The following is a 57,671-nucleotide window of genomic DNA, read 5'->3' on the forward strand; positions in this document are numbered from 1 at the left end:
GCCTCGCGCACGCCGCCCGGCTCAAGGGGGACGACGTGGTCGCCCTCGCCATGGTCGGCGACGGCGGCACCAGTGCCCTGACAGCGGACGGGCGCGTGATGCGTCAGTGGGGACCGGTCCAATGAAGAGGTCGCTCACCCCGGGAGCAGCCCGGTGTGTACCCCACCTCAGGAGTGACCATGGCTGACAAGTCGACGCTCGCCGCCCTCGCCGACGAGATCCTGGAGCTCGAGTCGGAGACCTTCGAGATCTCGGACTACTCGGACGCCAGCGAGGTCGTGCTCGCCGGTTCCACGAGCTGCTCGTCCACCTCCACCTGCTCCTCCACCACCAGCACCACCTCCTGCAGCGCCTGACCGCCCCGGGCCCTGCACGCACCGGTGTCCGGTCCGTCCGGCACCGCAACGGCCGGGCACCGACCGCCCTCCCCTCCGGGAGCGGCGGACGGTGCCCGGCCGTCGCCGTGCGCGGGCAGCCGTGCCCGGTCAGGGGAACGGGTGCGGCACCCGCCGGATCTCCTCCTCCCCGAGGTCGGTGTCGCGCAGGCCGCCACGGCGGGCCGCGGTGCGCAGCCGGGGCATGCCGAGGGCCCGCTGGCGCGACCAGCCGAAGTCGATCGGCAGCAGTCCCGGAGCCAGCACGCACACCGTCCGCAGCCCCATCCGCAGTTGTTCCGGCGTCGTCTGGTCCACGACGACCACATCGAGCCCGGCCTTCGCCAACTCGTCGCGGCACAGCGCCACATCGTCCGCCAGATCGCCCGTGCGCGGCCGTCCGGACGCCTCCCAGGACGCGTACACCTCCGCCATCGGACGGACGGCCCGCGGCTCGCGGTACGGGGCCGCGTACGGCGCCATGGCCGGCAGGCCGTACAGCTGGGCGTGGTCCTTCAGGTGCAGGACCTTGGCGAAGTCCGCCGCCATCGCCTCCAGTTCGGCCCGCCGCTCCCCGACCTGGCCCGGCAGGTGCGGGATGTAGGTCAGCACCTCCGACAGCGCGCCCTCGAGTGCCGCCGCCGGGTCGAGGGAGGCGCCCGCGCCGAACGAGTACAGGCCGTCCCCGCCGTCGCGCCGCACCGCGAGCCCGGTCACCACCGGCACGGCGAGGTCGACGCGGTTGTCGAAGGCGCGCACGTCGTAACCCTGCAGCGCGGCCCGGTCGATCATGGCGCGGACCGTCGGGTCGGCGACCGATGACAGGTCGATCTCGGTGAGCGGGGTCCCGCCGTACCAGGCGAGCAGGAACGCGTCCCGCTCGATCAGCTCCAGCACCCCGCCGAGCACCGCCTCCTCCAGGCAACTGCCGATCGCACAGCCGTTGGAGCACTCGAAGACGAAGTTGTCCGCCGCCAGACCCGCGCTGTAGTGCACCAGCCGGGCGGGCACGAGCAGCGGGCGCCGGTCGCGCAGCGAGTAGCCCCACACCCAGGGGATGGGCCGGTCGGGGTCGAAGGGGGCCACCAGCGGATCGTCCCGGTAGGTCTCGGGGGCGTAGAAGCCGCAGTCGGCCGGGTCGAGCGCGTCCTCGCCGAGCGCCCGGTACGACGCGGTCAACAGCCGCGTGCCGCGCCGCCGGTGGGTTCCGGCGTACCGCTCCAGGCCCTCCAGGAAGGCCAGGTCGCGGCTGGCGGCGAACCCGTTGGCCTGCCCGCTCCAGGTCACGTCGGTCAGGCCCGCGTAGCCGCGCATGAACACGCTGCCGGCGACCGGCGCGGTGGTCGGCGAGGTCACATCGAGCCAGGTCCCGGCGCCCAGCAGCCCGGTCACCGGGTTCGCCAGTGCCGCCGGGGCCAGCGGGTGGGACGAGGCCGGCCGCAGCCGGTAGGCGTCCTCGGCCGGTTTCGGCCGGCTCACCGGGGCGAGCTCGGCCGCCTCGCGGCCGTCCGTGCCGCAGGGGCCGCAGTGCGGGCACAGCGGGTCCGCGTACAGCGGGAACGTCCGTACCGCCAGCGTCGCCGCGTCCAGACGGGTCACCTGCGACAGCGCCCGGTCGGCGGGGGTCGCTCCGGGCGGCACCGGTGGCAGCGGGCCGGTGACCGCCTCGCACAGCGCGCGCACCGCGTCCACGACGAAGGCCGGCTGCGGGGGCCACTGCGGGGCGGGGCTCCACGGCGAGCCCGTCTCCAGGGCGTCCCGCTCGGTGCGCGAACGCAGCCGCTGCCAGCGCAGGGCCAGGCACGTCCCGCAGGCGCGGGCCCCGGCATCGCCGCCCCACGGTCCCACCAGCACCTCGCGGGAGGTGAGGTGCACCAGGGCGGCGGGCCGCACCGCCGCGTACGGGTCGTCGCGCACGTCCCGCGCGCCGAGCGGCACCACCTCGGGGGCCGCTCCCGGCGCGCACCGTCCGGCCAGCGCCGACCGCAGCCGCCGCCGGGCCTCCTCCAGAGGTACGCCCTCGCGCACCGCGGTCGCCGTCATGTGCGGTTGCTCCAGCGGAAGGTCTTCAGGCCCACGGCCGCGAAGACGACGGTGAACCCGACGAGCGCCGCGCAGCCGACGGCGATGTCGCCGAGGCCGCCGGTGCCGGTCAGGGACGCGGCGACCGCGTCGTTGAAGTAGCGCAGCGGCAGCACCCGGGACAGGGCCTGGAGCCAGGACGGCATCATGTCCAGCGGCAGGAACGAGCCCGACAGGAACGCCATCGGCACCATCAGGAAGTTCGCGATGGCGGCGACCGCCTCGGGCGTGTCCGCGCACGAGCCGATGATCACGCCGATGGACAGGAACGCGGTGATGCCGAGCAGCAGCACCGGCAGCGCCAGCGGCCACCGCGAGGCCGGCTCCAGGCCGAACGCCGGCAGCAGCGCCACGGCGACGAACACCGCGGCCTGGACCACACCCACGGCGAGCGCCAGCACATAGCGGGAGGCCAGGACGGTGGGCAGGCTGGTCGGCGTCATCCGGATCAGGCGCAGCAGGTCGTCGCGGCGCCACTGCATCAGGGTGAACGCGATGCCGAACACCGCCGCGTTGCCCACACCCCACGACATCACACCGGGCGCGATGTACGCGATGTAGGGCCGGCCGGTCTCCTCGACCTCCTGGCCGCTGAAGATCAGCCCGAACACCACCAGGAAGATCAGGGGGAAGGCGAAGGTGAAGAAGAGGGTGGCCCCGTCCCGGACCTGGGCCCGGTAGCCGGCGCCCGTCAGTGCCCCGTACGCGCTCATGCCTGCTGCTCCGTGTGGTCGGCGGTGTCGGTGGGCGGGTGTGCGGCGTCGGCGGTGAGCCGGAGGTAGACGTCCTCCAGCGTGGCGGTGCGGGTCTGCACGCCGTCGAGGCCGCCGCGGGCGTCCAGCCGGGACAGCACCTTCCCGGACGCCCGGGTCTCGAGGACGAGGCTGCCGCCGCGCAGCAGGGCGCGGTCCACGTCAGGGATGGCCCCGGCCTCCTCGACGGTCATCCGCTCCGGCGGCAGCAGCACCGAGGTCGCCGCCCCGGCCGCCTCGACCAGTCCGCGGGGGGAGTCCAGCGCGGCGATCCGGCCCTGCACCAGGATCGCCACCCGGTCGCAGAGGTTCTCGGCCTCGTCGAGGTGGTGCGTGGTGTACACGATGGTGCGGCCCGCCTCCTTCAGGCCGCGCAGGACCTCCCACAGGTCGCGGCGGGCCTGCGGATCGAGAGCGGCGGTCGGCTCGTCCAGGAAGACCAGCTCGGGATCGTGGACCAGCGCGGAGGCGATGGCGAGGCGCTGCCGCTGCCCGCCGGACAGGCTCTCCACCCGCTTGTCCCGGTGCTCGGCCAGCCCCACCGCCGCGAGCGTCCGCTCGACCGCCGCCCGGTCCGCCCGGTACAGGGCGGCGACCGTCGCGAGGTGCTCGTACGTCGTCTGGCGGACGAAGAAGGCCGACGACTGGGTCTGCACACCGAGCCGCGGCAGCAGCGCGACATTGCGCGGCCAGGGGGACTCGCCCAGGACGCGGACGGTGCCGGAGTCGGCCTGCCGCAGCCCCTCCATGATCTCCACCAGGGTCGTCTTGCCCGCGCCGTTGGGGCCGAGCAGTCCGAAGAACTCGCCCCGCGCGATCCGCAGCGACACCCCGTCCAGGGCCTGCTGCGTCCCGTAGCGCTTGCTCACCTCCCCGGCCTGGATGGCGGCGGCCCGCGCCGCGCGGTCGCCGGGGTCGGCCGGCATGGTTTCCGTGTCCGTCATCAACAGCTCCTGGGAACAGGGCCCGTCAGAGGGCGAGCGATACGACCGCGGCCGTGATCAGCGCGGCCGCGATCAGGCAGACCAGAACGGACGAGCCGATCCCGTATGCCAGGTACACCACCCGCGCACGGGGCGGGTAGACGGCTGCGGCCTGCCGGTCACGCATCCGCAGTCGCAGGTAACGCCCGCTGTCCGGCGCGAGGTCGGACGCTCCGACCAGGTGGGACAGCATGGTGTAGCCGTCCAGCGGGGGCAGGGGCACCAGGTTGACGAGCGCCTGGGCACTGCCCAGCACCAGCAGCCCCGACAGCACCCGGCGGGTGGGGTCACCGGTCTCCAGCAGGGCCCACCACACCGCGAACGGCAGCAGGAACAGCAGGTTCGCCAGGGCTCCCGCGACGGCGACCGTCAGCTGGTGCCGACGGCGCCCGAGAAAGCGGTAGTTGCCGACCCGGCAGTACATGATCACCATCGGCAGCCGCCAGCGCAGGCCGATCTCGCTGACCGTGCCGCCGACGTGCCGGGCCGCGATGCCGTGCGCCAGCTCGTGGCCGGCGGTGCTCAGCCACAGCAGCGTGCACACGGCGAGCAGCGCCACCGGCTGGTGGAACAGCCACCAGGTGTCCCGCAGGACCGTGCCGGCCCCGGCGGCGAGGACGGCCTCCATCGCCAGGCACAGCCCGAGCAGGGGGAGGAGCACGGCCCGGCGCAGCAACGGCCGCAGCGCCCGGTGCAGCCGCCCGGTCGTGGCGTCGGCGTCGGCGACCAGGCGCAGGGTGCCCTGGTACAGGCCGCCGCTGCGGGGCGGGGCGGGAGCCGCGGGGGCCGGTTCGCGGGCGGGGGCGCCGGCCAGCAGCCGCCGGGTGCCGAGCAGCCCCAGCAACTGCCGCCAGTTGCCCTCGCCCAGCCTCCGCCCGAACGCCGCCGCGTACTCCCCGCCGATCTCCTCCAGGCTCCGCCGTCCGTCCAGCCGGGAGATGAGGAAGTACTCCTTCGCGCCGACCTCGAAGACGGAACCGTCCACCGGGTCCCTGATCAGGTGCACCGTGGCCGGGCCGCGCAGCAGCGGGCCGCCGAAGACGACGCCGGGCCGCAGCCGGGGACGGTGGGCGAGCATCCCGGCGTGTTCGGCGCTCACGAGACGGCCTCCGCCGCGGCTCCGGTGCCCGAGCGCAGCACCCGGCCCAGGATGTGCGACAGATACGCCTCGTCGCGGATCGTCACATGCAGCCGGTTGTTGGTCATGTGCATGTACGGGGAGAGGAGCAGGGGGAGTGCCACGGCCGGGTCGGTGACCCGCTCGTCGCGGGTTCCGTCCCAGGACCGGAAGACCAGCTCGCCCGCCTCGGCGAGGGCGACGGCCCGGCTCCGCAGCTCCCGGCAGTGCGCCGCCCAGCCGCGCAGCAGCGCCGGCAGCCGCTCCGGCCGGTCTGTGGCGAGGGCCTCGCGGATCTCGTGGAAGCGGCGGCCGAGCCGCGGCGCCATCTCCGCGTAGTTGCGGTCGTACTCCGTCGAGCCGATGAAGCCGGTGCCGGGGAACGCCCGGTGCCAGAACTCGTAGTACCGCTCGAGATAGGCGGCGAGTTCTTCGTCGTCGGGCAGGAAGCAGGCCGCCATCACCATCATCAGCTGCGCCGACGTCCCCAGGAGCACGGTCCGCAGGTGCAGGTTCATGCGGCCCAGCGCGTCGATCACGAGATCGCTGGAGTGCGCGAAGTGCCACTCGGCCAGGGCGACGCCCGCCGGGCCGCCGTACTTGCCGTACTCGGGCTCGTACGGCTCGTAGGAGCGGGAGTTGTTGGGCCGCAGTCGCATCCGGCCGTCCGCGCCCATGAAGTCCCCGCGGTCGCCCTCCGGGAACTCGATCTCGAACAGCGCGTTGTAGAACTCGTTGAGGAATCCGGAGTCGACCTCGTACAGGGCGGGCCGGGCACGCAGGAAGGCGTCGACGGCCTCCTCGGCGCGGCGGCGCACCTCGGCCGTCGCCTCCTCGGAGGAGGGCCGCAGCCGCAGCCGCACGTGAGGGCCCTCCAGCCAGTAGTTGATGAAGAAGTGACCGGCGAGCAGCCCGTCCTCCTTCAGCCCCGCGATCAGCGGGCCGACACAGTTGACCAGCAGCGGCTGCGGGTTGGCGGCGTAGAAGACGTGCATCGCCTGCCACGCGCCGGGGGAGGGGGTCAGCTCGGACACGGGGTGTTCTCCTCGGTGCGGTGGGAGGTGGTGAAGGTCTCCACGGACAGCTCGGCGACATGGCTGCCGCGCTCGGACACGACGTGCAGACCGTCCTCCGCGGGCAGCATCTCCCGCAGCTCGACCCGGTCGTCGGGGGACTTGACCAGCGCTTCTAAGGCGGTCAGCGACAGGGGGCTGTCGAAGTCGACGTACTGCGGCTTGGCGCCCGCGCCGCCCCTCGGACCGCTGGAGACGGTGGCGAAGACCCGGGCCGGCAGGCCGTGTTCGCGTCGCCACCGCCGCCAGGCCAGGAACGCCTCCGCCTCCCCGGTGCCGGGCGGAGCCAGCGGGAGCGAGGCGGCGGTCGTCGCCCAACTGCGCCGCGCGAGCACGAGGCTGCCGTGCCGGACGCGGGGCCTGCGGGTGACGCCCCGGTGCGCCGGGCCGTGCGGCACCCCGGCCCACACGTCCAGCGGCGCCATGGACGTCGGCGACAGCAGCAGCAGCGTCCGCGGAATCTCCGGCAGCGCGAGCGGCACCAGATAGCCCAGGTAGACGGGGATCACCTCACAGCCCAGGCGCGCGGACCGCAGCACCAGCCGGTCCTCGGACTCGTCGTGCTCCAGCCGCAGGTCCGCCAGGTGGATGCGGCGGTCCTCGGGCACGCTGCTCGACTCGCCGGGACACACGATCTGGTGGTCGGTGAGGCGCCCGTGCAGGTTCAGGTTGCTGGTGACGGGGCCGCCGGTCAGCTCGGCGAGGACCGCGCCCGGCGGGGTGAGCCGCACGGCCTGCTCCCGCAACTCCGCGCTGATGCCGGGCCCGTCGTCCCAGACGTGCGTGAAACGGCTGAACGGGAACGACAGCCCGCCGTAGGAGCGGTTGAGCACCAGCAGCGGTTCACCGTCCTCGGAGGCCACCTGGAGATGGTGGCTCTGCGGGGTGAACGGCAGGCTCGCGCCGTCCAGTTCGGCCGCGACCTCGGCGAGGTGCCCGTCCTCCAGGACGATGTCGCCGGCGCCGGAGTGCTCCGCCCACAGGGCGCGCATCCGGCCGACGAACGCCCGCCGCCCCCGGTCCAGCGCCCTGATCCCCTCCAGGCCCAGCCAGTTCTCCTCCGGGACGTACTCGCCCCGCTCGTCGAAGGGGACGCGCTTGGCGGTGAAGGAGAGGTACTGGTCGAAGAAGTCCTCGTGGAAGTCGTGCACGAGCCCGAGCAGGTCGTCGCACCGCCCGCCCCGGCCGTGGCGGGCCAGGAAGAACCCCTTGAACGTCAGCCGCTGCGGCAGCGTGAGGTCGAACGCGGGCAGGACCCGCTCCACCGACCGCAGCGCCCCGCCGTCGGCGCCGGTCCAGGCACCCAGCCCGCACGTCACGTCGTCGCCCGCGTCGGCGTCCTCGTACAGCAGCGTCTGCGGCAGCGCGGCCTCCTGCGCGCCGAGCAGGCGTTGCGCGTCGCCCAGACAGGCGCGCAGCCGGCGCAGCGACTGCGCCCGCCCTTCCGTGTCCGCGTCCGGGAACGCGTCGAGCAGTGCCACCGCCGTGTCGAGCGCCCCGGCGAGTCCGTCCGCCCACGGACGCTCCAGGTCCCGCAGGGCCCGCTGGAAGGAGCGCAGCGGGTCCGCGGCGTGCACGTCGGTGTCCAGGCACGGCACGCGGATCATGCCGAGCTGGAGCAGCGCCGACACGTACGACTCGCCGAGCCCGGCGTCCGCGTCGTACTCGGCGCACAGCCAGTCGACGAGCTCCCGGTAGCGCGGCTCCCGCTCGCCGAGCAGCGTGATCAGCCGGTCCAGGGTGCCGCTGCGGCGCAGGAAGAAAAGCCGGTCCTTGACCGCGTCGAAGGTCACCGCCGCGTCGTCGTCGCCGGTGGTGACCCAGCGCCGCACGTACCGCACCCGCTGCTCGTCGCCGGCCCAGCCGGAGGCGAGCCGCACCGGCAGGTCGGCGCGGAGCTCGGGTGCGGCGAGGATCTGCTCCGCGAACCGGGCCAGCACCACGACGTTCAGCCGCACCCGGCCCCGCCAGGTGCCGCGGATCCGCACGGACGGGTCGTCGCCGTCGGTGAAGCTGCCGAGGGCGACGCCGGTGAAGGTGCTGAAGGGGCTGGTCTTGCAGGCCGTCCGGTACAGGTACGACAGGACGGAGCGCTCGACCTTCCGCAGCCTCTTGTCCGGTCGCTCGTCCGCGCCGAGCCGCACATACGGTCCGAGCCGGCCCTCCAGCGTAGGCGAGGCGAGCAACAGCCCGTGCCGCAGCCGCTCCTCGTCCAGCAGCGTGCGCAACGCGGCCCGGCTCGCGGCGAGTTCACCGTCGAGCAGCTCCGCTCCCCGCAGCCGCAGCACGTCGAGCGCGTGCCGCGCGGCCAGCCACTGTCCGGTCGCCTCGCCGAGGGCCGGGTCCAGCGCGTCGATCAGGCCGAGCGCGGGCGCGGCCGCCTTGGGGAGACGGTTGTTGAACAGGTCGCGGCGGAGCGAGAGGAGGTCACGGCGGCGCCCGTCGCCGGGAAAGGCCCGGTCGGCGGCCGGCACCAGCGCGTGCAGCGCGTCGCTCAGCTCACCGCCGCGCCCGCACAGCTCCCGCTCGGCGTGCAGGACGTCGTCGGCCCAGCGGGCGGTGTCCGGACAGCGCAGGCCGCGCACGGTCTCGACGGGCAGGCCCGCCACGCGCAGCAGGAAGCGCCGGCCGGGCTGCCAGAGGGTCCTTCGGGTCATGGCTGCCCCCTGTCAGGCGATGTCGGAACGGAAGTCGGCGGGCTCCGGACGCTCGTTGCCGAGCAGCATGATCAGCAGGGGTGCCTCCCCGGAGTCCTCCAGCCCGAGCTCCTCGACGTAGGAGATGTTGTCGAAGCCGAGGGCGACCCCGGCGCCCAGCCCGAACGCCGCGGCGGCGGTGTAGAAGGTCTGCGCGATCGCCCCGACGATGGCGTTGACCAGCACATAGCCCCGGTCGCCGACGGCGTCGAGCACCGCCGTCGTGCGCACGGTGGGGACGACGACGGCACCGGCCTGCTCGAGGTTGTAGTTGGACAGGAAGTAGTTCCGCTGCAGGAACGAGCCCGGCGCCCCCGGCGTCACCAGCCGCAGGGTGTGCGACTTTGGCTCGTAGGCGTACGCGCCCGGCTCGATGCCCTCGACGTGGTTGACGAAGGCGTACAGCCGCGCCAGCCCCGGCGTGCCCTCGGGCTCGGCACCCGCGCAGGGCCGCGCGGCGGCACAGGCGGCGAGCGTCGTGGCGAGCTGGGCCGCCGTCACCGGGACCGTCGCGTCGAACCGCCCGAAGCTGCTGCGGCGCGCCCGCACGGCGGTCCGTACGTCGACGTCGGGGAACGCGGCGGGCGGCAGCGCGAGGGGCTCCGCGCTCCCGGTGAGCGGCGCGGGCGCGCAGCCGTCGAGGGCGTCCGGGGCGGGGCGGGCGGCGGCGTGCTCGGCCGTCGCGCGGTGGATGCGCCGCAGCGCGTCGAAGCCGAGCACCGTCCGGGACCGCTCCCGGTCCCGCAGCCGCACGGCCGGGCGCTCCGCGCCGTCCTGCCGGGGTGGCGCTTCGGCCGGCCGGGACGACGGCTCCCACAGCAGCGGCACGACGGCGAACAGCCCCTCCTCGTCCCCGTCCAGGCCCAGCAGCCGGGTCAGCCGCGCCTCGTCGAACCACAGGGCGGGCGCGAGCCGCAGCCCCCGGGCCCGCGCCCAGATCTGCCAGGACTGCAGCACGGTGCCGACGTCCATGCTGACCGCGTGGAAGGAGAAGCTGTTGTACTTGAAGGAGTTCTGCCAGTACTTGACGCCCAGCACCAGATACTGGTCCGTCTCCTCTCCGTACCCCCCTAGGGCCGCGCGCACCTCGCCGCTCACGTCGCCCGCGAGCAGCCGCTGCATGCTGTGGTGCGGCGGCGAGTAGTAGTGCACCCCGGGTGCAGGCGGCCCGGACGGGCCCGAGACCCAGTACACGCTCACGGGATACAGACCCCCGCCGGAGGCGGTGCCCCGCGACCAGTTGGCCTGGGGGTAGTGCGGCAGGGCCCCGAGATCGGTGTTGGCCTGGACGCCCAGGCGTCTGCCGACCAGCCCGTAGGAGTCCAGCAGCATGCCCGACAGCAGGGGCAGCGAGAAGGGCAGCGCCGGGCCGGACGGGCCGCCGCCGGGCAGGCAGCCGGCCGCGACCGTGGCGCCCGCGGGGTAGGACGTGCCGGGCAGCGGGAACGACGGGGCACCCGGGTAGTACTTCGCCTTGCGCGGCCGGTCCGCCCAGTCGGGCACGAAGTCGGCCGGCTCCATCGGAACGCGGCCCCGGTGCATGATGGCCGTCGCGTAGTCATGGGCGTGGCCCATGGAGGTCTCCTCTGCTGTGACGTGGGGCGGGCTCGGTGGCGTGCGGGTCGGGGCGGTCAGGGGAAGGGATGCGGGGCCGGGTTGAGGTCGGCCGCCGTCAGGTCGCGGTCCCGCAGGCCCGCCTCCCGCAGGGCGGTGCGCAGCCGGGGCATGCCCAGGGCACGCTGCCGCGACCAGCCGAAGTCGATGGGCAGCAGCCCGGGGACGAGCACGCCGAACGTGTGCAGGCCCAGCCGCCGTTGCTCGGGCAGGGTCTGGTCGACGACCACCACGTCGAACCCGGCCGCGGTGACCGCGGCGACACAGCGCTCCAGGTCGTCCCGCAGGTCGGGGGAGACGGGCCGGCCGGAGGCGTCCGGCCACGCGAGGCCGGCGACCGCGAGCGGCGGCCCGGCGGCCGGGGACCGCAGCAGGAAGTCGGCGTGGACGCCCATCTCGGGGATGCCGTAGACGAGCGGGTGGTCGTGCAGGGCGGCCACCCGGGAGAAGTCCTCCGCCATGGCGCGCAGCCTGGCCTCGTCGCGCAGGGTGCGGTCCCGGAGGTTGACCGCGTCGGTGGCGATCTCGCAGAGCGCCGCGTCCAGGGCCGACTCCGGGTCGAGTCCGGCGCCGGCCCCGAAGCACATCCGGCCCGGGCCGCCGTCGGTCCGCTCCGCCACGGCGGTGACCACGGGCACCGGGAACGTGATGCGGGTGTCGAAGAACCGCGCCCGGTACCCGTACATCGCCAGCCGGTCCACCATGTGCCGGGTGGCGGGGCGGGCGCTGGTGGTGGGGTCGATCTCCGGCAGCGGCTGCCGCCCGTACCAGGCGAGGAGGAAGGCGTCCCGTTCGACGACCTCCATCAGGCCGAAGTAGACGGCCTCCGCCACGCAGCCGCCGGAGGCGCAGCCGTTGGAACTCTCCTGCACGAAACGGTCGTTGAGCCCCGGCGAGTGGTAGTAGGTGAGGATCTCGGGCACCAGCCGCGGCGCCCGGTCGCGCAGGGACCAGCCCCACACCCACGGGATCTCCCGGTCCGGCGAGAACGGCACGACGTGCGGGTTCTCCCGGTGGAAGGCCGCAGAGTAGAGCCCCACCCGTCGCGGGTCGACCGCGTCCTCCCCGAACCCCTCGAGCGTCCCCGTCACCGTGGTCCGCTTGCCGCGCGCCCGCATGCCCGCGTACCGCTCCAGCCCCTCGAGCACGCCGATGCGCGCGCTGGTGCCGAACGATCCCGAGTGCCCGCCCCAGAACGTCTCCCGCAGATACTCCCCGGAGCGCATCGAGAAGCAGCCGATGGTCGCCGACGTGGACGTGGACGACACGTCGTGGACGACGGACGGGCCGAGCGCGCCGCACACCGGGTTCGCGAACGCGGCCACGTCGATGCCGTACGCCTCGACGCTCCGCAGCCGGAAGGATCCCGGCGCGTGCTTCGGCGCGGACGCCAGGGTCACGACGGCGCCCTCGGCGGTGTCGGGGACCGCCTGTGAGCACGCCGGGCACTGCGGGTCGGGGACGAGCGGGAACCGGCGCACCGACAGGGACCCCAGGTCCAGTACGTACACGTCCGGGAACGGCGCGCACACCGGCTGCCCGTGCGCCCGGACCACGAGCGAGGCCAGCGCGTCGACGGCGAACGGGACGGCGTACGGCCAGGGCCCCGACTCGTGGGTCGCACCGCCCAGTTCGAGGGCGTCGCGCAGCGCCACGGAACGGACCGCCTGCCAGCGTCGGGCCAGACAGCGCGGACAGGGCGCCCCGCCGTCGCCGGTGAGGGGACCGACGACGGCCTGCCGGGAGTACAGATGCACGGGGACGGCCCGCCCGCCCTCTCCGTGCCGGGTACGCGCGTCGCTGCCGTCCTCCGCGAACGCGTCGCCGAAGCCGAGAGCACGGACCGACACCGCGAGCTCACGGCGGCCCAGCCGGTCCAGTGCAGCCCGCAGCAGCCCGGCCGTCGGCCGCGCCGGTCCGACCACGGCGTCGGAGGCCGCCGGTGCCGTGGCCGGCCGGCCCACGGTCCCGACGGTCACCGCCGGGCCTCCGACGTCAGCAGCACGCGCACGACGTGCACCCCGGCCCGCTCCAGGTCCCCGGCGCCCGTCGCCACCACCAGGGCGTCGCGCCCCTGTTCGCCGAGCCGGCGCAGCACGTCCGCCCACGACGGCGGGCCCGCCCGCTCCACGGTGACCGTTCCGGTGACGGCCAGCGCCCGCGGGTCGAGCCCGTCGAACACCGGATCCCCGAAGGAGGCCCCGCCGACCGGCTGCCGCTCCAGCTGCACCTCGCCCAGCAGATCGCGCAGCGCCGCCGCGGCCGCCGCCGGGTACGACAGCTCGGCGGCCACCGCCCAGCGGGCCCCGGCCCGGGCCAGCACCACGGCCACCCCCGAACGCTCGCGCTCCCCGAGGTCGAGCAGCTCGGCCTCGACGCCGAGGTTGGCGGCGGAGCGGGTCAGGAAGGTGAGTTCGGGGTCGAGGTCGGCGGGCACCTCGACGCCGGACACCCCGGCCCCCCGTACCGCCCGCCGGAGCGCGTCGTACGCGAGGGCCGACAGCACGCCCTGCGCGGCGGCGTCCGTGACGCTCGCCCCAGCCCGCAGCCCGGCGCTCGTCGCCTCGAAGAGCCCGTCCCGGTTGTCCGCCCCGAACGGACGGACCGCCTCGCCCGGCACCAGGAACCGCTCCTTGGTCAGCAGGGAGGACGCGGTCGCCCAGCCGCGGACGTCGGCCCGAGTCCCGCCCATGCCGGACCACGTGGCCAGCCCGGCCGGGTCGAGGCGGACGGCGGCGTCGGGTTCGCGGCCGGGGACGTGCGGGACCACGTGCTCGGCGTACGCCTCCGCCGCCCGGTGCAGCGCCCGGATACGGGCACCCGCCACATGGTGGACGTCCGCGGCGGCCACGCGCCGCGTGTGGCCGTGGCCCAGGCCGAACTCCACGACGCTGAGCTTGAGGGGCGTCTGGGTGATGTCCTCGTCGTCGTAGCGGCTGAACACCCCGGCGTGCGGCCGCAGCAGCACCGAGCGCCGGTTCAGCTCCTCCACCAGGGCGTCCGCCTCACGGGCCGTGTCCACGGTGGGCAGCGCGAGCGAGGCGCCGGCCGAGTCCAGGATCGCCAGGTCGATCGCCGGGAGGTCCGCCCGGATGTCGTCCGCGCACCACGGGCACCGGGGATGAGGCAGCAGGGGCTCGGCGGTGACGTCGAGCGACTCCATGTCCTGGACGACGAGCTGTCCGGCCGTCTCGGCGGGCAGCGCGCCCGACGCCGTCTTGAACACCTCGTAACCGAGGAGGTTGCCCAGCATCGCGGCGAGCGGCCCGCCGGGGTGGGCACCGGGGGCCGGCGTGGCGGCCGGGCCGTCCAGGGCGAGCGAGCTCCACACGTCCGCCGCCCGCCCGGCGCCGTCGCCCGCGCCCAGCCGCAGCACGGCGCAGGACCAGCATCCCGTCGTCTGCGCCGACATCCGGGGGCCGACGACCGCGGCGGTGCCGAACGACCAGACAGGGATCAGCATCCGGCCCGCGGGGATCCCGGCGCGCAGCAGAGGGAACACCGTGCGGACGGCCTCGGGCCCGCCGGTGACCACGACGACCCCGTACCCGTCGAGAGCGGCCCAGGTACGCGGGCCCTGCGGACCGTCCGACACGTCGAGCTCGTCGAGGGCGACCGGGCAGCCGTCCGCCCCGGCCGCCGCCGCCTCCTCGTCGATGCCCTCCCGGTCGAGCCCCGGGACGACGCCCACGGACGCGCAGCCGTTGCGCAGCAGACTCAGCACGCACCAGCGGGCCGTGGCGTCGGTGCCCAGGACGGCCACCCGGGTGTCGCGGAACCGCTGGAAGCGGCGGGCGGCGTCGTCGGCGTAGTGCTCGGCGTAGGCGATCTGGGCCGCGTAGCGCCGCGCGACGTCCTCGGAGGGCTCGGGACCGTCGAACGCCTCCGGCGAGGGTCTGGGTGGTACGGCACGGGCGAAGCCCCGCTCGTACAGGGTGCCGACGAGCTCGCCGACCATCGCGCGCTGCCGCTCCCCGAAGCCCTCGCAGATCTCGGCGACGGTGTGCTGCCCGTCGAGGTGCGGTACGAGCAGGGTGGCGAAGCGGTAGGCGGATCTGGCCGTCAGCCGGAAGCCTCCGTCGGCGTTGTGGAACAGCACGCCGTCGGGGGTCTCGGTGAACAGGACGTCCCGCCGGATGCGGGGGCGGGTGTCGGCGACGGCTGCGTACCGGTCAGCAGGCATGGGGGAGTTCACCTCTCGGGGAGACGCGCTTGGTCGGTGCGGTCGGGGGAGGGGACAGGTGGGTGATCGGGGTGGTTCAGCCGGGAGCGGTCAGCGCGCCGACCGGGCTCCGCGGCGCCGAGGCCGCGCGCCGACGCGCGTAGACTCTGAGCAGTTCGTGGATGCGGTACGGCTTGGGCGGGCCCTCTTCGATGAACCCGGCGTCCGCCAGCTGTTCGAGCACCTCGTCCGGCACGGGCGACGCCGGGGCACCGTCTGCCGGCCCGCCGTCCGCGCGTTCCGTGGCCAGCGTGAGGAACGCTTCCCGCAGCTGCGGGCTCAGCCGCCGCAGGGCCGCGTCGAACACGTGCGGCACGGACCGGGTCGGTTCGTCCGCCAGGGAGAGGCGGGCCGGCAGATCCGCGGCCAGCCAGGCCGCGCAGTCCCCGATGCCGAGACCGGGGCGGGTCAGCAGGCGGGCCGCGGCGATACGCAGGCTGAGCGGGAAGTGACCGCAGAGGTCCGCCAGTTCACGGGCCGCCTCCGGTTCCGCGGCGATCCGGCCGGCGCCGACCGTACTGATCAGGAGCTGGTGCGACTCGTCGGGGGTGAGGGTGCCGAGGCGGTGCACGACCCCGCCGTGGGTGGCGGCCAGCCCGGCCAGCCCGCGTCTGCTGGTCACCACGGCGACGCCCTCGGACGGGTCGGGCAGGAGGGGGCGCAGCTGCTCGGCGCTCACCGCGTCGTCCAGGACGAGGAGCCGGCGTCCGGCCCCGTCCGGCGGCGGGAGCCGGTCGAGGACTTCGGCGGCGTCGAGAGGGCTGCCGTCCGCGTGGGTCAGGGCGAGCGCGAAGCAGCCGCCGGGGAACGCCTCCCGGGCCAGATGGGCGGCGTGCAGGGCGAGAGCGGTCTTGCCGACCCCCGGGGCACCGGAGATGACCACGGGTCCGCCGACCGGTTCCGCGGCGGTCAACGCGCGTCGAAGTGCGGCCAATTGCGCCGTGCGCCCGGAGAAGCAGGGCACCGGCGCGACGGCGAGGGGGGCCGGGGCCGGTGCCGTGGCCGCCGGCGCGGCGAGCGGGAAACGCCCTGGGGCGACGGCCGTACCCGCCGTACCGGCCGTACCCGCCGGGAGCGCGGCCCGCGGAGCGGATCCGGCCTCGAGGGCGGGGAAGGCGCCGACGGCGGGGCCCGGTCCGCCCGGCGCGGCGGCCAGATCCTCCCCCCGCAGGATGGCCACTTCCAGACGCTGCAAGGAGCCCCCCGGGTCGATCCCGAACTCCTCCTTCAGCCGCTCCTTGACGGCTCTGATCTCCGCGAGGGCCTCGGTCTGGCGGCCGGTGCGGTAGAGCGCCTCGATCAGCTGCTCGGCGAAACGCTCCCGGCCGGGATGCTGTCTCGCCGCGTCCCACACGTCGGCCAGGACCTCACGACATCGCCCCCGCGCCAGCTCGATGTCGCAGAGGCGTTCCAGCGCCCTCAGCCGCTCCTCGGTCAGCCGGGGCGCCTCGTCGCGGTGCAGCATCTGGGACGAGACGTTCGCGAGCACCGGCCCGTGCCACAGCCCGAGCGCTTCTCGCAGGACGAGGGACCTGGTCTCCGGGTCGTCGGCGGTGTCCGCCGAACGCACCAGCTGGCGGAAGCGGACGAGGTCGAGGGTGTCGCGGTCCATCCGCATCCGGTATCCGCCGGGGACCGCCTCGATGGTGTCGTTCGCTATCCCGTACTTGGCGAAGACGCGGCGCAGACGCAGGACACAGCTCTGCAGAGCGGCCCTGGCCGTGACGGGCGGGTCGGTGTCCCAGACGGCGCGGACCAGATAGTCGGTCGACACGACGGCACCGGAATGGATGAGCAGGGCGGCCAGCAGACTCGTGGGCTTGGACGGCTGAAGGACGGCGGCGTGCTCACCATCGGCGATGCTGAGCAACCCGAGCAGCTGGAACCGCATTCTGTGTCGCCCCCCGTTGTGTCCGCCGAACGGTCCACGGAGCGGGCTGGTCGAACTCGCTCGCCGAGACCGTCAGAAATACGAGTGCACAGGTTTATTGACAACTATTCGACGCTCGGTGGCATGCAAATAGAGGCCAAGGTCTTTGGCATTTTGTATGTCCCGCCGGACACGATAGGCGATGGCCGGGAGTTCCGTCGATCCCTGGTTTAACGAAAATCGAGCGAGCCATGTTTTCTTGACATCGACACATTTGTCTCTCTTGTTCCGACCTCTCCTGTGCGGGTGAACTGCCTTGTGGCAACGAGGCGTTGACGCTCGGGCGACTGTGGCGCCCGGGCGTGATGTCGCGGCGAAGGTGAATTTCTCTCAGACTTCAACTCGCCTTGACCGAGTGATCCATTTCCGTGAATTTGACGTTCGCGGCGACTTCGCTTTCCCGGCGGCGGTCGCGGCCACGTCCCGCACGAGCAGATGGACGTCTCCTGCCGGGGGACACATGTGTCGGTCGGGGGGCGGGCGCTCACGACCGGTCAGCGGACTGTCCGGCGCAGAGCGGACGGCCACGCACTTGCCCACATCGGCCACGCGGGCCGAAATCGCCCTCTTTTCAACTGCTTCGAGATGAATGGACCCTGACGGGAAGGGATGCACACGGACGGGGCCGAGGGGGAGCCGCGATGTCCCGACCGCTCTATGTTCCCGTACTGCCGACGAAGCCCCACGCGGCCGACGCCTCCCGGCGGTTGTGGCCGGACGTTCGGGCCGCGATCAGACCGCTGTGGAACCTGCCCCCGTTACCCGGGGTGCCGCCGGAGAGGCTGGGCGCGGTGGTCGGCACGTACGTCGGCCGGGTGAGCGCCGTGAGCCGTCACGGCGCATGGATCGACGCTCCCTTCGGTGAGGACGCCCAGACCGTCGCCCTTGCCGAAGCACTCGCCGTCTACTGCGAGTTGGCATGGTTGCGACCGGTCACCGGACCGGAGAGGATTGGGGAACAGCAGGCGGCGGTCGTGGAGACGGCCCGCCGTAGCCTGCGCGGCCTGGGCGTGCGGGTGCGTGTCCCGGGGGAATGGGACGGCCGTCTCGGGGAGAACGTCCGGGGCCTGCTGGACCGCGTCGGTCCGGAGGTGCCCCTGGATCTGCTGCTCGACATGGGCGCGGTCCTCGACGGTCGGCCCGATGCGGGCAAGGAGGCGCTGCGTGCCCTCGATGCGCTGATGCCTTTGGCGGTCTGGCGGAGCGCCGCCCTGCTCGGCGGCGGCTTTCCGCGGGTCACCGCGGACATGCTGGAGGAGGGATCGTGCGAGGCCTCGCGGGCCGAGTGGCGCATGTGGCACGAGGTGCGCGCGACGGGCCGGGGCTACGTCCCGCTGCTCGGCTACGGCGACTACGGGGTCCAGCACCCCGGCGCCCTCGCGCAGGCTCCGACGTCCGGGAGGAACGGCGGCCCGCCCTGGGGTGCGCTCCGTTACACGACCGACAGTTCGTACATCGTCGTCAAGACGCTGACCCGAGGGCCGGACCGGGTCGCCGTCAACCGCGCCGCGGCCCGCAGGATCACCGAACTGCCCGAGTTCCGGGGAGCGGGAGCCGGGCAGGCCGAGGAGTGGCTGAGCGACTGCGCACACGGCCCGCTCACGACCAGCGAGGGGGTGGGCGGTCCCACGGAGTGGCTGCGGGCGGGAGACCTCCAGCACATGACGTACGTCGTACGCAGCCTGGCCGGCGGCTGAGGGCGGCAGGGTGCGGGCCCCCTGCCCCTGACGTCGACAGTATCCCGGCCCGGCCCACATGTCCCTGAGAAGTCCCACAGGCGAAGCCGAGTCCCCTCCTGGCTCGCATGCGTGCAGGTCAGGAAGGGGATTCGCGTGACCTCCCCAGGAGCTCTCAGATGTCCCGGAAGATCTCGATCTGCGCCCCGATCGAGTTCAGCCGTTCCGCCAGGTCCTCGTACCCCCGGTTGATGACGTACACGTTGCGCAGTACCGACGTGCCCTCGGCCGCCATCATCGCCAGCAGGACGACCACGGCGGGACGGAGCGCCGGCGGGCACATCATCTCGGCGGCGCGCCAGCGGGTGGGGCCCTCGACCAGGACGCGGTGGGGGTCCAGGAGCTGGAGGCGGCCGCCGAGGCGGTTGAGGTCGGTCAGGTAGATCGCGCGGTTGTCGTAGACCCAGTCGTGGATGAGGGTCTTGCCCTGCGCGGAGGCCGCGATCGCCGCGAAGAACGGGACGTTGTCGATGTTGAGGCCAGGGAACGGCATGGGGTGGATCTTGTCGATCGGCGCCTCCAGCTTGGAGGGCCGGACGGTGAGGTCCACCAGGCGGGTGCGGCCGTTGTCGGCGACGTACTCCGGCGTGCGGTCGTGGTCGAGGCCCATCTCCTCCAGGACCGCCAGCTCGATCTCCAGGAACTCGATCGGGACCCGGCGGACCGTCAGCTCCGACTCCGTCACCACGGCGGCGGCCAGCAGGCTCATCGCCTCGACCGGGTCCTCGGAGGGGGAGTAGTCCACGTCGGCGTCGATGTCCGCGACGCCGTGCACGGTGAGCGTGGTGGTTCCGATGCCCTCGACCTTGACGCCCAGGGCCTCCAGGAAGAAGCACAGGTCCTGGACCATGTAGTTGGACGAGGCGTTGCGGATGACGGTGACGCCGTCGTGCCGGGCGGCGGCGAGGAGCGCGTTCTCGGTGACCGTGTCGCCCCGCTCGGTCAGCACGATCGGGCGGCCCGGGCGCACGCTGCGGTCGACCACCGCGTGGTAGTGGCCCTCGGTCGCGGCGACGTCCAGACCGAAGGGGCGCAGCGCGATCATGTGCGGCTCGATGGTGCGCGTGCCGAGGTCGCAGCCGCCGGCGTAGGGCAGCCGGAAGCGGTCCATGCGGTGCAGCAGCGGACCGAGGAACATGATGATGGAGCGGGTGCGGACGGCGGCCTCGGCGTCGATGGCCTCCATGTCCAGCTCGGCCGGCGGCACGATCTCCAGGTCGGTGCCGTCGTTGACCCAGCGGGTGCGCACGCCGATGGAGTTGAGGACCTCCAGGAGGCGGTAGACCTCCTCGATGCGGGCGACCCTGCGCAGCACCGTGCGCCCCTTGTTGAGCAGCGAGGCGCACAGCAGGGCCACGCAGGCGTTCTTGCTGGTCTTGACGTCGATGGCCCCCGAGAGGCGCCGGCCGCCGACCACGCGCAGGTGCATCGGACCCGCGTAGCCCAGGGAGACGATTTCGCTGTCCAGCGCTTCGCCGATACGGGCGATCATCTCAAGGCTGATGTTCTGGTTGCCGCGCTCGATGCGGTTGACGGCGCTCTGGCTGGTGTTGAGCGCCTCCGCGAGCTGCGACTGCGTCCAGCCACGGTGCTGCCGGGCGTCACGGATGAGCTTGCCGATGCGTACGAGGTAGTCGTCTGCCATGAGGTTGAGGCTATCTCAGATATGAGATGGCGCCTCTCGGGGGGTCCGTTCGGGTGATGCGACGTCAAGAGGGCGTCAGCGGCGCCTGGCGGTGGTCGTGCGGCGCCATCCGAAAGGTCCCGGCAAATCCATCGATGTCGTACGCCGTCCCGTGCTGCTGCGTGTGTGGCGCGGGCCGTTCCTGCCGCCGGTCGTGACGGACCACGAACGTTTGTTGATGTTCAGCCGTACTCCCGGGAGGATCCGGAAGCTCTTGCGGAACGTGAGCGGCATCGTGCCTCCTTCCGACTCGTGCCGGGAGGTCCCGGCGCACGTCGGATACCCCGGTTCGGCATAGAGATGGCCGTCCGGGTCACTCGGGCGTGGTGCGCGTCGTCACCCGGATGGGGCGCACGCCACATCGCGCCCGGGCGCCCGGGCATGACCAGTCAGCCCCCATGTACTAGAGTTATCTCGACATCGAGATATCTGCCGAGGCGCACCGTCGCCGCGCGCCGCTGTCGGGTCTGGCGGTAAGGGTTACCTAACTTAGCCCTACCTTAGCGGATCGGCCGGGCGGCGTGGCGGCAGGATGCGGTGGTACGCGCACATGAATGAAGGAGACTGTCGTGTCGGCGAACAGCTTCGACGCCCGCAGCACGCTGCAGGTGGGCGACGAGTCGTACGAGATCTTCCGGCTGGACAAGGTCGAGGGCTCCGCGCGCCTTCCCTACAGCCTGAAGGTGCTGCTGGAGAACCTGCTCCGCACCGAGGACGGCGCGAACATCACCGCCGACCACATCCGCGCCCTCGGCGGCTGGGACTCGCAGGCCCAGCCGTCCCAGGAGATCCAGTTCACGCCCGCCCGCGTGATCATGCAGGACTTCACCGGCGTGCCCTGTGTCGTCGACCTCGCCACCATGCGTGAGGCCGTCAAGGAGCTGGGCGGCGACCCGAACAAGATCAACCCGCTCTCCCCGGCCGAGATGGTCATCGACCACTCCGTCATCGCCGACAAGTTCGGCACCAACGACGCCTTCCAGCAGAACGTCGACCTGGAGTACGGCCGCAACAAGGAGCGCTACCAGTTCCTGCGCTGGGGCCAGACCGCCTTCGACGACTTCAAGGTCGTCCCGCCCGGCACCGGCATCGTCCACCAGGTGAACATCGAGCACCTGGCCCGCGTCGTCATGACCCGAGACGGCAAGGCGTACCCCGACACCCTGGTCGGCACCGACTCGCACACCACCATGGTCAACGGCCTCGGCGTCCTCGGCTGGGGCGTCGGCGGCATCGAGGCCGAGGCCGCGATGCTCGGCCAGCCGGTCTCCATGCTCATCCCGCGCGTCGTCGGCTTCAAGCTCACCGGTGAGCTGACCCCCGGCACCACCGCCACCGACCTCGTCCTCACGATCACCGAGATGCTGCGCAAGCACGGCGTCGTCGGCAAGTTCGTCGAGTTCTACGGCGAGGGCGTGGCCGCCACGAGCCTCGCCAACCGCGCCACCATCGGCAACATGTCGCCGGAGTTCGGCTCCACCGCCGCGATCTTCCCGATCGACGACGAGACGCTGAACTACATGCGCCTGACCGGCCGCTCCGACCAGCAGGTCGCGCTCGTCGAGGCGTACGCCAAGGAGCAGGGCCTCTGGCTGGACCCGGCCGCCGAGCCCGACTTCTCCGAGAAGCTGGAGCTCGACCTGTCCACGGTCGTGCCCTCCATCGCCGGCCCGAAGCGCCCGCAGGACCGCATCGTCCTCGCGAACGCCGCCCAGCAGTTCAAGCAGGACGTCCTCAACTACGTGGACGTCGTGGACGAGGCGGGCAAGGAGTCCTTCCCGGCCTCCGACTCCCCGGCGGTCACCCCCAACGGCGCCCCGTCCAACCCGGTCCCGGTCACCGCCCCCGACGGCACGACCTACGAGCTGGACCACGGTGCGGTGACGGTCGCGGCCATCACCTCCTGCACCAACACCTCCAACCCGTACGTCATGGTCGCCGCCGCCCTGGTGGCCAAGAAGGCGGTCGAGAAGGGCCTGACCCGCAAGCCGTGGGTCAAGACCACCCTCGCCCCGGGCTCCAAGGTCGTCACCGACTACTTCGAGAAGGCGGGCCTGACCCCCTACCTCGACAAGGTCGGCTTCAACCTGGTCGGCTACGGCTGCACCACCTGCATCGGCAACTCCGGCCCGCTGCCGGACGAGGTCTCCAAGGCCGTCAACGACCACGACCTCGCCGTCACCTCGGTCCTCTCCGGCAACCGGAACTTCGAGGGCCGCATCAACCCCGACGTCAAGATGAACTACCTGGCGTCCCCGCCGCTGGTCGTCGCCTACGCCCTCGCGGGCTCCATGAAGGTCGACATCACCAAGGACGCCCTCGGCGCCGATCAGGACGGCAACCCCGTCTACCTGAAGGACATCTGGCCCTCCGAGGCCGAGGTCAACGACGTCGTCGCCAACGCCATCGGCGAGGACATGTTCTCCAAGTCCTACAGCGACGTCTTCGCGGGCGACGCCCAGTGGCAGGCGCTGTCGATCCCGACCGGCGACACCTTCGAGTGGGACGCCGAGTCCACCTACGTGCGCAAGCCCCCGTACTTCGAGGGCATGGGCATGGAGCCGGCCCCGGTCGAGGACATCTCCGGCGCCCGCGTGCTCGCCAAGCTGGGCGACTCGGTCACCACCGACCACATCTCCCCGGCCGGTGCGATCAAGGCCGACACCCCGGCCGGCAAGTACCTGACGGAGCACGGCGTCGAGCGCCGCGACTTCAACAGCTACGGCTCGCGCCGCGGCAACCACGAGATCATGATCCGCGGCACGTTCGCCAACATCCGCCTGCGCAACCAGATCGCGCCGGGCACCGAGGGCGGCTACACCCGCGACTTCACCCAGGACGGCGGTCCGGTGTCGTTCATCTACGACGCCTCCCGCAACTACATCGAGCAGGGCATCCCGCTCGTCGTCCTGGCCGGCAAGGAGTACGGCTCCGGCTCGTCCCGCGACTGGGCCGCCAAGGGCACCGCGCTCCTCGGCGTCAAGGCCGTCATCGCCGAGTCCTACGAGCGCATCCACCGCTCGAACCTCATCGGCATGGGCGTCCTGCCGCTCCAGTTCCCGGAGGGCCAGTCCGCGGCCTCCCTCGGCCTGACCGGCGAGGAGACCTTCTCCGTCTCCGGCGTCACCGAGCTGAACGAGGGCACCACCCCGCGCACGGTGAAGGTCACCACCGACACCGGTGTCGAGTTCGACGCGGTCGTCCGCATCGACACCCCCGGTGAGGCCGACTACTACCGCAACGGCGGCATCCTGCAGTACGTGCTGCGCAGCCTCATCCGCAAGTAGGCGGTACGGCACAGCGGCGAAGGGCCGCATCCCCGGCGACGGGGATGCGGCCCTTCGCCGTCGGCGTCGCGGGACGTCAGGCGACCGCCCCGGCCGTGCCGCGGGCCGCCGCGATGTAGTCGGAGCGGCCCGCCCCGTCGTACAGCGTGATGTCGACGAACGCGCCCTCCGGGATGTCGAAGTCCTTCACCGTGAGGTCCACGGTCTCGGAGGTGCCCGGCGCCGAGAAGGTGCCCAGGTCGTGGTACGAGCCGCCCGACGAGTAGCCGACGGCCACGTAGAAGGTGTCGCCGTCGTTCGTGGTGTCGTACACCCAGAGCTTCTCGTCGTCCGGGTGGAACTCCACCTTGCCCACGAACCAGCCCGCGTCGCTCAGCTCCATCTTGACGGCCGTGCCGCCCGTGTCGTGCGCGAAGGAGGTGCCGTCGAACGGGTCGGTGAGCGTGCCGCCGCTGCACGGGCAGGAGCCGGTCTGGCGGTAGTACGTGGAGACACCGGGGTCGGGATCGTACGCCTGCGCCGGTGCCGCCGTCGCGAACAGGGCCCCCGCCGCCACCAGCGCCCCCGTGACCAGACCCGTGAACCGTGTGCCGATGCTCGTCCGCACGTGCTTCCCCCTTCGACCACACGCGATGACCGCGTGATGAACGCGCGTCGGCCGTGCCCGTCCGGCGCCGGCCGTGACGCCGGCCATTCTGGTGCACGCGTCACCCCCGGGGAACGGGGCGACACGCCGGGGCGGCCGGTTCGGGCCACCGCCCGCACCCGCCGCCCCGCGTCGTGCTCACGGCTCGCTCACGCCAGCAGCTCCACCTCCGCCAGCGTGTGCTCGCCGTCCAGGACCAGCCGGTACTTCGCGTACGTGCCCGGCGAACTCACCGAGAACGCCCGGGTCTGCCGGTCCCAGGCGAAGGACTCGCCCGAGCGCCGGTCCAGGGTCCGCCAGGTGGTGCCGTCGGACGAGCCCTGGAGCGTCCAGCCGGCCGGGGCCTTCGTCCGGTCCGCCGACGAGGTCAGGGTGTACTGGACCGCCTCGACGCCCTTGCCGGACACCGGCAGGTCCACCGACGTCACCGCCGCGTCCGTCGCCGACGTGTCGTCGAAGAGCGCGCCGTCGCCGGACAGAGCGTCCTCACGCGGCGTCGGCACCCGGTCGTCCCGGGTGATCGACACCGGCCCCGCGTCCTCGCCGGTGCCCCACGCGGACGGCTTCGCGCCCATGTCGAACTCCAGGACGCCGCCCTTGGCCAGCAACGAGTGGGGGAGCGAAGTGGACGTCCAGCGCTTGCCGTTGACCTTCAGCCCCTGCACGTAGACGTTCTTCGTGCTGTTCTTCGGAGCCTTCACGACCAGCTCGCGCCCGTTCTCCAGGTGGACGGTCGCCTTGGTGAACAGCGGGGAGCCGACGGCGTATTCGCCGCTGCCCATCACCAGCGGGTAGAAGCCCAGGGAGGAGAAGAGGAACCAGGCCGACTGCTCGCCGTTGTCCTCGTCGCCGTGGTAGCCCTGGCCGATTTCACTGCCGGTGTACAGGCGCTGGAGCACCTCGCGGACGTTCTTCTGCGTCTTGTACGGCTGCCCGGCCGCGTCGTACATGTACAGGGCGTGGTGGGCGACCTGGTTGGAGTGCCCGTACATGCCCATGCGCACGTCCCGCGCCTCGGTCATCTCGTGGATGACTCCGCCGTAGGAGCCGACGAACTCCGGGGAGGCCGTCTCCGGGGTGGCGAGGTACTCGTCGAGCTTGTCGCCGAGGCCGCCCCGGCCGCCGTACAGGTTGGCCAGGCCCCGGCTGTCCTGCGGGGCGGTGAAGGCGTAGCCCCAGCCGTTGGTCTCCGTGTAGTCGTAGCCCCACACGCGCGGGTCGTACTTCTCGGAGTCCACGCGCCAGTTGCCCGCAGCGTCCTTGCCCTGGAAGAAGCCGGCCTTCGCGTCGAACATGTTGACGTAGTCCTGGGCGCGGTCGAGGAAGTACGCGGACTCCTCCTGGTACCGCTTCTCGCCGGTCTCCTTGTAGAGCTTCTCGCCCATCTTCGCGATGCCGTAGTCGTTGAGGTAGCCCTCCAGCGCCCACGACAGGCCCTCGTGCGTGTCCGTGCTGGTGTAGCCGAGGAACGGCGAGGTGGCCATGCCCTTGCGGCCCACGCCCGAGGACGGGGGCACGGCGGTGGCGTTCTTGACGGCCGCGTCGTACGCCGCCTTCGCGTCGAAGTCGACGCCCTTGACGTACGCGTCCGCGAACGCCACGTCCGAGGAGGTGCCGGTCATCAGGTCCGCGTAGCCGGGGGAGGACCAGCGTGAGGTCCAGCCGCCGTCCTTGTAGTGCTGCACGAAGCCGTCGACCAGCTCACCGGCCGTGGACGGCGTCAGGAACGAGTACGCGGGCCAGGTGGTCCGGTACGTGTCCCAGAAGCCGTTGTTGACGTACACCTTGCCGTCCATGACCTTCGAGCCGGTGTGCGTCGGGGTGTCCGCCGCCGGCATCGCCTGGAACGGCGAGGCGTACTTGTAGACGCCGCCGACCTTCTCGTGGCCGGCGTTCGGGTACAGGTAGAGCCGGTAGAGGCTGGAGTACAGGGTGGTCAGCTGGTCGCGCGTGGCACCCTCCACCTCGACCTTGCCGAGGATCCGGTCCCACTGCTTCTGGGCGTTCTTGCGGACCTTGTCGAAGGAGGTGCGCTTCGGGATCTCCTGGCGCAGGTTGTCCTTCGCCTGGTCGACGCCGATCAGCGAGGTCGCCAGGCGCAGGGTGACCGTGCGGTCCTTGCCGGCGTCGAAGCGCAGATGGCCCTTGACACCGGCCGAGTCGCCGCCGGTGACCTTCCGGTCGAACTCGCCGTAGACGAAGAGGCGGGTGGCGCCCGTGGACAGGCCGGACTTGACGTCCGAGTAGCCGGTGAAGGTGCCGTTCTCCTTGTCCAGGGTCAGGCCGGCCTGGTCGGTGACGTTGTCGAAGATCACGCTCGCGTCGTCACCGGGGTAGGTGAAGCGCATGACCGCCGCGTGGTCGGTCGGCGCCATCTCCGCCTTGACGCCGTTCTCGAAGCGCACCCCGTAGTAGTACGGCCGGGCGGTCTCGTTCTCGTGCCGGAAGGCCAGCTCGCGCGCCTCACGGCCGGTGTCGGGGGTGCCGGAGGCGGCGGACGGCATCACCTGGAAGGTCTGCCGGTCGCCCATCCACGGGCTCGGCTCGTGACTCGCGCTGAACGCCTGGAGCGTGGGCAGGTTGTCCGCGTTGTTGCCGCGCGCGTAGTCGTACAGCCAGCTCAGCGAGCCCGCGTTGGTGACCGGCGTCCAGAAGTTGAAGCCATGGGGCACGGCCGTCGCCGGGATGTTGTTGCCGCGCGAGAAGCCGCCGCTGGAGTTGGTGCCGCGCGTGGTGAGCGCGTAGTCGGACAGATGGGCCTCGCGGCGCTCCGGTGCGGCGGCCCTGATGGCGACGTCGTCCAGCCAGCCGCGGAACTTCGCCGGGCCCTCGGCGGAGTCGTACGCCACCAGGATCCGGTCGACGGTCTTGCCGGCCGCGACGGAGCCGATGCCGGACTCGACGGCGTTCCACTGGTTGACGTAGAGGACCTTCGCGGCGCCCTGCCCGGCCGGCGTCAGCGGGAACCCGTGCTGGTCGGTGGCGCCCAGGTCGCTCAGGTAGGTGCCGTCGGTGAAGGCCAGGTCGACGGAGACGTTCGTGGCGTCGTAGTCGAGGTCGCCGTCGGCCATCGACGGGAAGATCCGGTACGACAGCTCGGTGCGGCGGTCGACCTTCACGTCGACGTCGAAGACCTTGTTGTACGAGTACGCCCGGCCGTCCCCGGTGTGCCGGCCGGCGTACCTGAGGGCGCGCTTGCCGGTGAAGCCGGCGCCCGCCTTGGCGGTCGGCGAGCCGCTCGGGCCGCGGTCGACGAGCGAGAGCATGTCCTGGGGGACGGGCGTGTCGCTGTCGCCGGTGGACAGCTGCACGTCGGCGAGCTGGAGGATGTCGCCGCCGTTGTTCTTGGTGACCTCCAGCCGGAAGTGCTGGTACTCGGCCGCCTCGGCGAGGTCGTACGTCTTCGTCTGGAACCGCTCGCCGAAGGACTGTCCCGAGCGGCTGTCGAGCGTCTGCCAGCTCTTTCCGTCCGCCGAGCCCTGGAGCGTCCAGTCCGCCGGGTCCCGCTCGTCGTGGTCGTTGGCCGAGGTGAGCGCGTACCGGGCGATCTTCACCGGCTCGTCCAGGTCGAACTCGGCCCAGCCGGTCGTCTCGAAGGTCAGCCACTTGGTGCTCGGCTCACCGTCGACGAGGTTCTCCTTCACCTCGCCGCCGCCGGTGTTCTCGTCGCTCGCCCGGACACCGGTGACGTGGTCGGTGACGTTGCCCGGTATGCCCGTGCTGTACCCGCCGTCGACGCCTGCGGCGCGCTTGCTGCCGTCGGGGGCCGTCTCCACCGTGTTGAGCCAGTCCGGAGCCGGGTCCTCCGCCTCGAAGGAGGACGCGAACTCCCGGTCGACGGCGGGCGCCGCGGGCAGCGCGACCGCGGCCCCCTGCGAACCCACCGCCACCGCGAAGGCGGTCGCCAGCACGACCGCCGGGCCCCATCTGTGCCGAACTCTGTACCACATGCCCCAGCACCCTCCATGCGCTCCCCGGAAGCGCTTTCCGAGGAAATGGACAACGTTGTCAAATTCGCAGCGCAAGGAACAGTAGCGCGTGAAGAGGCCAGTGATGTCAAGGGTGTTGCGTGTGGCGTACGGGTCCGGTGCCCGGGGGATTTCCTTCAGGGGGCACACGGTCCGCCCATATTTCCGCCAGGTCTCAACTCGGAAAAGACGTGCCGGGAACCATGCATTCGATCTTGCTCCGTCGACCGGAAGTGGACTATACCTGTCGGCCACCGGGGGATCCGTGGGGGGAACCGCGAAAGCACACCGCCAAGGCGCCCGTACAGCAGTATCCGCACTTCCTGCACGACCCAGCGTGACCCGATCGCGGTGCCGGGGAGGATCCGGTTCACCGCCTGAGTCCTGGAGAAGGCGAGGACTTGAGCATGGGATCCACTTCCGCCGAGAACAACCGAACGGGCGTCGGCCGCCGCGATCTGATCAAGCGGTCCGCCGCGCTCGGCCTGGTCTCCGTACCGGCCATGGGCTTCCTGTCCGCCTGCGCGAGCGGCGGCGGGGACGACCAGAAGAAGGCCGAGTCCGGCACGAAGACGGCCAAGAACCCGCTGGCCGTCAACGAGAGCGCCCAGATGGAATTCGTCCTCTTCGACGGCGGCTTCGGCAAGGAGTACGCCGAGGACGCCGTCAAGATCTACGAGAAGAACTTCCCCAAGGCCAAGGTGAAGTTCTCCGCCACCCAGAAGATCCAGTCGACGCTCCAGCCGCGCTTCAACGGCGGCAACCCGCCCGACCTCGTCGACAACTCCGGCGCCGAGCAGATGGACATGGGCGTCCTGGTCGGCAAGAACCAGCTCGCCGACCTCACCCCGCTGCTGGACGCCCCGTCCTACGACGACCCGGGCAAGAAGGTCCGCGACACGCTGCGTCCCGGCATCGTGGAGATGGGTCAGTTCGACGGCGAGAAGGTCTGGATCTTCTACTACGCCTACACGGTGTACGGGAACTGGTACTCCCAGAAGGCCCTGGACTCGCTCGACGCCGAGTACCCGAAGACCTGGGACGAGATGCTCGCGGTCTGCGAGAAGGCCAAGAAGAAGGGCATGGCCGGCTGGACCTACGCCGGCAAGTACCCGTACTACATCCCCTTCTCGATGTACCCGATGATCGGCAAGGTGGGCGGCGTCGAGGTGCTCGACGCCATCGACAACCTCGAGCCGAACGCCTGGAAGCACCCGGCGGTCAAGACGGTCTTCGAGGCCTGGTACGAGCTGTACAAGAAGGGCTACATCCTCAAGGGCACCCCGGGCCTGGACCACATCCAGTCGCAGACCGCGTGGGCCAAGGGCGACGCCCTGTTCCTCCCGAACGGCTCCTGGGTGGAGAACGAGTCCGCCAAGGTCATCCCGGCCGACTTCCAGGTCACCGTCTCCGCCCCGCCCGGCATCGACTCCGCCGACAAGATGCCCTTCGGCACCATCTGGGCGTCCGGCGGCGAGCCCTTCATCGTCCCGGCCAAGGCGGCCAACGGCGCCGGCGGCATGGAGCAGCTGCGCATCATGCTCAGCGAGGCGTCCTCGAAGAACTTCACCGCCAAGGTGAAGTCCCTGACCGCCTACAACGGCGGCACCGACGGCATCGACCTGACCCCGGGCCTCAAGGCCGGCGTCGCGGCCCTGGACCTGGCCGGCACCAATGTGGTGAACCCGCGCCTGCAGGACTGGTACGTGCAGCTCCAGAAGGAGAAGATCGGCGTCTCCGGACTCGGCGAGATGATGGCCGGCCGCCTCACCCCGGCCGAGGCCATCAAGAAGATCCAGGGCTTCGCCGACGAGGCGGCCAAGGACGATTCGATCAAGCACTACAAGCACCAGTGAGGACGCGTCACCAGGGCCCGGCCGGCACCCCGTTGCCGGCCGGGCCCCGGCGGCGCCACCCGCGCGCAGATCGGGGTCGGTAGCAATGCAGCACGGCAAGTACCGGTTCATCGTGGGGTTCCTGGCGGTTCCCCTGGGACTGTACGCGCTCTTCGTCGTCTGGCCGTTCATCCAGTCCATCTACTACTCGTTCACGGACTGGACGGGACTGAGTCCCGAGTTCAAGATGGTCGGCTTCGACAACTACTCGCGGATGCTCGACGACGACATCTTCTGGAAGTCGTTGCAGCACAGCGTGATGTTCGCCCTGCTGGTGCCGCTGGTCACCCTCGGCCTGGCGCTGTTCTTCTCCTTCATGATCAATGTGGGCGGACGCCACCGCCGCGGCGGTCCGGTGATCACCGGTGTCCGCGGCTCCGGCTTCTACAAGATCGTCTACTTCTTCCCGCAGGTGCTCTCGATCGCGATCGTCGCCCTGCTGTTCGCGTTCGCGTACAACCCGGACAGCGGTGCGATCAACTCGCTGCTGCGCGGCATCGGCCTCGACTCGGTCCAGCCGCTGTGGCTCGGCGACCCGAACCTGGCGCTGTGGTGCGTGATGGCGGTGCTCGTCTGGTCCACGGTCGGCTTCTTCGTCGTCCTGTTCTCCGCGGGGATGGCGTCCATCCCGGCGGAGCTGTACGAGGCCGCGCTGCTGGACGGGGCGAACCGCGCGACGACCTTCTTCAAGGTCACCCTGCCGCTGCTGTGGGACACCGTGCAGTCCGGCTGGGTCTACATGGGCATCCTCGCGCTCGGCGCCGAGTCGTTCGCGGTCGTACAGATCATGACGACCGGTCCCGGCGGCCCCGACTACTCGACCACCGTCATGGTCCTGTACGTGTACCAGAAGGCGTTCCGTGACGGTCAGGCCGCCTACGCCACCACGATCGGCGTCGCCCTGCTCATCGTCACGCTGGCCTTCGCCGCCGTCGTGATGCGGCTGGGCCGGCGCGAGCGGCTGGAGTTCTGATCATGAAGACGACCGAGACCCCCGCGCCCGTACCGGCCGAGTCCGGCCCCATCGTCCGCAAGACCGAGGCCCCGCCCGGCGGACTCACCCGGGGGAAGAAGGAGGGCACCACCCTCAACGTCTTCTCCCACGGCGTCCTCGTCATCTGGGCGATCATGGTCGGCATGCCGCTGGTGTGGGCGGTGATGACCTCCTTCAAGGACGACGCATCCATCTTCGGCTCGCCCTGGTCGCTGCCCGGCAAGCTGAACTTCGACAACTGGTCGCGGGCCTGGTCCCAGGCCCACATGGGCGACTACTTCCTCAACACCGTCCTGGTGGTCGGCGGCTCGCTCGTCGGCACCCTGGTGCTGGGCTCCATGGCGGCCTACGTGCTCGCCCGCTTCGACTTCCCGGGCAACCGCTTCATCTACTACTTGTTCATCGGCGGCATGAGCTTCCCGATCATGCTCGCGCTGGTCCCGCTGTTCTACGTCGTGGACAACATGGGCCTGCTGAACACCATCCACGGGCTGATCCTGGTCTACATCGCCTACTCGCTGCCCTTCACGGTGTTCTTCCTCACCGGGTTCTTCCGCACCCTGCCCAGCTCGGTGGCGGAGGCGGCGTTCGTGGACGGGGCGTCCCACACCCGGACGTTCTTCCAGATCATGCTTCCGATGGCCAAGCCCGGCCTGATCAGCGTGGGGATCTTCAACTTCCTGGGGCAGTGGAACCAGTACATGCTGCCCACGGTTCTGAACACCGACCCCGACAAGCACGTCCTCACCCAGGGCCTGGTGCAACTGGCGGTCAGCCAGGGCTACAAGGGCGACTGGTCCGGGCTCTTCGCCGGCCTGGTGATGGCGATGCTGCCGGTGCTGGCCGCGTACATCATCTTCCAGCGCCAGGTGGTCCAGGGCCTCACGGCGGGCGCCCTGAAGTAGCCCCGCCGCCGCTCCCGCGTATGCCGCCCCCGGAGTCCCGGGGGCGGCATACGTGTGCGTGTGCGGGGCACCCGGATGCGGTTCAACCTCTTGACGGGAGGCGACCCGAACGGCTCAGCTTAGAGTTCACTAGTTGGACATGGACGGGGCCTCATCGAAGCGGCCCCGCGCGCAGGAGGTCGTCGTGGAGACTCCCGGGTCGCAGTCGTCGCTGCACCGAGCCAACCTGGAACGGGTCGTACGAGCGGTACGGCTCGCCGGGTCGCTCACGCAGGCGGAGATCGCGAGGACGACGGGTCTGTCCGCGGCGACGGTCTCGAACATCGTCCGGGAACTGAAGGACGGCGGGACCGTCGAGGTCACGCCCACCTCGGCGGGCGGGCGCCGGGCCCGCAGCGTCTCGCTGAGCGGGGACGCCGGCATCGTCATCGGCGTCGACTTCGGGCACACGCATCTGCGCGTCGCGGTCGGGAACCTCGCCCACCAGGTGCTGGCCGAGGAGTCCGAGCCGCTGGACGTCGACGCGTCCTCGGCGCAGGGCTTCGACCGGGCGGAGCAGCTGGTCAGCAGGCTGATCGAGGCCACCGGCGTCGACCGCTCCAAGATCGCGGGGGTGGGCCTCGGCGTGCCCGGCCCGATCGACGTGGAGTCGGGGACGCTGGGTTCGACGGCCATCCTGCCCGGCTGGGGCGGCACCCGGCCCGCCGAGGAGCTGCGGGGGCGGCTCGGCGTGCCCGTGCACGTGGACAACGACGCCAACCTCGGCGCCCTGGGCGAGCTGGTCTGGGGCAGCGGCCGGGGGGTGCGCGACCTCGCGTACATCAAGGTCGCCAGCGGTGTCGGATCCGGTCTGGTGATCAACGGCAAGATCTACCGCGGCCCCGGCGGCACCGCGGGGGAGATCGGGCACATCACGCTGGACGAGGCGGGCCCGGTCTGCCGGTGCGGCAACCGCGGCTGCCTGGAGACCTTCGCGGCCGCCCGCTATGTGCTCCCGCTGCTCCAGCCCAGTCACGGCACGGAGCTGACCATGGAGGGCGTCGTGCGGCTCGCGCGGGACGGCGATCCGGGCTGCCGGCGCGTGATCGCCGACGTGGGCCGCCACATCGGCAGCGGGGTCGCCAATCTCTGCAACCTGCTCAACCCGAGCCGGGTGGTCCTCGGCGGAGATCTGGCCGAGGCCGGCGAGCTGGTGCTGGGCCCCATAAGGGAGTCCGTGGGCCGCTACGCCATCCCCAGTGCGGCGCGTCAACTCTCCGTGCTTCCCGGGGCACTTGGGGGCCGTGCGGAGGTCCTGGGGGCCCTCGCCCTGGCCCTCAGCGAGATGGGCGATTCGACCCTTCTGGACGGAAGTGCGACCGCCGCCCTGCCCGCGGCCACCCCTGCCTTCACTTAGAGAACGGATGGCACCGTTGCCATCTCGTTAAGGATTTACTTCTTGACGTCGCACGTGTGGCCGAGTTGACTTCCAGCCACCTCGGCCGCAACGACGCGGCCTCGTCAGGGAGGTTTCTGAAGTGAACACGCGTATGCGTCGTGCCGCCGTTGCCGTTGCCACCACCGCGATGGCCGTCTCGCTGGCCGCCTGCGGCAGCGCCAAGGAGTCCGGCGACAAGGCGGACTCGTCCGACTCCGCCGCCAAGAAGGGCGACGCGATCAAGGTCGGTCTGCTCCTTCCGGAGAACCAGACCGCGCGCTACGAGAAGTTCGACAAGCCCTTGATCGAGAAGAAGGTCAAGGAGCTCACGAACAACAAGGGCGAGGTCGTCTACGCCAACGCCAAGCAGGACGCCACGCTGCAGGCGCAGCAGGTCGACACGATGGTGACCAACAAGGTCGACGTCCTGATCGTGGACGCGGTGGACTCCAAGGCCATCGCCGGCTCGGTCAAGAAGGCCAAGGACGCGGGCATCCCGGTCGTCGCCTACGACCGCCTGGCCGAGGGCCCGATCGACGCCTACACCTCGTTCGACAACGTGACCGTCGGCAAGACGCAGGGCGAGGCCCTGCTGAAGGCGCTGGGCGACAAGGCCAAGGACGGCCAGATCGTCATGATGAACGGTTCCTCCACCGACCCGAACGCCGCCCAGTTCAAGGAGGGCGCCCACTCCGTCCTCGACGGCAAGGTGAAGGTCGGCCGCGAGTACGACACCAAGGAGTGGAAGCCGGAGAACGCCAACTCCAACATGGAGGGCGCCATCTCCGCCCTCGGCAAGGACAAGATCGTCGGCGTCTACTCCGCCAACGACGGCATGGCGGGCGGCATCATCACCGCCCTGAAGGCCGCCGGCATCAGCAACATCCCGGTGACCGGCCAGGACGCCGAGCTCGCGGGCGTGCAGCGCATCCTCACGGGTGAGCAGTACATGAGCGTCTACAAGTCCTACCCGCAGGAGGCCGCCGTCGCCGGTGAGATGGCCGTCGCCCTCGCCCAGGGCAAGTCGCTCGACTCCATCGCCACGAGCAAGGCCGACAGCGCCACCACCAAGGGCGTTCCGACGGTGCTCGTCCCGGTCGTCTCGCTGACCAAGGACAACATCAACGACACCGTCATCAAGGAGGGCTTCTACACCCTCGACGAGATCTGCGCCGGCAACTACAAGGCCGCCTGCGACAAGGCCGGCCTGAAGTAAGCAGCCGCCCCCGCGCCCGCCGAGCGGGTGCGGGACCGGCTGCACGCAGCTTCCTCCGGTGCCCCGCACCAACAGCCCCGCAAGCTAGGCGGGGCGCCGGACGGAACACCTCCCCCAAACTTCTGCACAACCTCCCGCCGGGTCAGGCGGCGAAGGAGATGGTTCACGTGTCCGCTACGCCCGTGCTGGCGTTGCGCGGGGTCTCCAAGCGATTCGGTGCCGTCCAGGCGCTCACCGACGTAGAGCTTGAGGTCCACGCCGGTGAGGTGGTCGCCCTGGTCGGCGACAACGGCGCCGGAAAATCCACGCTGGTCAAGACGATCGCCGGCGTGCACCCGATCGACGAGGGCGCCATCGAGTGGGACGGCAGGGCCGTCACCATCAACAAGCCGCACGACGCCCAGAACCTGGGCATCGCGACGGTCTACCAGGACCTCGCGCTGTGCGACAACATCGACGTCGTCGGCAACCTCTACCTGGGCCGGGAGCTGCGCAAGCGCGGCGTCCTGGACGAGGTGGAGATGGAGCGCCGCTCGCGCGAGCTGCTGGACACGCTGTCCATCCGCATCCCCAGCGTCCGCATCCCGATCGCCTCGCTCTCCGGCGGTCAGCGCCAGGTCGTGGCGATCGCCCGCTCCATGCTCGGTGACCCCAAGCTGGTCATCCTCGACGAGCCCACCGCCGCCCTCGGCGTCGAGCAGACCGCGCAGGTCCTCGACCTGGTCGAGCGGCTGCGCGAGCGCGGTCACGCCGTCATCCTCATCAGCCACAACATGGCCGATGTGAAGGCGGTCGCCGACAAGGTCGCCGTCCTGCGCCTGGGGCGCAACAACGGCGTCTTCGAGGTCAAGTCGACCTCGCAGGAAGAGATCATCTCCGCCATCACGGGCGCCACGGACAACGCCGTGACCCGTCGTGCGGCACGCACCAATGGGGAGATCCAGAAGTGAGCATCGACAAGACCTCCACCCCCGCGGGGGAGCACGCGGTCGAGAACCCCGAGGCCGCGGCCGCCGCGGTCCCCACGGTCGACCCCCGGCTGCTGGTGCGCGAGCAGGGTCTCGCGGGCTACCTCGACGAGTTCAAGCGGAAGATGAAGGCCGGTGACCTCGGGTCCCTGCCGGTCGTCGTGGGCCTGCTGATCATCTGGGCCATCTTCACCAGCCTGAACTCCAACTTCCTCACCGCCGGCAACTTCTCCGACATGTCGATCGCCATGGTCGGCACCGGCATGATCGCCGTCGGCATCGTCTTCGTCCTGCTGCTCGGCGAGATCGACCTGTCGGTCGGCTCGGTCAGCGGTGTCGCGGGCGCCACCTTCGCGGTGCTGAGCGTCACGCACGGGATGAACGAGATCCTGGCCCTGGTGCTGGCGATCCTCACGGGCACCGTGGCCGGCGCGATCCACGGCTTCGTCTTCGCGAAGATCGGTGTCCCGGCCTTCGCCGTGACCCTGGCCGGCCTGCTGTTCTGGCAGGGCTTCATGCTGCAGATACTCGGCAGCAACGGCACGATCAACCTGCCCGCCGACGGTGTGGTCGCCAAGCTGACCAGCTACTACTTCACCGACGTGGCCGCCGCCTACGGCCTGGCGATCGTCGTGACCGCGGGGTACTTCGTCACCGCGTTCCTCGACAACCGCCGCCGTGCGGCCGCCGGGGTGCCGTCCCGGCCGCTGAACGAGATCATCGTGCGCACGGTGCTGCTGGCGGTCCTGGCCTTCGCCGTGGCGATCGTCTTCAACCAGTACAAGGGCCTGCCCCTGGCCGTGGTGATCTTCCTGGCGTTCCTGCTCTTCACGGACTTCGTGCTGCGCCGCACCGCCTACGGTCGCAAGATCTACGCACTCGGCGGCAGCGTCGAGGCGTCCCGCAGGGCCGGCATCAACGTCGACCTGGTCCGTATCTCGGTCTTCGCGATCGCCGGCACCTTCGCCGCGATCGGCGGCCTCTTCGTCGCCTCCAAGATCGCCTCCGCCAACCAGGGCGCGGGCACCGGTGAGTTCCTGATGAACGTCATCGCCGCCGCCGTCATCGGCGGCACGTCCCTCTTCGGCGGCCGCGGCCGCACCTGGGACGCGCTGCTCGGTGTCATGGTCATCATCTCGATCCAGTACGGCCTCGCCCTGGAGGGCATCGCCTCGCCGGTCCAGTACATGATCACCGGTGGCGTGCTGCTGGCGACCGTCGTCATCGACGCGGTCACCCGCAAGACGCAGAAGACGGCCGGCCGCGCCTAGCGCCGCACGGCCGACGGCGGTCCGCCCGCCCCACCCATCTGAGCCGTGGGAGGGGCGGGCGGACCGCTTTTCTACGCCAACCGCTTTTCTACGCGGACCGCTTTTCTGCGCGGACCGCTTTTCGCGCGGGGCGCGGGGTGTGTCAGCAGGCGCCGAGGTCCTGCCAGACGCCCCACTGGCCGGTGGTGCCGGGCTCCTCGCCCGTCGTCCACCACTTGGCCTTCCAGGTGTGGCCCTCGTGGGAGACCTGCTGGCCGCCGGTGTAGACCGCGCCCGGGGACCAGGGGGCCGCCGTGCACTGGCTGCCGTTGCCGCCGGTGACCGTCAGCGCGTACGTGGTGCTGTGGCTGCCGGACGGGCTGGTGCCGGTGACGGTGACGGAGTAGGTCCCCGAGACCGCCTCGGCGGTCGTGGCGAGCGTGAGCGTCGAGGAGCCGCCGGCCGTCACGGACGAGGGGCTGAGCGAGGCGGTGACCCCGGCCGGCACCCCGCTGACGCGGAGCGAGACCGTCTCCGCCTCACCGGTCTTCACCGCGGTCTTCACCGTGGTGGTGGCCGAGGCGCCCGCCGTCACCGTGCCGGAGGCCGGGGCGGCGGACAGCGAGAAGTCGTTCTCCGGCGCGGTGCTGCCGCCGGTGAAGGGCGCGAAGATGTGGGAGAAGTCCCAGGTGTTCTGCTGGATGCCCGAGCAGTTGTCGGCCGCGCCGCCGCCCGCGCAGCCGCCGTTGTCCCGCTGGAGCGCCCAGAAGGAGAGCGTGTTGACGCCCTTCTCCAGGGCCCAGTCGTAGACCGTGCGGGCGTTGGCGAGGGTGAAGGTCTCGGCCGGTCCGAAGTCGTCGACGCCGATCATCTCGATCACGCCGATCATGTGCCACAGCTCGGCGGAGGACTTGTCCGGGTAGAGGCGGGCCAGCACGTCGTGCAGCCCCTGGGTGGCCGTCTGGGTGTCCTTGGCCATGTCGTGGGGCTGGTTGTCGTAGTAGTCGAACGTCATGAGGTTCACGACGTCGACCTTCGTGCCGTTGCGCACGGCGTTCTCGAGCAGCGCGACGCCGTTGTCCGCGAGGCCGCGGGTGGTCGTGGGCAGCGTGTAGGAGATCTCGATGTCCCGCCCGTTCGCGGCGGCCCAGTCCTGGACCAGCTTGATGGCCTTGTTGCGGCGGTCGATGCCCGCGGTGTTGTCCAGGGAGTCGATCTCGATGTCCATGTCGAGCCGGGTGACGTCGTAGGTCGTGATGACCTTCTCGTAGGCCGCGGCGATCTGCTGGACGTCGGTGCAGCTGTCGGCGATCTCGGTGCCGGTGGTGTCGGCCGTGTACCCGCCGAAGGAGGGGATGACGTCGCCGCCGTTCGCCTGGATGGCGTCGAAGTCGGCGCCGAAGGTCGACTGCGCGATCGGCATCGACGTGTCGCCGTTCCAGTACGGCGTGCAGGAGCCGGCCGTCGCCGTCTGGAGGAAGGCCATCGTGAGGTGCTTGGCACCCGACTGCGCGGCCAGCGCGGCCGGGCTCTCTCCGGTCCAGGCCTCGAAGTACGGCGCGAAGACCCGCTCCGGCAGCGGCGTCGCGGCCTGGGCCGTGCCGGTGCCGGACAGGGCGAGGCCCACCGCGGCCACGGTGGTGGCGGCCGCGGTGAGGGCCGCGCGGATGGAACGCATGCGTCTCATGTCAGTCCCGGTGTGTGTGGGGAGGAACGTCGATTCCCTTGCCGTGCTGGGGTGTTGCCGGGTACGGGGATATCGCCGGAGCACCTGGGGACGCAATGGTCTGGACCAGAATGGGACTAGACCAATTCATCGGGCCGGGCGTCTCCCGGCCCGGCCACCGCGCGCCCGCCGGACTGGACCACACGGGTAAAGGACTCCCCAAGCTCCCCCGGGCACCCCGGCCCGGACATCGCGGCGGGGATGACGTAGAACGGTCCGTCGCGGGGTAGGGCCGAACGCGTGACGTACGACGCACCGCCCGGACACGTTCCGCCGGGGCGGAACATTAGACTCGACGAGCCCGGCAACAGCTCTACTGCAAGGAGGCACGGGTGCCGCTGCTGACCCGCATCACGGGACCGCGCGATCTGGACCGGCTCAGCCTGGAAGAGCTGGTCCGGCTGGCAGAGGAGATCCGGACCTTCCTCGTCGACGCCGTCTCCAAGACCGGCGGCCACCTCGGCCCCAACCTCGGCGTGGTGGAACTCACCCTCGCCCTGCACCGCGTCTTCGACTCGCCGAAGGACAAGGTGCTCTGGGACACCGGCCACCAGTCCTATGTGCACAAGCTGCTCACGGGGCGCCAGGACTTCTCGAAGCTGAAGATGAAGGGCGGCCTGTCCGGCTACCCCTCACAGGCCGAGTCCGAGCACGACGTCATCGAGAACAGCCACGCCTCCACCGTCCTCGGCTGGGCCGACGGCATCGCCAAGGCCAACCAGGTCCTCGACCGCGACGACCACGTCGTCGCCGTCATCGGCGACGGCGCGCTCACCGGCGGCATGGCCTGGGAGGCGCTGAACAACATCGCCGCCGCCAAGGACCGCCCCCTCGTCATCGTCGTCAACGACAACGAGCGCTCCTACGCGCCCACCATCGGAGGCCTCGCCAACCACCTGGCGACCCTGCGCACCACCGACGGCTACGAGCGCTTCCTGGCCCGCACCAAGGAGGTCCTGGAGCGCACCCCGGTCGTCGGCCGCCCGCTCTACGACACCCTGCACGGTGCCAAGAAGGGCCTCAAGGACTTCATCGCCCCGCAGGGCATGTTCGAGGACCTCGGCCTCAAGTACGTCGGCCCCATCGACGGCCACGACATCGAGGCCCTGGAGTCCGCCCTCACCCGCGCCAAGCGCTTCGGCGGCCCCGTCATCGTGCACTGCCTCACCGAGAAGGGCCGCGGCTACCAGCCCGCCCTCCAGGACGAGGCCGACCGCTTCCACGCCGTCGGCAAGATCCACCCCGACACGGGCCTGCCCATCTCCACCTCCGGCGCCGACTGGACGTCCGTCTTCGGTGACGAGATGGTCAAGATCGGTGAGGAGCGCGAGGACGTCGTCGCCATCACCGCCGCCATGCTCCAGCCGGTCGGCCTCGACAAGTTCGCCAAGCGCTTCCCCGACCGCGTCTACGACGTCGGCATCGCCGAGCAGCACGGCGCCGTCTCCGCGGCCGGCCTCGCCCACGGCGGCGTCCACCCGGTCTTCGCCGTGTACGCCACCTTCCTCAACCGCGCCTTCGACCAGGTCCTGATGGACGTCGCCCTGCACAAGTGCGGCGTCACCTTCGTGCTGGACCGCGCCGGTGTCACCGGCACCGACGGCGCCTCCCACAACGGCATGTGGGACATGTCGATCCTCCAGGTCGTCCCCGGCCTCAGGCTCGCCGCCCCGCGCGACGCCGACCAGGTCCGCGCCCAGCTCCGCGAGGCCGTCGAGGTCGACGACGCCCCGACCGTGGTCCGCTTCTCCAAGGGCGCCGTCGGCCCCGCCGTGCCCGCCGTCGGCCGCGTCGGCGGCATGGACGTGCTGCGCGCCCCCGGCACCGACACCCCCGACGTCCTCCTCGTCTCCGTCGGCGCCCTCGCGCCGATGTGCCTGGAGGTCGCCGACCTGCTGAACAAGCAGGGCATCACCACCACCGTGGTCGACCCGCGCTGGGTCAAGCCCGTCGACGAGGCCATGGCCCCGCTCGCCGAGCGCCACCGCGTGGTCGTCACCGTCGAGGACAACTCCCGCGTCGGCGGTGTCGGCTCCGCCGTCGCCCAGGCCCTGCGCGACGCGGGCGTCGACGTGCCGCTGCGCGACTTCGGCATCCCGCCGCGCTTCCTCGACCACGCCTCCCGCGCCGAGGTCCTGGCCGAGATCGGGCTCACCGCGCCCGACATCGCCCGCCAGGTCACCGGCCTCGTCGCCAAGCTCGACGGACGGTACGAGCGCACCGGCGCCGAGGTGGACTCGGTGGAGGCCGCGCGCGACTGACGTACGGCCGGATGGGCAGGTTCTCCACTCGTTGCAGTGGTGAAACCTGCCCATCCGCGTGAATTGGCTCATGCCCGGGCATACGCACTAGGCCCCCTCACGATCATGTCGAGGACGACAAGCGTCGGAGGTACCCGTGAGCAGCAGCCTTTTCAGGACCAAACAGATCGAGCAGTCCATCCGGGACACGGAGGAGCCGGAGCACGCGCTCAAGAAATCCCTGTCCGCGCTGGACCTGACGGTCTTCGGCGTCGGTGTCATCATCGGCACCGGCATCTTCGTGCTGACCGGCACGGTCGCAAAGAACAACGCCGGGCCCGCCGTCGCCCTGGCCTTCGTCGTCGCGGGTGTGGTGTGCGCGCTCGCCGCGCTGTGCTACGCCGAGTTCGCCTCCACGGTCCCGGTGGCCGGCTCCGCGTACACCTTCTCCTACGCCTCCCTCGGCGAACTGCCCGCCTGGATCATCGGCTGGGACCTGGTCCTGGAGTTCGCGCTCGGAACGGCGGTGGTGGCCGTCGGCTGGTCGGGCTACATCCGCTCCTTCATGGACAACGCCGGCTGGCAGTTCCCCGAGGCCCTCGGCGGCCGGGAGGGCGCCGACGGATTCGGCTTCGACATCCTCGCCGCCGCCCTGGTGCTGGTGCTCACCGGCATCCTCGTCCTCGGCATGAAACTGTCGGCCCGCATCACCTCGCTCGTCGTCGCCATCAAGGTGACCGTCGTCCTCATCGTGATCATCGCGGGCGCCTTCTTCATCAAGGGCGCCAACTACGACCCGTTCATCCCCGACGAGCAGCCGGTGGAGGCGGGCGGAGGGCTGCACTCACCACTGATCCAGCTCATGTTCGGATGGGCGCCGTCCAACTTCGGCGTGATGGGCATCTTCACCGCCGCCTCGGTCGTCTTCTTCGCCTTCATCGGCTTCGACATCGTCGCCACGGCCGCCGAGGAGACGAAGAACCCGCAGCGCGACATGCCCCGGGGCATCCTCGGCTCCCTGTTCATCTGCACGGTCCTGTACGTCGCCGTCTCGATCGTCGTCACCGGCATGCAGCACTACACGCAGCTGTCGGTCGACGCCCCGCTCGCCGACGCGTTCAAGGCCACCGGTCACCCCTTCTTCTCGGGCGTGATCAGTTTCGGCGCCGCCGTCGGCCTGACCACGGTGTGCATGATCCTGCTGCTCGGCCAGACCCGCGTCTTCTTCGCGATGAGCCGCGACGGACTGCTGCCGCGCTTCTTCTCCGTCGTCCACCCGAAGTTCCGGACGCCGTACCGGCCGACGATCCTGCTCGGTGTGATCATCGCGATCGTCGCGGGCTTCACCAGCCTGAGCGAACTGGCCGAGCTGGTGAACATCGGCACCCTGTTCGCCTTCGTCGTCGTCGCCATCAGCGTGGTCATCCTGCGCCGCACCCGCCCCGACCTGCCGCGCGCCTTCCGCACCCCGCTGGTCCCGCTGCTGCCGATCGTGTCCGTGGCCGCCTCGCTGTGGCTGATGCTGAACCTGCCCGCCGAGACCTGGGTCCGGTTCGGCATCTGGATGGCGATCGGCTTCGTCGTCTACTTCCTCTACGGCCGCACCCACAGCCGCCTCGGCCGCGGCGAGGACGCGAAGGCCCGCCCGTCCGGCGGCGGCACTCCGTAGTCACCGCCCTCCGTCAATCCGGCCCCGTATGTCACCCCTCGGGTGATACGCGGGGCCGGTTAGCGTACGGCCATGCACGCTCGGCTCCTCACCCCGTCACGCTCCGTACCGACCGCGCGTGAGGGTGCCGGCTACTGGCCCCGTCTGCTGCCCCTGCTCGCGGCACTGGCCTGCGTCACCCGCGTCCCCTCCTTCACCCGCCCCCTGTGGAACCCCGACGAGGGCTACCTCGCCGTCCAGGCCGGCCTGCTCGCGCACGGCGGGGAGCTGTACGAGACGGTCGTCGACCGCAAGCCGCCACTGGTTCCGTGGCTGTACCAGGCGGCGTTCGCGGTGGCCGGCTCCGGGTCGCTGACGGCGGTGCGGATCCTGGCGGTCCTCGCCCAGCTCGCCACCGCAGCGGTCCTCGCCTCCCTCGCCCGACGCCGCTGGGGCGACGGCGCCGGCCGGACGGCGGGGGTGCTGTACCTGCTGATCTCCGTCGGGCTCAATCCGGAGGACGCCCAGGCGGCCACCTTCGAGGTGTTCATGCTGCCGTGCACGGCCGCCGCGTTGTGGTGCGCCGACCGCCGCCGTCCGGTCGCCGCCGGTCTCGCCGTCGGCTGCGCGTTCCTCGCCAAGCAGACCGGCGGCGCGGTGCTGCTGCCGGTGCTGTGGCTGTGCTGCGCCCGGCGGGGCGGCACCGCCGGGCGGGGCGGGGCGGCACGGGCCGGGGCCGCGGGGGGAGTGCTGGCCGGGACAGTGGCGCCGGTACTGGGCGCGGCCCTGGTCACCGACCCGGCGGGCTTCCTCTTCTGGACGGTCACCGGGTCCGGTACCTACGCGTCCCTCGGCGGATCCGTACTCCCGGTCCTCGGCCGGGCGCTGGCCAACACCGGCGTCCTGGCCGTGGCCTGCGCGGGACTGCTCCCGCCCCTCCTGCGGTCCCCGCGCGCCGCCCGCCCGGGCACGGCCGGCCTGTGGCTGTGGCTCGCCGCGTCGGCCGGGGCGGTCACGGCGGGCCTGCGCTTCCACGGCCACTACTACCTGCAACTCCTGCCGCCGCTGGCCCTGCTGGCCACGGCCGCGCTGCGCACCGCTTCCCGGGAGCGCCGGGTGCGCGCGCTCGGTGTCACGGCGTCCTGCTGCGCCCTGTTCCTCACCTGGGGCCTGCTCGCCCCCCGCGCCGAACTCGACCACGCCCGCCGCCTCGCCGACACCGCCGCACACCGCACCCGAGCGGGCGACCGCGTCCTGTTCTGGGGCATGCACCCCGAGGCCTACTGGTTCGCCGGCCGCACCCCGGCCAGCCGCTACCTCACCGCGGGCCTGCTCACCAACTACGGCGGCGGCCGGGACGGCACCATGGTCGGCGAACGGTACGGGGTCGAGGGCGCCTGGCGGACGCTGCGCGCGGAACTGACCGCCCACCCGCCCGCCCTCGTCGTCGACGACTCCCGGGGCGAGCCCTATGCGCCGGACCGCCTGCCGACCCTGCGGCGCCTGCTGGGCACGGCGTACGAGGAGGCGGGAGAGGTGGACGGGGCGGTGCTCTACCGGCGGACGGGGGCGCCGGGGGAGTAGGTCACAGGCCGCGGACGGTCACACCGGCCTGACCGTCCGCGGTCCCGCCACCTCCGCGCCCAGCTCCGTCACCCGGCGGCGCAGCTCGCGGTCCGCCGTCACCACCAGGACGGGACGGCCGGCGGCCCGCGCGACCAGCTCGACCATGTGGTCGTCCCCGCTGCCCGGCGCCGCCTCCACCCGTACGCCGGGCACGGAGTCCACCCCGCGCGCCGCGCCCTCGACGACCAGGACGATCTCCACCGGACCGGCACGCCCCGGCACCCCGTCCGCCGCCAGCCGGTCGCGCAGCCGCTGTGCCGCCCCGCGCCGGTCCCGCCACCATCCGTCGGGCACGGACCCCACGACGTTGGCGCCGTCGACGATCACGAGGAGGGGTCCGCTGTCGCTCATGCGGCCAGGGTCGCACGCAATGACACCCGGCCGGAGCGGTCCGGCGGGCGACGGCATAAAATGATCAGGTGAACGGCGAGTGGCTCATACGCGGCCGGGACGGCCGACTCAGCGTCTACCTGGTCACCCAGGACGCTGTCCTGTGCCGTGCTGAGCAGGTGCCCGGCGGCACCTGGGACGCCCCGCGCAGGACGGGCGGGGACCAGCGGGTGCACCCGGGTCTGGCGGTCGGCCAGGGCGCCGACTCCTACGCGCACCTGGTCGCCTGGCGCCCCACGGTGCCCGGCGAGTCGGGCCTGGTGCACTCCACCCACTTCCGGCCCCTGCTGGCCGCCCTGGACTGGGAGCCCGTGGGGCATCCGAACGGCAAGGGGGACCGCACCGGCAGGCCCGCCGTCGCGGTCGACCCCCAGGGCCGCGCGCACGTCTTCGTGCGCAACGCCGCCGGCGGGCTCGGCATGCGGGCCCAGAAGCAGAAGGGCGGCTGGGGCCCGTGGCGTGACCTCAAGGGCGCCGACCTCCAGGGCGCGCCCGTCGCGGTGGCCGGCCGGGGCGGCCGCATCGAGGCGTACGCGGCCGGGGCCGGCACGGTCCAGCACTGGCGTCAGGAGGCGCCCGGCACCGAGTTCCAGCTGGTCGACGCCGTCGAGGCCGCGGCCCGCCCGGACACACTGCGCGCGCTGGCCACCTCCGACGAGAGCACCACGCTGTTCTTCACCGACACGTCCGGCACCCTCTGCGCGTGGCGCCCCGGAGCCGACCCCGTGCCGGTGCTCTCCGCGGCGGGCGCCGGCCCGGTCGCGGCCCTGCGCTGCGAGCTCGACGGCCACGACTGCACCCTGCTGGCCCAGTGCTCGTCATCCGGCCGGGTCGCCTTCGCGGCGTACCCAGCCGAGCAGGAGTCCGCGGGCGCCTGGTGGACCGAGTCCGGTCCTCGACTGCCCGCCGACGCCGAGGTCTCCCTCGCCCTGGACGCCGACGACCGGGTGGTGGCGGCGGTCCTGTCCCCGTCGACGGGCAGCCTCCTGCTGACCCGCCGCAAGGACGAGCCGGGACTGGCGCTCACGGCGTGGGAGACGGTCTGACGCCGCACACCTGGCCCGCCGTCACGCGATCTCCATGACCCGTTCACCGCGCGGCCATCCTATGATGAGCCCGCTCGGTCTCTCGTACACAGGTTCGGGAGAGGCGGACCGGCCGCGCCGAGGGTCACGGAAGGGGCGGGTCTCGTCATGCGGACCAGAACCGGGCGCGGCACAGCCCGGGGCGGAGAACTCCCCGGGACCGAACGGCCGCCGGCCCGACGGCACGGCGCCCGGCGCGCCCTGGGCGGTCGATGGCTCGTCCTCGGCAAGGACGGCCGGCTGACCGCGTACGCGCGCACCGACGAGGGTCTGCTGCGCTGGACCGAGACGAGTCCGGGCGGGCCGGCGTGGGCCGGGCCGGACCTCTTCCCCGTGCCGCACCTGACCCATCTGTCGGTGACTCAGGGCGCCGACACCTATGTGCACTTCCTGGGCAGGCGCGAGGTCCCCCGGCAGGACGGCCCGCCCGCCGTCGACGTCGTGCACGCCATCCAGTACCAGACCGGACGCCCGGTCACCGAGTGGCGGTCGCTGGGCAATCCGCACGGGGACCGGGAGAGGGCGGGCCGTGTGGGCGTCCCGGCGGCGGCCGTCAGCGCATCCGGCCGGGTGTACGTCTTCGTGCGCAACGCGGGCGGCGGGGTGATGCTGCGCCGGGAGGCGCCCGGCGGCCAGTGGGAGCGGTGGCACGATCTCAAGGGCAGCGGCGTGCACGACGGTCTCGCCGCCGTCGCCCACGCGTCCGGGCGCATCGAGCTGCTGGCCGGCGGCGGGGACAACGCCATGCGGTGGTGTCAGCACGAGCCCGACGGCGAGCTGCGGCGGGAGCTGAACATCCCGGTGCGGACGGTGCCCGGGACCGCCTCGGCGCTGGAGACCGCGCCGGACCGCGCGACGTACTACTGGGCCGACCCGGAGGCGGGCGGCATCGTCGCACACCGACCCGGGGGCTGGCTGATCCCGCTCGGCGGTGCCCCGGCCGCCGAACCCGTCTCCGTGCTGCGGGCGCCGGTCGACGGGTACGACTGCACGGTGCTGGCCCACCGCGATGCCGGCGGGGAGGTCGCGCTGGCCGCCTTCGGTACGGAGAACGAGCAGTCGGGCGTGTGGTGGACGCCGACCGGCGAGCACAGCGAGGCCGCCCCGGCACTGGCCCGCGATGCCCTCGGCCGCGTCGTGCTCGCGGTGCAGGACAGGGACGGTTCGCTGCGCGTCGCCCGGCAGACCGGCGAGCCGGGCCTGGCGATGACGCCCGCCGTGTCCGTCTGACGCCGGGGCGCCGCCGGGCTCAGTTGCCGCCCGTGGCGGGGGACTTCTTGGCCGGCTCGGGGATCTCCGCGTCGCTGCGGACGGCCTTCCACAGTTGCGAGGCCTGCGGCTCCGCGGCCACCACCCGGTTCGGGTCGATCTTGTCGTAGGCCACCGGAAGCATGATCGTCTCCATGGTGGCCGGGTCGACGCCGTTGAGGCTGCGGCCGAAGTCCGCGAGCTTGGTGAGGGAGGCCAGCTCGGAGTCGGTGGTGAGGGCGGAGGTGAGCTCGTCGGCGATCTTGTAGGTCTTCGTCGGGCTGCCCAGGAGGTCCTGCTTCTTGATCTCGGACAGCAGGGCCAGCATGAACTGCTGCTGAAGCCCGATGCGCCCGAGGTCGCTGCCGTCGCCGACGCCGTGCCGGGTGCGGACGAATTGCAGGGACTGGGTGCCGTCGAGCCGGTGGGTGCCGGCGGTCAGGTCGAGGCCGCTGGAGGAGTCCTTGATGTCCTGGTCCACGGTGACGGTCACCCCGCCGATCGCGTCCACCAGGCCCTTGAAGCCGGCGAAGTCGATCTCCATGTAGTGGTCCATGCGGACGCCCGACATCTGCTCCACCGTCTTGACCACGCACGCCGGACCGACCTGCGAGTAGATGGAGTTGAACATCACGCGCTTCGCCGATTCCACCTCGCCGCCGTCGGACGCGGTGCACGCGGGACGGGTGACCAGGGTGTCGCGCGGGATGCTGATGGCGACGGCGCTGGTGCGGCCCTCGGGTATGTGCATCACCAGGGCCGTGTCGGAGCGTGCGCCGGCCACCTTGCCGGTGTTCAGCCCGGCGTTGGCCCCGGCCCGGGAGTCGGAGCCGAGGATCAGGATGTTCTGTCCGGAGGTCGGGAGCTTCTCGGGCCGGTCGTCGCCGATCGCCTTGTCGATGTCGACGCCCTCGATGTTTCCGTCCAGGCTGCTGTACAGCCAGTAGGCCGTGCCGCCCGCCGCGAGCAGCAGCACCACGAAGGTGCCCAGCACGATGCGGAGTATTCGTGAACGACGTGTGCGCTGTCGGCGGCCCGTGCCGCGGGAGGCTCTTCGGCGGCCGGAGCGGGTGCTGGAGTCGGGAGCGGGATCACTCATGACGGAGCACTATATGCAGGCCGATCAGGCATTGCGGCACCGTCCCCGCGGCATCGCGGACGTTTTCCGAGGGCGTCGGAAGGTTGTACGGAAACGGCGTGGGATTGTTCACGTACACCGTTGTGTTGCGCAATATTTCACGTCTGGACTTTTGGCGTACTCATATGTGAAGGTTCTGTGACTCGCTCAACCCGTGCGCATGTTCGATGGCGTGCGGGTTGAGGGTGAGTAGAACAGATCGGACTTATGGGCAGCAAACGGTCTGTCTTCGCTCGGTGATCGGGGGGCAGCGCCGCCTCTTCGTGATGCCGGCGCGGGACCGGTAGCGGCATGGATGGTGAGTGCCTCGTGATCGGTTCCGGAAATCCGGAGTCCGGATCTCTCGTGTCCGCGTACCGGGCGATCGTGCCCACGACCGCCCGCCGGGGCATCGCCCGCAAAGTGCCCACCCCGCTGCGTTCCGCCGTCAAGCAGTCGTTGTCCACCGTCGACGCCGTCAGCTCGGCCGCGATCGTCTGGGCCATGGGCGGCCGGCGCAACGCCCCGCGCCACGGCGGCGACCACACCGTCCGCGTCGTCAGGGCCGGCAGCCGGCACATGCGTGCCCACCTGGTCGAGGGCGCCACCGCCTGGGCGGCCCGCGCCCGCAACCTCCACCTGCTCGTCACCGCGCTGGAGTCCGCCGGCATCGACCACTTCTGCATCCGCGGCACCGGACGCGAGGCGCCCACCGTCGCCGTGCCGGCCGCCCTGCGCCGTGAGGCGGAGCAGGTGCTGCGGGCCGTGTTCGAGGCCGCGCCCGGATACGCGGGTCCCGCCGGCGACGACGACGGGGCCATGCACCCCGGCGACGAGGAGCGCAGCTGGAGCCGGCTGCGCCGGCACGACGTGCTGCGCGTCGCCTGGTACGTCACCGACCTCACCGGGCAACTCGTCTTCGGGGCCGGCTACGGCTGCGACCTCGAGTTCTGGAAGGACATCGACGGCCGTCTGACCGCGCCCCGTCCCAACAGCGTCATCACCGACTTCACCGACACCGGGGACCGGGTCGAGGCACCGCAGGCCCTCTTCAGCCTCATCCCCGGTGTCTACGGCACCGGACTCGCCCGCACGCTGCCCGAGTTCACCCGGCCGCTGCCCGACGACCACCTCTTCCCCATCGACGTCGTCTACACCTGGGTCGACGACTCCGACCCCGTGTGGGCGGCCGAACGCGACGCCGCCCGGACGGGCCTGCCGGGAGTCCCCGCGCCCCGGCTGCACTCCCAGGCCGCCAACGACGCCCGCTTCACCAGCCGCGACGAGCTGCGCTACTCCCTGCGCTCCCTGCACCAGTACGCGCCCTGGGTCCGCACCATCCACCTGGTCACCGCCGGACAGGTGCCCGCCTGGCTCGACACCGACGCCCCCGGCCTGAACGTGGTCGACCACCGCGACATCTTCTCCGACCCCTCGGCCCTGCCGACCTTCAACTCGCACGCCATCGAGAGCCAGTTGCACCACATCGAGGGCCTGTCCGAGCACTTCCTCTACCTCAACGACGACGTGTTCTTCGGCCGGCCCCTCACCGCGGGCCACTTCTTCCACGCCAACGGGCTGAGCAAGTTCTTCCAGTCCAAGGCACTGGTGCCGAGCGGCCCGGCCGGCCCCGACGACCTGCCGGTCAACGCCGCCGGCAAGAACAGCCGGGCCCTGATCGAGCGGTCGTTCGGCACCCGGGTCGCGCAGAAGATGAAGCACACGCCGCACCCGCTGCGGCGCGACGTCCTCGACGACATCGAGCTGGTCTACGCGGACGAGCACCGCCGCACCCAGCACGCCCGCTTCCGATCGCCCCACGACGTCCCCATCACGTCGTCCCTGCACCACTACTACGCCTTCCACACCGGCCGCGCGACCACCGGCAGCCTGCGCTACGTCTACATCGACCTCGCAGGGGAGCTCGCCCAGCGTCGCCTGGACACCCTGCTCGCGCGCCGGAACTTCGACACCTTCTGCCTCAACGACACGGTGGTGCACCCGGACCCCGAGGCGCAGGAACACATGGTGCGCTCCTTCCTGGAGCGCTACTTCCCCGTGCCCAGCCGGTTCGAGCTGCCCCCGGGCGTGACCGGGCCCACCCGGCTCGCCGACCGTCGGGCCCTCCGTCCGCTCGCCGCCGACCGCCACGACCACGCCCCTATCGACGGAGCCCCACGATGAAGCGCCGCCCCCTTCGCGCCGTCCGCCGCCGAGTGCGCCGCGCCGGCACCCGCGTCCGATCGGTGCTCCTGCGCCGGGTCTTCCTGCCCTGGCGCGAGGACCGCGCGGCCGTACTGCGCTACGCCGCGGTCCTCGACGGCCAGACCGTCAACCTGCACGCGAGGATGCCGGACTGGGTGCCCGCCGACGAACACGCCCGCCTCGAACTGCGTCGCGGGGGACGCCGTCACACCGCGGAGGCCCGCGTCTACCACGACCACGACGGCAGCGTCCTCATGGACGCCGCCGTGCTGCTCGGGCGGGAGGTCGGCGGCCTCCCGCTGAACTCCGGACGGTGGAAGATCCGGCTGAAGGCGAAGAAGGGTCTGCGCAGGAGGGCCCTGTCCCTGCTGCTCCTCGACATGCCGAGGCCCTACGCCGGCCCCACCCGGCCCATGGAGGCGTCGGCCGTCACGGGCGCCCGCTACCGGCTGGGCCGCACCGTCACCGGCAGCGCCCGGGTGACGTGCAGCCCGGCCCCGCCCTCGGTGGAGGTGGTCCGAGTCCAGACGTCCCACAGCGGGGTCGACATCACCTTCCGCGTCGTCGGCGGCCGGCCCGAGGCGCCGTGGGCCGAGTTCGTCGCCTCCGGGCGCCGGCTGGAGGCCGAGGTCACCGAGCTGGACGACGGCCTGTGGCAGGTCTTCGCCCCGCTCCACCTCATGGTGCCGCGCCGCGACCGCCCCGAGCAGTGGGACGTCGTCCTGTGCTCGGACAACCTGCGCGACCTGCGGCTCGGACGACGCCTGCACGACGTGCGCAACCCCAAGCGCGTGTTCGCCATGCGCGAGGCCACGGTCACACCCGTCGGCCGCACCCCCATGCTCGTACTGCCCCGCTACACGCCCGCGGGCAACTTCCGCATCCAGTGCAGCCCGATGGCGGAAGCCGCGTAACCGGAAACCATGAAGATCACTTTTCTCCTGCTCACCGCGGACGCCGTCGGAGGCACCGAACGAGCCGTCTTCAACCAGGCCGCCGAACTCGTCGAGAACCACGACGTCCGCGTCCTGAGCATCCTGAAGACCCAGCCGCAGCTGTTCTTCCCCGTCGACGAGCGGATCCGCGTCGACTACCTGATCGACCGGACGGGCCCCACGCCCGTACCGCTGCGGCCCACCGGACTCGGCCCCGAGGCCTGGGCCCAGGTCGCCGACCGGCCCAGCACGCTGGTGGACCCGTCGTGGGAGGCGGCGTTCAACCGGCTCACCGACCTGGAGCTGGAGTACGCCCTCCAGAACACCGACACCGATCTGCTCGTCACCACCACGCCGGCGCTCATGGCGCTGGCGGTGCAGCTCGCCCCGCCCCGCGTGATGACCCTCCACCAGGAGCACCGGGTCTCCGAACTGCGCGGGCCCAGCGCCGAACCGCTCCTGCGCTACGCCTCCCGGCTCGACGCGCTCGCGGTGCTCAGCGAGCGCACCCGCAACTGGTTCGCCGAGACCCTCGGCGAGAGCGCTCCGCGCATCGACGTCGTACCGAACGCCCTGCCCCGCGGCTTCCGGCCCCGTTCCACCCTCGAGACCCGCAGCGTGGTCATCGCCGGCCGGCTCGTCGGCGAGAAGCAGATCGACCACGCCATCACCATCTGGGACACGGTCGCGCGCCGGCACCCCACCTGGACGCTGCGCATCTTCGGCGACGGCCCGCTCAGCGGTGCCCTGCGGCGCCAGATCGACGTGCTCGGCCTGCACGGCAGCGTCCAGCTCAACGGCAACTCCCCGCACCTCGCCGAGGAGTGGGCCAAGGCCAGCATCGCCCTGATGACCTCCCGCAACGAGGCGTTCCCGCTGGTCCTGACCGAGGCTCAGGCCGCCGGCGTACCCGTCGTGTCCTACGACTGCCCCAACGGCCCCCGCGAGGTCGTCCTGGACGGGCAGACCGGCATCCTCGTACCCGCGAACGACACCGACGCCGCTGCACAGGCGCTGATCCACCTCATCGAGAACGCCCCGCTGCGCCACCGCATGGGCCAGGCCGCCGCGGCCTCGGTCGCCCGCCTCGCCCCGCCCGTGGTCACCGCCCTGTGGGAGAGGATCTTCGCCGAGCTGGAACAGGAGCGCGCCTCGGGACTCCGCGAGGCCCGCAAGGCGGAACGTCAGGCGGTCCACGCCCTGATGAGCGGCCAGGAGGGCATGCTCCGCCCGGCGGCCCCCGCACCCGCCACGACCGTCGACACCAAGGAGCAGCGCGCGCTCGAGGAGCGGCTCCTGCGCTCCGACCGGGGCCTGGTGCGCGACGGCGGACAGCTGTGCCGCCGGCTGGAGAGCGAGACCCCCTGGGACGTCGTCCAGCACAACCTGGGGCTGGTCGCCACGGCCCTGACGCACGCGCAGGTCCCGTACTTCGTCACCAGGGACACCAACGTCCGCCACGCGGTCGCCGTGCACGCCTCCAACCGGGAGGCGACGCTGAAGGCCCTGTCCGCCGCGCACGGCAACAGCGCCGTCTACGTGTCGCTCCTCAACGAGCGCCAGAATCCCACCGCCACCGTCCTCGCCGCCTTCGCCGAGCAGCACGCCCAGACCACCTGCTCGGCGGTGCGCGTGTACCAGAACGCGGTCAGCCCCGCCCGCACGCTCCGGCTGGCGGGCGTCTACGGGTGCACGATCAACTTCTGGGAGGAGGACCCGGAGGACCCCGGCATGATGGTCTCCCCGGTCCGCACCCTCATCGGCGACCGGGTGCCGGTCCACTCGATGCGGGTGCGGGACACGGTGCTGGGCGGCGTTACGTACCCGACCATCGAGCCGTTCGCCCAGACCCTCCACGGAGACGTGACCTTCCCCGTCGACGCCGTCTACACCTGGGTCGACGGAGGGGACGTCGACTGGCTGGAGCGGAAGCACGCGGTGATGCGGGCGCTCGGCATGCAGACCGAGGACTCCGCGAGCAGCGCCGCCCGCTTCCGCGACCGGGACGAGCTGCGCTACTCCCTGCGCTCCATCGACATGCACGCCCCCTGGATCCGCACCGTCCACCTCGTCACCGACCGGCAGGTGCCCGAGTGGCTCGACCTGAGCCACCCGCGGATCCGGGTCGTCGACCACCGTGAGATCTTCGCCGATCCCTCGGTGCTGCCGACGTACAACTCGCACGCCATCGAGAGCCAGCTGCACCACATCGACGGACTGGCCGAGCACTTCCTGTACTTCAACGACGACGTGTTCATCGGGCGCGTGCTCCAGCCGAGCATGTTCTTCCACGGCAACGGCGTCGCCAAGTACTTCATGTCGCCCACCACCGTCCCGATGGGGCCGGTCTCCGCCGAGGACGAGTTCAACATGAGCGCGGCCAAGAACAACCGCGCTCTCGTCGCCGGAGCCTTCGGCCAGGTCCTCGCCCACTCGTTCCTGCACGCGCCGCACCCGCTGCGGCGCAGTGTGCTCGCCGACATCGAGGAGCACTTCGCCGACGCCGTGGCCGGTACGGCGGCGAGCCGCTTCCGCAGCCACTCCGACCTCGCGGTCGCCTCCTCCCTGCACCACTACGTGGGCTACCACACACGGCGGTCCGCGCCCGGCAGCATCAACTGCGGCTTCGTCAACGTGGGCCTGAGCGAGCACAAGCAGCGCCTGGCCCGGCTCCAGCTGAACCGGCCGCACGACGTGTTCTGCCTGAACGACTACCACGACGGCGACGTCACCGAGGACGAACAGGACGCCGTCCTGGCGGCCTTCCTGCCCTCGTACTTCCCCGTGGCCAGCCAGTTCGAGGCCGGATCCCCCCGCAACCAGCGGTTCCATGCCGGATACCTGCCCGGATGGCCCCTGTGACCGTCACCGTCCGCACGTCCGCCGTCCCCGACCGGAGCGCCCACCGACCATGACCCAGCCCACCGAAGCGCACCCCGCCTCCCTCTTCCAGGTCTTCGCGCATCCGGACGACGACCTGTACTTCGTCAACCCCGACCTGAGCCGGCTGCTCGCCGACGGACACCGGGTCACCAGCGTGTACCTCACCGCCGCCGAGGCGGACGGACGCAACGTCGACACCCGCGACCCGCTCAGGGACCGGGCCCCGGTCGACTTCGAGGGTTACATGGAGGCCCGGCAGAACGGGCTGCGCGCCGCCTACGCCACCATGGTCCTCGGCAAGCGGGAGGCGCCCTGGGTCCGGGAGGCCGTGGAACTGGTCCCCGGCGTCGCCGCGGAGCGCTGCTACCTCTCCGAGGCGCCGTCGGTGCAGCTCTTCTTCCTCGGTCTGCGGATGGTGGACACCGCGCACGGCTTCCCCGCCGACCAGCCGCCCGTCCGGCTGACCAGCCTGTGGGACGGACGCGCCGCCCGCCAGCCCACCCTCGTGGGCCCCGAGTCCCCGCTGCGCCAGGCACAGCTCCTCGGCCGCGAGGAGGTCGTCGCCGCCCTGGTGCAGATGCTCGGCTACGTCCAGCCCACGCTGATGTGGACCATGGACCCCGACCCGCTGCACGAGTCCTTCGACGAGGCGCGCGGCATCACGTCCAGCGACCACGCCGACCACACCGCCACCGCCCAGTTCGCCCTGGAGGCGCTCCGGCGCCACCTGCGGGCCGGCGGCCGCCCGCCGCTGACCGAGCACTTCACCGGATACGGCAACAAGACCTGGCCGAACAACCTCAGCGAGCGCTCCTACACCCTGAAGAAGGGGCTCATCGACGTGTACGCGGGTGCCGACGGCCACCCGTGCACCCACCGCTACTGCGGTGACCTCCAGCTCGGCGACGGCGCGGACATCCGGCGCTACGGGTGGAGCACCCGCAGCCGCTACCCCCAGGGCACCCAGTGGCTGCACCTCCAGGCCGACGGCCGGCTCGCCGCCTACGCCGTCCTCGGCGACCAGGCCGCCGTATGGACGGAGACCGATCCGGGCGCCGGCCGCTTCGAAGGTCCCCTGCTGCTCCCCGGCGGCGGCCTCCTGCCGTGCCTCGCCGTCGCCCCCGACCGCACCGGCGGCGTCCACCTGGTCGGCCTGCGCCGCACCATGGGCGAGGAGGGCCGGGTCGACGTCGAGGTCGTGCGCATGTGGCGCCAGGCCCACACCGGCTCGGTGCTGCCCTGGGAGTCGTTTGGCAACCCGGACGAGGCCACGCGGGACTGGCGCCGCTGCCGCGAGGTCGGCGTGCCCGCGGCGGTCGTCGATCCGGCGGGCCATCTCCACGTCTTCGTACGCAACTTCTCGGTCGGCGTCAGCACGCGCCGGGAGACCGCGGACGGACTCGGCCCCTGGGAGGCCTTCGGCGGACGCTGGATGCAGGACTCCCTGACCGCCGTCCTGCGGTCCACCGGCCGCATCGACATGTACGCCACCAACCGCACGGGCGGTGTGCGCTGGCGCCAGGAAGCGGTCTACGGCCCCTTCAAGCTGGAGGACCAGCTGGTCACCGGCGTTCCGGGGACCTGGCGCCCGGCCTCGGGGCTGACCCCCGTACAGATCGGCCGCAACCGCGTGGCCCTCTTCTACCGCGAGGAGGACACCGGTGCCGTCATGCGCCACCAGCAGCGCCCGAACGGCACGTGGGAACAGCGGGTGACACGGTTGAGCGAGGACGGCGGCACCGGCGCGGTGGCCGCGGCCCGCCTCCACTCCGCCGACCGGGACGTCCTCGTCCTCGCCCGCAGGGACGAGCACAGCCGCCCCGCCGTCGCCGTGCTGCCCACCGACGCGCGCGAGGACGGCCTGCCCGACTGGCAGGACCACGCCCTGCGGATGGTCGGGGCGCCGGCGGTCGCCGCCGACGTCCACGGCCGGGCCGTCGTCACGGCGCTCGGCGCCGACGGCCGGCTGCACTGGGCGAGGCTCGAGGAAGCCCGCCCGGGGGCCGGCCCCGGACCCTGGCAGGCGTGCTGACCCGCGGGCCGGAGCGCACGACAACGGAGCGAGAAGAAGAAGTCATGAAGATCTGCGTCATCGGCAACTCGGTCGCCGCGTCCCGTACCGAGGAGGAGGCCCCGCTCGCCGGCTGGGGGCAGTACCTCGCGGAGTTCCTGGCGGCCGGCTCCGACGTCCGCAACTACGCGCGCGACGCGATGACGCTGCGCGGCTACTACACCGAGCGGTTCGCGGCGCTGCTCACGCTCGTGGGCCCCGGCGACGTGGTGCTCATCGCCTTCGGCCATGTCGAGCAGCGCATCAACCAGCTCAACCGGTACCACGGGCCGCGGGAGTTCAAGGAGTATCTGCGGCTGTACGCCGAGGCGCTGCGGGCGCAGGGCGCGGTCCCCGTCCTGGTGTCCCCGGCGGCCCGCTGCGTCTTCGACGTCTCCGGCCGTCCGGTGGACACCCACGACGGCTACCGCGAACTGACCCTGGAGGCCGCCGCCGAGCTGGAGTGCGCCGTCATCGATCTCACGGCGTCCACCACCCGGCTGCTGGCGGAACTGGGCCCCACCCGGGCCAGGGGCCTCTACCGCTGGCTCGACCCGGGCGACCACCCGGGGCACCCCCAGGGCATCATCGACTCCAGCCACCTCAACCACGCCGGTGCGCGTGAGGCGGCCCGGCTGGTGGCGAGCGGCCTCGCGGCCGTGCCCGGCGTGCCCCCGGGTCTGGTGGCGGTCCAGAACCTCATGCCGGGCCGGATCCCGGAGGTGCAGACGGAGTTCACCGTGCAGCACCCGCACCTCGCCCTCACGGCCCACCCCGAGGTGAGCGCCGCCCCGGCCGTCACGTCGCCGGCCCCCGGCCAACTGGTGGGCGCGGGACGCAAGCTGACGGGCACGGCCCCCGGGGGCGCCCAGTACGTCCTGTTCTTCGAGGACGGCCAGTACCTCGGCGGCACCCAGGTCGCCGCGGACGGCACCTGGCAGTGGCGGCGCGCCGTGCAGTGGCCGCAGGGCCGGCACAAGGTGACCGCCGTCGCGCTCGCCGGGAGTGCGGTGTCGTCGGCGGCGGAGACCGACTTCGAGGTACTGGAGCACCTGGAGGCACCCGAGGTGATCGGCCCGCGGCCCGGCGCCTTCAGCGGACCCCGACCCCGGTTCTCGGGAACGGCGGGACGCGGCACCGAGAAGGTCATGGTGCTGGAACAGGGACGGCTGATCGCCGAGGCGCCGGTGCAGGAGGACGGCACCTGGCGGGTCACCCACGCCCACGACTGGCGGCCGGGGACCTACACCGTCGAGTTCGTGGGGGTCTTCAGCGCGGTCCACTCCCCGCCCGCCCGGCTCGAGCTGAAGGTGCACGGCGTCCCGGCGGACAGCTGGCTCCACACCTCGACGGCGGCGCGGGTGCCCTGCGGTGCGGACTGCGAGCACTACCCGGCGCTGCCCGCCTGGTGACCGCCGACCCGGGCCGGGAGCGGGCAGGGACCGCCCGCTCCCGGCCCGGGTACGGCGAAGGGGCCCCCGCCTTCCGGCGGGGGCCCCTTCGCCGTTGCATCGGAGACCTACGCGGGCACGCTCGCCACGCCCGCCTCCAGGAACCGCTTCCCGTTCACCCGCTCGGAGACGCCCTCGCGGTCCAGGTACGGCGTGATGCCGCCCAGGTGGAAGGGCCAGCCGGCGCCGGTGATCAGGCAGAGGTCGATGTCCTGGGCCTCGGCGACGACGCCCTCGTCCAGCATCAGACCGATCTCC

Annotated in this window: 38 protein-coding genes (1 of these 38 only partly in view); 20 read left to right on the forward strand and 18 right to left on the reverse strand. The window is 71.8% G+C overall.

Annotation, left to right across the window (positions count from 1 at the left end):
* Positions 1 to 179: 179 nt before the first annotated feature.
* Positions 180 to 356, forward strand: coding sequence for a thiazolylpeptide-type bacteriocin (locus tag AB0E77_RS17190; protein ID WP_053760578.1), 177 nt, complete (start codon positions 180 to 182; stop codon positions 354 to 356).
* A 129-nt stretch (positions 357 to 485) separates the two neighbouring features.
* Here the strand turns inward: AB0E77_RS17190 and AB0E77_RS17195 are convergent, their stop codons facing one another.
* From AB0E77_RS17195 to AB0E77_RS17240, 10 genes are all read right to left on the reverse strand, one after another.
* Entirely contained in the window at positions 486 to 2,417 is a 1,932-nt protein-coding gene (locus tag AB0E77_RS17195; RefSeq protein ID WP_361570945.1) for a TOMM precursor leader peptide-binding protein, read from the reverse strand.
* Positions 2,414 to 3,169 (reverse strand): ABC transporter permease, encoded by a 756-nt coding sequence (locus AB0E77_RS17200; RefSeq protein WP_361570948.1) that lies wholly within the window; start codon positions 3,167 to 3,169, stop codon positions 2,414 to 2,416. Before AB0E77_RS17200 ends, AB0E77_RS17195 begins: the two co-directional genes overlap by 4 nt.
* Positions 3,166 to 4,152, reverse strand: coding sequence for an ABC transporter ATP-binding protein (locus tag AB0E77_RS17205; protein ID WP_361570951.1), 987 nt, complete (start codon positions 4,150 to 4,152; stop codon positions 3,166 to 3,168). The genes AB0E77_RS17200 and AB0E77_RS17205 overlap by 4 nt, the downstream gene beginning before the upstream one ends.
* A 25-nt stretch (positions 4,153 to 4,177) precedes the next feature.
* Positions 4,178 to 5,269 carry a M50 family metallopeptidase gene (locus AB0E77_RS17210; protein WP_361571337.1) on the reverse strand — a complete coding sequence of 364 codons (1,092 nt, stop codon included), beginning with the start codon at positions 5,267 to 5,269 and terminating at the stop codon, positions 4,178 to 4,180.
* A 17-nt stretch (positions 5,270 to 5,286) separates the two neighbouring features.
* The gene (locus AB0E77_RS17215; protein ID WP_361571340.1) at positions 5,287 to 6,303 is read right to left on the reverse strand and encodes a lantibiotic dehydratase C-terminal domain-containing protein; all 1,017 of its coding nucleotides are present in this window, start codon (positions 6,301 to 6,303) and stop codon (positions 5,287 to 5,289) included.
* Between the two features lie 26 nt (positions 6,304 to 6,329).
* Positions 6,330 to 9,038, reverse strand: a complete 2,709-nt coding sequence (locus AB0E77_RS17220; RefSeq protein WP_361570954.1) for a lantibiotic dehydratase — start codon at positions 9,036 to 9,038, stop codon at positions 6,330 to 6,332.
* Positions 9,039 to 9,050: 12 nt separating this feature from the next.
* Positions 9,051 to 10,652 (reverse strand): nitroreductase family protein, encoded by a 1,602-nt coding sequence (locus AB0E77_RS17225; RefSeq protein WP_361570957.1) that lies wholly within the window; start codon positions 10,650 to 10,652, stop codon positions 9,051 to 9,053.
* Positions 10,653 to 10,708: 56 nt separating this feature from the next.
* Positions 10,709 to 12,670, reverse strand: coding sequence for a TOMM precursor leader peptide-binding protein (locus tag AB0E77_RS17230; protein ID WP_361570960.1), 1,962 nt, complete (start codon positions 12,668 to 12,670; stop codon positions 10,709 to 10,711).
* A complete protein-coding gene (locus AB0E77_RS17235) occupies positions 12,667 to 14,874 on the reverse strand; it encodes a TOMM precursor leader peptide-binding protein (protein WP_361570963.1) in 2,208 nt (735 codons plus the stop codon). The genes AB0E77_RS17230 and AB0E77_RS17235 overlap by 4 nt, the downstream gene beginning before the upstream one ends.
* A 76-nt stretch (positions 14,875 to 14,950) precedes the next feature.
* Positions 14,951 to 16,804 carry a BTAD domain-containing putative transcriptional regulator gene (locus tag AB0E77_RS17240; RefSeq protein ID WP_361570966.1) on the reverse strand — a complete coding sequence of 618 codons (1,854 nt, stop codon included), beginning with the start codon at positions 16,802 to 16,804 and terminating at the stop codon, positions 14,951 to 14,953.
* A 680-nt stretch (positions 16,805 to 17,484) separates the two neighbouring features.
* On the opposite strand from AB0E77_RS17240, the gene AB0E77_RS17245 reads away from it, so the two are divergent.
* Positions 17,485 to 18,540, forward strand: coding sequence for a beta family protein (locus AB0E77_RS17245; RefSeq protein ID WP_361570969.1), 1,056 nt, complete (start codon positions 17,485 to 17,487; stop codon positions 18,538 to 18,540).
* A 154-nt stretch (positions 18,541 to 18,694) separates the two neighbouring features.
* On the opposite strand, the gene AB0E77_RS17250 is transcribed toward AB0E77_RS17245, so the two are convergent.
* Together AB0E77_RS17250 and AB0E77_RS17255 are read right to left on the reverse strand one after the other, a co-directional pair.
* On the reverse strand, positions 18,695 to 20,224 hold the full coding sequence (locus tag AB0E77_RS17250; RefSeq protein ID WP_361570972.1) for a UDP-N-acetylglucosamine 1-carboxyvinyltransferase: 1,530 nt from the start codon (positions 20,222 to 20,224) through the stop codon (positions 18,695 to 18,697).
* 75 nt (positions 20,225 to 20,299) lie between these two features.
* Positions 20,300 to 20,497 (reverse strand): DUF4236 domain-containing protein, encoded by a 198-nt coding sequence (locus tag AB0E77_RS17255; RefSeq protein ID WP_361570975.1) that lies wholly within the window; start codon positions 20,495 to 20,497, stop codon positions 20,300 to 20,302.
* Between the two features lie 335 nt (positions 20,498 to 20,832).
* Here AB0E77_RS17255 and acnA point away from each other — a divergent pair, with 335 nt between their 5' ends.
* Positions 20,833 to 23,550, forward strand: coding sequence for an aconitate hydratase AcnA (gene acnA, locus AB0E77_RS17260; RefSeq protein ID WP_361570978.1), 2,718 nt, complete (start codon positions 20,833 to 20,835; stop codon positions 23,548 to 23,550).
* A 76-nt stretch (positions 23,551 to 23,626) separates the two neighbouring features.
* On the opposite strand, the gene AB0E77_RS17265 is transcribed toward acnA, so the two are convergent.
* Together AB0E77_RS17265 and AB0E77_RS17270 are read right to left on the reverse strand one after the other, a co-directional pair.
* Entirely contained in the window at positions 23,627 to 24,157 is a 531-nt protein-coding gene (locus tag AB0E77_RS17265; protein WP_361570981.1) for a hypothetical protein, read from the reverse strand.
* Positions 24,158 to 24,345: 188 nt separating this feature from the next.
* Complete coding sequence (locus AB0E77_RS17270; RefSeq protein WP_361570984.1) at positions 24,346 to 28,146, reverse strand: GH92 family glycosyl hydrolase; 3,801 nt, start codon at positions 28,144 to 28,146, stop codon at positions 24,346 to 24,348.
* Positions 28,147 to 28,571: 425 nt separating this feature from the next.
* Here AB0E77_RS17270 and ngcE point away from each other — a divergent pair, with 425 nt between their 5' ends.
* From ngcE to AB0E77_RS17305, 7 genes are all read left to right on the forward strand, one after another.
* The gene (ngcE, locus tag AB0E77_RS17275) at positions 28,572 to 30,020 is read left to right on the forward strand and encodes an N-acetylglucosamine/diacetylchitobiose ABC transporter substrate-binding protein (RefSeq protein WP_361570987.1); all 1,449 of its coding nucleotides are present in this window, start codon (positions 28,572 to 28,574) and stop codon (positions 30,018 to 30,020) included.
* An 85-nt stretch (positions 30,021 to 30,105) separates the two neighbouring features.
* Positions 30,106 to 31,032, forward strand: coding sequence for a sugar ABC transporter permease (locus AB0E77_RS17280; protein ID WP_361570990.1), 927 nt, complete (start codon positions 30,106 to 30,108; stop codon positions 31,030 to 31,032).
* A gap of 2 nt (positions 31,033 to 31,034) precedes the next feature.
* The gene (locus AB0E77_RS17285; RefSeq protein WP_361570993.1) at positions 31,035 to 31,958 is read left to right on the forward strand and encodes a carbohydrate ABC transporter permease; all 924 of its coding nucleotides are present in this window, start codon (positions 31,035 to 31,037) and stop codon (positions 31,956 to 31,958) included.
* A gap of 184 nt (positions 31,959 to 32,142) precedes the next feature.
* A complete protein-coding gene (locus AB0E77_RS17290) occupies positions 32,143 to 33,354 on the forward strand; it encodes an ROK family transcriptional regulator (RefSeq protein ID WP_361570996.1) in 1,212 nt (403 codons plus the stop codon).
* Between the two features lie 133 nt (positions 33,355 to 33,487).
* Positions 33,488 to 34,591, forward strand: coding sequence for a sugar ABC transporter substrate-binding protein (locus tag AB0E77_RS17295; RefSeq protein ID WP_361571342.1), 1,104 nt, complete (start codon positions 33,488 to 33,490; stop codon positions 34,589 to 34,591).
* Positions 34,592 to 34,749: 158 nt separating this feature from the next.
* The gene (locus tag AB0E77_RS17300; protein WP_361570999.1) at positions 34,750 to 35,541 is read left to right on the forward strand and encodes an ATP-binding cassette domain-containing protein; all 792 of its coding nucleotides are present in this window, start codon (positions 34,750 to 34,752) and stop codon (positions 35,539 to 35,541) included.
* Positions 35,538 to 36,830: a sugar ABC transporter permease gene (locus AB0E77_RS17305; RefSeq protein ID WP_361571002.1), complete on the forward strand. Its 1,293-nt coding sequence runs from the start codon at positions 35,538 to 35,540 to the stop codon at positions 36,828 to 36,830. The genes AB0E77_RS17300 and AB0E77_RS17305 overlap by 4 nt, the downstream gene beginning before the upstream one ends.
* 142 nt (positions 36,831 to 36,972) lie before the next feature.
* Here the strand turns inward: AB0E77_RS17305 and AB0E77_RS17310 are convergent, their stop codons facing one another.
* Entirely contained in the window at positions 36,973 to 38,496 is a 1,524-nt protein-coding gene (locus AB0E77_RS17310; protein WP_361571005.1) for a glycosyl hydrolase family 18 protein, read from the reverse strand.
* A gap of 371 nt (positions 38,497 to 38,867) precedes the next feature.
* Between AB0E77_RS17310 and dxs the strand changes: the two genes are divergently transcribed.
* From dxs to AB0E77_RS17325, 3 genes are all read left to right on the forward strand, one after another.
* Complete coding sequence (dxs, locus tag AB0E77_RS17315) at positions 38,868 to 40,796, forward strand: 1-deoxy-D-xylulose-5-phosphate synthase (protein WP_361571008.1); 1,929 nt, start codon at positions 38,868 to 38,870, stop codon at positions 40,794 to 40,796.
* 136 nt (positions 40,797 to 40,932) lie between these two features.
* Complete coding sequence (locus AB0E77_RS17320; protein WP_361571011.1) at positions 40,933 to 42,444, forward strand: amino acid permease; 1,512 nt, start codon at positions 40,933 to 40,935, stop codon at positions 42,442 to 42,444.
* 72 nt (positions 42,445 to 42,516) lie between these two features.
* A complete protein-coding gene (locus AB0E77_RS17325; protein WP_361571014.1) occupies positions 42,517 to 44,007 on the forward strand; it encodes a glycosyltransferase family 39 protein in 1,491 nt (496 codons plus the stop codon).
* 18 nt (positions 44,008 to 44,025) lie between these two features.
* On the opposite strand, the gene AB0E77_RS17330 is transcribed toward AB0E77_RS17325, so the two are convergent.
* On the reverse strand, positions 44,026 to 44,400 hold the full coding sequence (locus AB0E77_RS17330) for an NTP pyrophosphohydrolase (RefSeq protein ID WP_361571017.1): 375 nt from the start codon (positions 44,398 to 44,400) through the stop codon (positions 44,026 to 44,028).
* A gap of 68 nt (positions 44,401 to 44,468) precedes the next feature.
* On the opposite strand from AB0E77_RS17330, the gene AB0E77_RS17335 reads away from it, so the two are divergent.
* Both AB0E77_RS17335 and AB0E77_RS17340 read left to right on the forward strand, forming a co-directional pair.
* Positions 44,469 to 45,485, forward strand: coding sequence for a hypothetical protein (locus AB0E77_RS17335; RefSeq protein ID WP_361571020.1), 1,017 nt, complete (start codon positions 44,469 to 44,471; stop codon positions 45,483 to 45,485).
* 147 nt (positions 45,486 to 45,632) lie between these two features.
* Positions 45,633 to 46,754, forward strand: coding sequence for a hypothetical protein (locus AB0E77_RS17340; RefSeq protein WP_361571023.1), 1,122 nt, complete (start codon positions 45,633 to 45,635; stop codon positions 46,752 to 46,754).
* A gap of 19 nt (positions 46,755 to 46,773) precedes the next feature.
* Here AB0E77_RS17340 and AB0E77_RS17345 read toward each other — a convergent pair whose 3' ends face one another.
* Positions 46,774 to 47,871: an LCP family protein gene (locus tag AB0E77_RS17345; RefSeq protein WP_361571026.1), complete on the reverse strand. Its 1,098-nt coding sequence runs from the start codon at positions 47,869 to 47,871 to the stop codon at positions 46,774 to 46,776.
* Positions 47,872 to 48,219: 348 nt separating this feature from the next.
* Between AB0E77_RS17345 and AB0E77_RS17350 the strand changes: the two genes are divergently transcribed.
* The 5 genes from AB0E77_RS17350 to AB0E77_RS17370 are packed head-to-tail and all read left to right on the forward strand — an operon-like array spanning position 48,220 to position 57,374.
* Positions 48,220 to 50,073, forward strand: coding sequence for a stealth family protein (locus tag AB0E77_RS17350; RefSeq protein WP_361571029.1), 1,854 nt, complete (start codon positions 48,220 to 48,222; stop codon positions 50,071 to 50,073).
* A complete protein-coding gene (locus AB0E77_RS17355) occupies positions 50,070 to 51,008 on the forward strand; it encodes a hypothetical protein (protein ID WP_361571031.1) in 939 nt (312 codons plus the stop codon). The genes AB0E77_RS17350 and AB0E77_RS17355 overlap by 4 nt, the downstream gene beginning before the upstream one ends.
* A 9-nt stretch (positions 51,009 to 51,017) precedes the next feature.
* Positions 51,018 to 53,891, forward strand: coding sequence for a stealth conserved region 3 domain-containing protein (locus AB0E77_RS17360; protein WP_361571034.1), 2,874 nt, complete (start codon positions 51,018 to 51,020; stop codon positions 53,889 to 53,891).
* 49 nt (positions 53,892 to 53,940) lie between these two features.
* The gene (locus tag AB0E77_RS17365; protein WP_361571037.1) at positions 53,941 to 55,944 is read left to right on the forward strand and encodes a PIG-L family deacetylase; all 2,004 of its coding nucleotides are present in this window, start codon (positions 53,941 to 53,943) and stop codon (positions 55,942 to 55,944) included.
* Positions 55,945 to 55,988: 44 nt separating this feature from the next.
* Positions 55,989 to 57,374 (forward strand): GDSL-type esterase/lipase family protein, encoded by a 1,386-nt coding sequence (locus tag AB0E77_RS17370; protein ID WP_361571040.1) that lies wholly within the window; start codon positions 55,989 to 55,991, stop codon positions 57,372 to 57,374.
* Positions 57,375 to 57,481: 107 nt separating this feature from the next.
* On the opposite strand, the gene AB0E77_RS17375 is transcribed toward AB0E77_RS17370, so the two are convergent.
* Positions 57,482 to 57,671 carry the 3' portion of a 3-hydroxyacyl-CoA dehydrogenase NAD-binding domain-containing protein gene (locus AB0E77_RS17375; RefSeq protein WP_361571043.1) on the reverse strand. The gene runs 1,940 nt beyond the window's last position, so the window shows 190 of its 2,130 coding nt (coding positions 1,941–2,130); its start codon lies beyond the right edge, outside the window; the stop codon is at positions 57,482 to 57,484.

Origin of the sequence: Streptomyces sp. NPDC032940 (assembly GCF_040636935.1) — a bacterium.
Classification (GTDB): domain Bacteria; phylum Actinomycetota; class Actinomycetes; order Streptomycetales; family Streptomycetaceae; genus Streptomyces.

What these genes read in the sequence shown, in the direction of transcription:
- AB0E77_RS17190 (WP_053760578.1), top strand. Translation starts at nt 180, where the DNA reads ATGGCTGACAAGTCGACGCTCGCCGCCCTCGCCGACGAGATCCTGGAG.
- AB0E77_RS17195 (WP_361570945.1), bottom strand. Translation starts at nt 2,417, where the DNA reads ATGACGGCGACCGCGGTGCGCGAGGGCGTACCTCTGGAGGAGGCCCGG.
- AB0E77_RS17200 (WP_361570948.1), bottom strand. Translation starts at nt 3,169, where the DNA reads ATGAGCGCGTACGGGGCACTGACGGGCGCCGGCTACCGGGCCCAGGTC.
- AB0E77_RS17205 (WP_361570951.1), bottom strand. Translation starts at nt 4,152, where the DNA reads ATGACGGACACGGAAACCATGCCGGCCGACCCCGGCGACCGCGCGGCG.
- AB0E77_RS17210 (WP_361571337.1), bottom strand. Translation starts at nt 5,269, where the DNA reads ATGCTCGCCCACCGTCCCCGGCTGCGGCCCGGCGTCGTCTTCGGCGGC.
- AB0E77_RS17215 (WP_361571340.1), bottom strand. Translation starts at nt 6,303, where the DNA reads ATGCACGTCTTCTACGCCGCCAACCCGCAGCCGCTGCTGGTCAACTGT.
- AB0E77_RS17220 (WP_361570954.1), bottom strand. Translation starts at nt 9,038, where the DNA reads ATGACCCGAAGGACCCTCTGGCAGCCCGGCCGGCGCTTCCTGCTGCGC.
- AB0E77_RS17225 (WP_361570957.1), bottom strand. Translation starts at nt 10,652, where the DNA reads ATGGGCCACGCCCATGACTACGCGACGGCCATCATGCACCGGGGCCGC.
- AB0E77_RS17235 (WP_361570963.1), bottom strand. Translation starts at nt 14,874, where the DNA reads ATGCCTGCTGACCGGTACGCAGCCGTCGCCGACACCCGCCCCCGCATC.
- AB0E77_RS17240 (WP_361570966.1), bottom strand. Translation starts at nt 16,804, where the DNA reads ATGCGGTTCCAGCTGCTCGGGTTGCTCAGCATCGCCGATGGTGAGCAC.
- AB0E77_RS17245 (WP_361570969.1), top strand. Translation starts at nt 17,485, where the DNA reads ATGTCCCGACCGCTCTATGTTCCCGTACTGCCGACGAAGCCCCACGCG.
- AB0E77_RS17250 (WP_361570972.1), bottom strand. Translation starts at nt 20,224, where the DNA reads ATGGCAGACGACTACCTCGTACGCATCGGCAAGCTCATCCGTGACGCC.
- AB0E77_RS17255 (WP_361570975.1), bottom strand. Translation starts at nt 20,497, where the DNA reads ATGCCGCTCACGTTCCGCAAGAGCTTCCGGATCCTCCCGGGAGTACGG.
- AB0E77_RS17270 (WP_361570984.1), bottom strand. Translation starts at nt 28,146, where the DNA reads ATGTGGTACAGAGTTCGGCACAGATGGGGCCCGGCGGTCGTGCTGGCG.
- ngcE (WP_361570987.1), top strand. Translation starts at nt 28,572, where the DNA reads ATGGGATCCACTTCCGCCGAGAACAACCGAACGGGCGTCGGCCGCCGC.
- AB0E77_RS17280 (WP_361570990.1), top strand. Translation starts at nt 30,106, where the DNA reads ATGCAGCACGGCAAGTACCGGTTCATCGTGGGGTTCCTGGCGGTTCCC.
- AB0E77_RS17285 (WP_361570993.1), top strand. Translation starts at nt 31,035, where the DNA reads ATGAAGACGACCGAGACCCCCGCGCCCGTACCGGCCGAGTCCGGCCCC.
- AB0E77_RS17295 (WP_361571342.1), top strand. Translation starts at nt 33,488, where the DNA reads ATGCGTCGTGCCGCCGTTGCCGTTGCCACCACCGCGATGGCCGTCTCG.
- AB0E77_RS17300 (WP_361570999.1), top strand. Translation starts at nt 34,750, where the DNA reads ATGGTTCACGTGTCCGCTACGCCCGTGCTGGCGTTGCGCGGGGTCTCC.
- AB0E77_RS17310 (WP_361571005.1), bottom strand. Translation starts at nt 38,496, where the DNA reads ATGAGACGCATGCGTTCCATCCGCGCGGCCCTCACCGCGGCCGCCACC.
- AB0E77_RS17325 (WP_361571014.1), top strand. Translation starts at nt 42,517, where the DNA reads ATGCACGCTCGGCTCCTCACCCCGTCACGCTCCGTACCGACCGCGCGT.
- AB0E77_RS17330 (WP_361571017.1), bottom strand. Translation starts at nt 44,400, where the DNA reads ATGAGCGACAGCGGACCCCTCCTCGTGATCGTCGACGGCGCCAACGTC.
- AB0E77_RS17340 (WP_361571023.1), top strand. Translation starts at nt 45,633, where the DNA reads ATGCGGACCAGAACCGGGCGCGGCACAGCCCGGGGCGGAGAACTCCCC.
- AB0E77_RS17345 (WP_361571026.1), bottom strand. Translation starts at nt 47,871, where the DNA reads ATGAGTGATCCCGCTCCCGACTCCAGCACCCGCTCCGGCCGCCGAAGA.
- AB0E77_RS17355 (WP_361571031.1), top strand. Translation starts at nt 50,070, where the DNA reads ATGAAGCGCCGCCCCCTTCGCGCCGTCCGCCGCCGAGTGCGCCGCGCC.
- AB0E77_RS17360 (WP_361571034.1), top strand. Translation starts at nt 51,018, where the DNA reads ATGAAGATCACTTTTCTCCTGCTCACCGCGGACGCCGTCGGAGGCACC.
- AB0E77_RS17365 (WP_361571037.1), top strand. Translation starts at nt 53,941, where the DNA reads ATGACCCAGCCCACCGAAGCGCACCCCGCCTCCCTCTTCCAGGTCTTC.
- AB0E77_RS17370 (WP_361571040.1), top strand. Translation starts at nt 55,989, where the DNA reads ATGAAGATCTGCGTCATCGGCAACTCGGTCGCCGCGTCCCGTACCGAG.